53 protein-coding genes and 2 pseudogenes (1 of these 55 running past the window's edge) are annotated in these 56,612 nt (G+C 62.0%); 31 read left to right on the top strand and 24 right to left on the bottom strand.

The window, feature by feature from the left end; translation table 11 throughout:
* Positions 1-107 (top strand): annotated as a pseudogene (locus tag HJB84_RS30690) (IS110 family transposase); the annotation flags it as partial.
* 233 nt (positions 108-340) lie between these two features.
* On the opposite strand, the gene HJB84_RS30695 reads toward HJB84_RS30690, so the two are convergent.
* Positions 341-1,240 (bottom strand): GntR family transcriptional regulator, encoded by a 900-nt coding sequence (locus HJB84_RS30695; protein WP_207582766.1) that lies wholly within the window; start codon positions 1,238-1,240, stop codon positions 341-343.
* A 298-nt stretch (positions 1,241-1,538) separates the two neighbouring features.
* Here HJB84_RS30695 and HJB84_RS30700 point away from each other — a divergent pair, with 298 nt between their 5' ends.
* From HJB84_RS30700 to HJB84_RS30730, 7 genes are all read left to right on the top strand, one after another.
* Positions 1,539-3,041, top strand: coding sequence for a UxaA family hydrolase (locus tag HJB84_RS30700; protein WP_221117763.1), 1,503 nt, complete (start codon positions 1,539-1,541; stop codon positions 3,039-3,041).
* 90 nt (positions 3,042-3,131) lie between these two features.
* A complete protein-coding gene (locus HJB84_RS30705) occupies positions 3,132-4,151 on the top strand; it encodes an aldo/keto reductase (RefSeq protein ID WP_221117764.1) in 1,020 nt (339 codons plus the stop codon).
* 9 nt (positions 4,152-4,160) lie between these two features.
* Positions 4,161-4,607 carry an RbsD/FucU family protein gene (locus HJB84_RS30710; protein ID WP_207582763.1) on the top strand — a complete coding sequence of 149 codons (447 nt, stop codon included), beginning with the start codon at positions 4,161-4,163 and terminating at the stop codon, positions 4,605-4,607.
* Between the two features lie 208 nt (positions 4,608-4,815).
* Positions 4,816-5,805 carry an ABC transporter substrate-binding protein gene (locus HJB84_RS30715; protein WP_207582762.1) on the top strand — a complete coding sequence of 330 codons (990 nt, stop codon included), beginning with the start codon at positions 4,816-4,818 and terminating at the stop codon, positions 5,803-5,805.
* A gap of 128 nt (positions 5,806-5,933) precedes the next feature.
* The gene (locus HJB84_RS30720; RefSeq protein WP_207582761.1) at positions 5,934-7,487 is read left to right on the top strand and encodes a sugar ABC transporter ATP-binding protein; all 1,554 of its coding nucleotides are present in this window, start codon (positions 5,934-5,936) and stop codon (positions 7,485-7,487) included.
* 121 nt (positions 7,488-7,608) lie between these two features.
* Complete coding sequence (locus tag HJB84_RS30725; protein WP_207582760.1) at positions 7,609-8,583, top strand: ABC transporter permease; 975 nt, start codon at positions 7,609-7,611, stop codon at positions 8,581-8,583.
* A 63-nt stretch (positions 8,584-8,646) separates the two neighbouring features.
* Positions 8,647-9,666 carry a zinc-binding alcohol dehydrogenase family protein gene (locus tag HJB84_RS30730; protein ID WP_221117765.1) on the top strand — a complete coding sequence of 340 codons (1,020 nt, stop codon included), beginning with the start codon at positions 8,647-8,649 and terminating at the stop codon, positions 9,664-9,666.
* 209 nt (positions 9,667-9,875) lie between these two features.
* On the opposite strand, the gene HJB84_RS30735 is transcribed toward HJB84_RS30730, so the two are convergent.
* Together HJB84_RS30735 and HJB84_RS30740 are read right to left on the bottom strand one after the other, a co-directional pair.
* On the bottom strand, positions 9,876-10,604 hold the full coding sequence (locus HJB84_RS30735) for a copper homeostasis protein CutC (RefSeq protein ID WP_221117766.1): 729 nt from the start codon (positions 10,602-10,604) through the stop codon (positions 9,876-9,878).
* Positions 10,601-11,851 (bottom strand): LysR family transcriptional regulator, encoded by a 1,251-nt coding sequence (locus tag HJB84_RS30740; protein ID WP_221117767.1) that lies wholly within the window; start codon positions 11,849-11,851, stop codon positions 10,601-10,603. The genes HJB84_RS30735 and HJB84_RS30740 overlap by 4 nt, the downstream gene beginning before the upstream one ends.
* Before the next feature lie 50 nt (positions 11,852-11,901).
* On the opposite strand from HJB84_RS30740, the gene HJB84_RS30745 reads away from it, so the two are divergent.
* The 7 genes from HJB84_RS30745 (at position 11,902) to HJB84_RS30775 (ending at position 19,227) form a co-directional block, all read left to right on the top strand.
* Positions 11,902-12,087: an acetyltransferase gene (locus tag HJB84_RS30745; protein ID WP_246762712.1), complete on the top strand. Its 186-nt coding sequence runs from the start codon at positions 11,902-11,904 to the stop codon at positions 12,085-12,087.
* A gap of 207 nt (positions 12,088-12,294) precedes the next feature.
* On the top strand, positions 12,295-13,203 hold the full coding sequence (locus HJB84_RS30750) for an ABC transporter substrate-binding protein (protein ID WP_007633609.1): 909 nt from the start codon (positions 12,295-12,297) through the stop codon (positions 13,201-13,203).
* Between the two features lie 87 nt (positions 13,204-13,290).
* Positions 13,291-14,457: an ABC transporter permease gene (locus HJB84_RS30755; RefSeq protein ID WP_207582755.1), complete on the top strand. Its 1,167-nt coding sequence runs from the start codon at positions 13,291-13,293 to the stop codon at positions 14,455-14,457.
* Entirely contained in the window at positions 14,454-15,398 is a 945-nt protein-coding gene (locus HJB84_RS30760) for an ABC transporter ATP-binding protein (RefSeq protein WP_221117768.1), read from the top strand. Before HJB84_RS30755 ends, HJB84_RS30760 begins: the two co-directional genes overlap by 4 nt.
* A complete protein-coding gene (locus HJB84_RS30765) occupies positions 15,395-16,144 on the top strand; it encodes an ABC transporter permease (protein WP_207582753.1) in 750 nt (249 codons plus the stop codon). The genes HJB84_RS30760 and HJB84_RS30765 overlap by 4 nt, the downstream gene beginning before the upstream one ends.
* Positions 16,145-16,290: 146 nt before the next feature.
* The gene (locus HJB84_RS30770; protein ID WP_207582752.1) at positions 16,291-16,686 is read left to right on the top strand and encodes a VOC family protein; all 396 of its coding nucleotides are present in this window, start codon (positions 16,291-16,293) and stop codon (positions 16,684-16,686) included.
* 87 nt (positions 16,687-16,773) lie between these two features.
* The gene (locus HJB84_RS30775) at positions 16,774-19,227 is read left to right on the top strand and encodes a glycoside hydrolase family 2 protein (RefSeq protein ID WP_221117769.1); all 2,454 of its coding nucleotides are present in this window, start codon (positions 16,774-16,776) and stop codon (positions 19,225-19,227) included.
* 195 nt (positions 19,228-19,422) lie between these two features.
* Here the strand turns inward: HJB84_RS30775 and HJB84_RS30780 are convergent, their stop codons facing one another.
* Positions 19,423-19,815 carry a PRC-barrel domain-containing protein gene (locus HJB84_RS30780; RefSeq protein ID WP_207582750.1) on the bottom strand — a complete coding sequence of 131 codons (393 nt, stop codon included), beginning with the start codon at positions 19,813-19,815 and terminating at the stop codon, positions 19,423-19,425.
* 231 nt (positions 19,816-20,046) lie between these two features.
* Here HJB84_RS30780 and HJB84_RS30785 point away from each other — a divergent pair, with 231 nt between their 5' ends.
* Positions 20,047-21,747: a long-chain fatty acid--CoA ligase gene (locus tag HJB84_RS30785; RefSeq protein WP_207582749.1), complete on the top strand. Its 1,701-nt coding sequence runs from the start codon at positions 20,047-20,049 to the stop codon at positions 21,745-21,747.
* Between the two features lie 137 nt (positions 21,748-21,884).
* Entirely contained in the window at positions 21,885-23,510 is a 1,626-nt protein-coding gene (pgi, locus tag HJB84_RS30790) for a glucose-6-phosphate isomerase (protein WP_221117770.1), read from the top strand.
* A 204-nt stretch (positions 23,511-23,714) separates the two neighbouring features.
* Here the strand turns inward: pgi and HJB84_RS30795 are convergent, their stop codons facing one another.
* The 5 genes and pseudogenes from HJB84_RS30795 to HJB84_RS30810 all read right to left on the bottom strand — a co-directional run bounded on the left by HJB84_RS30795 (position 23,715) and on the right by HJB84_RS30810 (position 27,657).
* Entirely contained in the window at positions 23,715-24,863 is a 1,149-nt protein-coding gene (locus tag HJB84_RS30795; protein ID WP_207582747.1) for an alpha-hydroxy acid oxidase, read from the bottom strand.
* A gap of 106 nt (positions 24,864-24,969) precedes the next feature.
* Positions 24,970-25,143 (bottom strand): annotated as a pseudogene (locus tag HJB84_RS34040) (acyl-CoA desaturase); the annotation flags it as partial.
* A gap of 107 nt (positions 25,144-25,250) precedes the next feature.
* Entirely contained in the window at positions 25,251-26,177 is a 927-nt protein-coding gene (locus HJB84_RS30800; RefSeq protein ID WP_207582746.1) for a carbohydrate kinase, read from the bottom strand.
* 61 nt (positions 26,178-26,238) lie between these two features.
* Positions 26,239-26,928 carry an orotate phosphoribosyltransferase gene (locus tag HJB84_RS30805; protein WP_221117771.1) on the bottom strand — a complete coding sequence of 230 codons (690 nt, stop codon included), beginning with the start codon at positions 26,926-26,928 and terminating at the stop codon, positions 26,239-26,241.
* A 75-nt stretch (positions 26,929-27,003) separates the two neighbouring features.
* Positions 27,004-27,657: a TetR/AcrR family transcriptional regulator gene (locus tag HJB84_RS30810; RefSeq protein WP_207582744.1), complete on the bottom strand. Its 654-nt coding sequence runs from the start codon at positions 27,655-27,657 to the stop codon at positions 27,004-27,006.
* A 99-nt stretch (positions 27,658-27,756) separates the two neighbouring features.
* Between HJB84_RS30810 and HJB84_RS30815 the strand changes: the two genes are divergently transcribed.
* From HJB84_RS30815 to HJB84_RS30825, 3 genes are all read left to right on the top strand, one after another.
* Complete coding sequence (locus HJB84_RS30815; RefSeq protein WP_221117772.1) at positions 27,757-28,581, top strand: NmrA family NAD(P)-binding protein; 825 nt, start codon at positions 27,757-27,759, stop codon at positions 28,579-28,581.
* Between the two features lie 2 nt (positions 28,582-28,583).
* Complete coding sequence (locus HJB84_RS30820) at positions 28,584-29,066, top strand: DUF1772 domain-containing protein (RefSeq protein WP_207582743.1); 483 nt, start codon at positions 28,584-28,586, stop codon at positions 29,064-29,066.
* Between the two features lie 99 nt (positions 29,067-29,165).
* Positions 29,166-29,795, top strand: a complete 630-nt coding sequence (locus tag HJB84_RS30825; RefSeq protein WP_207582742.1) for a glutathione S-transferase family protein — start codon at positions 29,166-29,168, stop codon at positions 29,793-29,795.
* A gap of 45 nt (positions 29,796-29,840) precedes the next feature.
* Here HJB84_RS30825 and HJB84_RS30830 read toward each other — a convergent pair whose 3' ends face one another.
* From HJB84_RS30830 to HJB84_RS30855, 6 genes are all read right to left on the bottom strand, one after another.
* Positions 29,841-31,019: a diguanylate cyclase gene (locus HJB84_RS30830; RefSeq protein ID WP_221117773.1), complete on the bottom strand. Its 1,179-nt coding sequence runs from the start codon at positions 31,017-31,019 to the stop codon at positions 29,841-29,843.
* 311 nt (positions 31,020-31,330) lie between these two features.
* Complete coding sequence (gene pyrC, locus HJB84_RS30835; protein WP_207582740.1) at positions 31,331-32,371, bottom strand: dihydroorotase; 1,041 nt, start codon at positions 32,369-32,371, stop codon at positions 31,331-31,333.
* Between the two features lie 116 nt (positions 32,372-32,487).
* Entirely contained in the window at positions 32,488-33,120 is a 633-nt protein-coding gene (locus HJB84_RS30840; protein WP_207582739.1) for a nucleoside triphosphate hydrolase, read from the bottom strand.
* Positions 33,117-33,899, bottom strand: coding sequence for an ATP-binding cassette domain-containing protein (locus HJB84_RS30845; protein ID WP_207582738.1), 783 nt, complete (start codon positions 33,897-33,899; stop codon positions 33,117-33,119). The genes HJB84_RS30840 and HJB84_RS30845 overlap by 4 nt, the downstream gene beginning before the upstream one ends.
* 2 nt (positions 33,900-33,901) lie before the next feature.
* Positions 33,902-34,966: an ABC transporter permease gene (locus HJB84_RS30850; protein WP_221117774.1), complete on the bottom strand. Its 1,065-nt coding sequence runs from the start codon at positions 34,964-34,966 to the stop codon at positions 33,902-33,904.
* Positions 34,967-35,121: 155 nt separating this feature from the next.
* Positions 35,122-36,141: a sugar ABC transporter substrate-binding protein gene (locus HJB84_RS30855; RefSeq protein ID WP_207582736.1), complete on the bottom strand. Its 1,020-nt coding sequence runs from the start codon at positions 36,139-36,141 to the stop codon at positions 35,122-35,124.
* Between the two features lie 328 nt (positions 36,142-36,469).
* On the opposite strand from HJB84_RS30855, the gene HJB84_RS30860 reads away from it, so the two are divergent.
* On the top strand, positions 36,470-37,717 hold the full coding sequence (locus HJB84_RS30860; protein ID WP_207582735.1) for an ROK family transcriptional regulator: 1,248 nt from the start codon (positions 36,470-36,472) through the stop codon (positions 37,715-37,717).
* Complete coding sequence (locus HJB84_RS30865) at positions 37,701-38,171, top strand: RbsD/FucU family protein (protein ID WP_207582734.1); 471 nt, start codon at positions 37,701-37,703, stop codon at positions 38,169-38,171. Before HJB84_RS30860 ends, HJB84_RS30865 begins: the two co-directional genes overlap by 17 nt.
* A 14-nt stretch (positions 38,172-38,185) precedes the next feature.
* Here the strand turns inward: HJB84_RS30865 and HJB84_RS30870 are convergent, their stop codons facing one another.
* The 6 genes from HJB84_RS30870 to HJB84_RS30895 form a co-directional block, all read right to left on the bottom strand.
* A complete protein-coding gene (locus HJB84_RS30870; protein WP_221117775.1) occupies positions 38,186-39,409 on the bottom strand; it encodes an FAD-dependent oxidoreductase in 1,224 nt (407 codons plus the stop codon).
* A 1-nt stretch (position 39,410) separates the two neighbouring features.
* Positions 39,411-40,637: an Atu1372/SO_1960 family protein gene (locus HJB84_RS30875; RefSeq protein ID WP_207582732.1), complete on the bottom strand. Its 1,227-nt coding sequence runs from the start codon at positions 40,635-40,637 to the stop codon at positions 39,411-39,413.
* 20 nt (positions 40,638-40,657) lie between these two features.
* Entirely contained in the window at positions 40,658-41,317 is a 660-nt protein-coding gene (locus HJB84_RS30880; RefSeq protein WP_221117776.1) for an amino acid ABC transporter permease, read from the bottom strand.
* Positions 41,314-41,973 (bottom strand): amino acid ABC transporter permease, encoded by a 660-nt coding sequence (locus HJB84_RS30885; protein WP_221117777.1) that lies wholly within the window; start codon positions 41,971-41,973, stop codon positions 41,314-41,316. Before HJB84_RS30885 ends, HJB84_RS30880 begins: the two co-directional genes overlap by 4 nt.
* Positions 41,974-41,978: 5 nt before the next feature.
* Positions 41,979-42,731, bottom strand: a complete 753-nt coding sequence (locus tag HJB84_RS30890) for an amino acid ABC transporter ATP-binding protein (protein WP_221117778.1) — start codon at positions 42,729-42,731, stop codon at positions 41,979-41,981.
* Between the two features lie 80 nt (positions 42,732-42,811).
* Positions 42,812-43,690 carry an ABC transporter substrate-binding protein gene (locus HJB84_RS30895; RefSeq protein WP_221117779.1) on the bottom strand — a complete coding sequence of 293 codons (879 nt, stop codon included), beginning with the start codon at positions 43,688-43,690 and terminating at the stop codon, positions 42,812-42,814.
* A 162-nt stretch (positions 43,691-43,852) separates the two neighbouring features.
* Here HJB84_RS30895 and HJB84_RS30900 point away from each other — a divergent pair, with 162 nt between their 5' ends.
* Both HJB84_RS30900 and HJB84_RS30905 read left to right on the top strand, forming a co-directional pair.
* On the top strand, positions 43,853-44,938 hold the full coding sequence (locus HJB84_RS30900; RefSeq protein ID WP_207582727.1) for a GlxA family transcriptional regulator: 1,086 nt from the start codon (positions 43,853-43,855) through the stop codon (positions 44,936-44,938).
* Positions 44,939-45,116: 178 nt separating this feature from the next.
* A complete protein-coding gene (locus HJB84_RS30905; RefSeq protein ID WP_207582726.1) occupies positions 45,117-45,698 on the top strand; it encodes a TetR/AcrR family transcriptional regulator in 582 nt (193 codons plus the stop codon).
* Between the two features lie 108 nt (positions 45,699-45,806).
* Here the strand turns inward: HJB84_RS30905 and HJB84_RS30910 are convergent, their stop codons facing one another.
* Together HJB84_RS30910 and HJB84_RS30915 are read right to left on the bottom strand one after the other, a co-directional pair.
* Positions 45,807-46,901 carry an alkene reductase gene (locus tag HJB84_RS30910; protein WP_221117780.1) on the bottom strand — a complete coding sequence of 365 codons (1,095 nt, stop codon included), beginning with the start codon at positions 46,899-46,901 and terminating at the stop codon, positions 45,807-45,809.
* 71 nt (positions 46,902-46,972) lie between these two features.
* Positions 46,973-47,977 carry an NADP-dependent oxidoreductase gene (locus HJB84_RS30915; protein ID WP_207582724.1) on the bottom strand — a complete coding sequence of 335 codons (1,005 nt, stop codon included), beginning with the start codon at positions 47,975-47,977 and terminating at the stop codon, positions 46,973-46,975.
* 371 nt (positions 47,978-48,348) lie between these two features.
* Between HJB84_RS30915 and HJB84_RS30920 the strand changes: the two genes are divergently transcribed.
* The 6 genes from HJB84_RS30920 (at position 48,349) to HJB84_RS30945 (ending at position 53,649) form a co-directional block, all read left to right on the top strand.
* Positions 48,349-48,930, top strand: a complete 582-nt coding sequence (locus HJB84_RS30920; protein ID WP_207582723.1) for a TetR/AcrR family transcriptional regulator — start codon at positions 48,349-48,351, stop codon at positions 48,928-48,930.
* Positions 48,927-49,289 carry a nuclear transport factor 2 family protein gene (locus HJB84_RS30925; RefSeq protein ID WP_221117781.1) on the top strand — a complete coding sequence of 121 codons (363 nt, stop codon included), beginning with the start codon at positions 48,927-48,929 and terminating at the stop codon, positions 49,287-49,289. Before HJB84_RS30920 ends, HJB84_RS30925 begins: the two co-directional genes overlap by 4 nt.
* Positions 49,282-49,662, top strand: coding sequence for a TfoX/Sxy family protein (locus tag HJB84_RS30930; RefSeq protein ID WP_207582721.1), 381 nt, complete (start codon positions 49,282-49,284; stop codon positions 49,660-49,662). Before HJB84_RS30925 ends, HJB84_RS30930 begins: the two co-directional genes overlap by 8 nt.
* 327 nt (positions 49,663-49,989) lie before the next feature.
* Positions 49,990-51,711: an aconitase X gene (locus HJB84_RS30935; RefSeq protein WP_221117782.1), complete on the top strand. Its 1,722-nt coding sequence runs from the start codon at positions 49,990-49,992 to the stop codon at positions 51,709-51,711.
* A gap of 147 nt (positions 51,712-51,858) precedes the next feature.
* Entirely contained in the window at positions 51,859-52,560 is a 702-nt protein-coding gene (locus tag HJB84_RS30940; RefSeq protein ID WP_207582720.1) for a GntR family transcriptional regulator, read from the top strand.
* Positions 52,561-52,686: 126 nt separating this feature from the next.
* Positions 52,687-53,649: a dihydrodipicolinate synthase family protein gene (locus HJB84_RS30945; protein WP_207582719.1), complete on the top strand. Its 963-nt coding sequence runs from the start codon at positions 52,687-52,689 to the stop codon at positions 53,647-53,649.
* A gap of 71 nt (positions 53,650-53,720) precedes the next feature.
* Here the strand turns inward: HJB84_RS30945 and HJB84_RS30950 are convergent, their stop codons facing one another.
* Positions 53,721-54,758: an Ldh family oxidoreductase gene (locus HJB84_RS30950; protein ID WP_221117783.1), complete on the bottom strand. Its 1,038-nt coding sequence runs from the start codon at positions 54,756-54,758 to the stop codon at positions 53,721-53,723.
* A 509-nt stretch (positions 54,759-55,267) separates the two neighbouring features.
* Between HJB84_RS30950 and HJB84_RS30955 the strand changes: the two genes are divergently transcribed.
* Positions 55,268-56,612, top strand: the 5' portion of a protein-coding gene (locus tag HJB84_RS30955; RefSeq protein ID WP_221117784.1) for a bifunctional diguanylate cyclase/phosphodiesterase. The gene runs 203 nt beyond the window's last position; only the first 1,345 of its 1,548 coding nucleotides appear in the window; its start codon is at positions 55,268-55,270; its stop codon lies off the right edge, out of view.

Genomic DNA, 56,612 nt, shown 5'->3' on the forward strand with positions numbered 1-56,612 from the left:
AGGGCAAACCGAAAATGGTCATCCGCATCGCGCTCGCCCGAAAACTCCTGGTCATTCTCAATGCAAAAGCACGAGATGCGCGAAGAGAATTCGAACATGCAACTTGACAGCCCAGATAGTCGCTCATCCGACCCTGCGGGCCACCTTCTCCCCGCCGGGGAGAAGAGGGGAGCGAGGCGCGCCGACACTGCCCAAATGAAGCCGCCCGTTCAAAGGCACTCCATCCATTGGGATCGATGGCGAAGCGTCATTCTCCCTCTTCTCCCCTCGGGGAGAAGGTGGCCCGAAGGGTCGGATGAGGGGGCTGCACGGCACGACCTTTGTCGATTTTCGCTTACGCTCAGCTGCTCTCCGTCGCCATCTGCGGCAGGGATTGCAGCAGGGTCTGGCGGGCGGAGCGCAGGTGGATGCGGCAGGCGGTTTCGATCGCCGCCTGGTCGCCGGATTCAAGCGCTGCGATATAATCCAGATGTTCGTGGATGGCGCGCTCGTTGCGCTCGCGGGCAGCGGTCTTGTTCCATTGGTAGTGATAATGGAAGACGATGGCGATGGCGTCGTAGAAATCGGCGATGAAGCGGTTCTTCGAGGCGCGGTGGATCAACAGGTGGAAGCGCTCGTCGAGAACGGAGAAATCCCTGTAGCGCTGGTTGATGTCGGCAAGCATGGCGTGATGGTCGTCGCGGATGGCGGCGAGATCGGCCCAGGCCTGGCTATCCCTGGCAAGCCGGCCGAATTCGGCGGCGGAATGCAGCTCGAACATCTCGCGCACATCGGCAAGTTCGAGGGCGAATTCGCGGGTAAAACCCTTGAGCGTCCAGTGGCTGTTCGGCCGTTTCTCGATCAGGCCGAAGCGGGAGAAGCGGATCAGGAATTCGCGCACGCTTGTTGTGCCGGTGCCGATCTCGCGGGCAAGCTCTAGCTCGTTGATCTGCATGCCGGGGGCTGCATCATCGGCGAGGATGCGCTGCATGAAGCTGCGCTCGATGATATCATGCAGGGAGTCGGTTTCCTCCGAGGGAAAAAGGTCGCGGTCGGTGGGTTGGCGCAGCACGGTCTTCTGGCGCTTGTTCCAGCGGATGATGCCTTCCTCGCTGAGACGGGTGAGGATGGCGCGCGCCGTCGAGCGGCTGACGCCGAGCTGGGCGGCGATCTCGGGTTCCGAGGGCAGCGCGGTATCCGTGCGCAGGGCCACGGCATACCTGTTGTAGGCTTCCTTGAAGACCGTATTCTGCCTTGCCACCAGACCCCGCTTTCCGCCCTCGTGTCAGCTTTGCCGCCCTCGCTTGAAAGCAGGACGGCGCCCGACCGGGGCTTGTTCAAACGACCTTTTAGCTTATTTCCGGTCGCCTGCGGCTCATTGCCTCCCTCGTCCACAGGATCAATATTCCCGTTGACTTGAAAATGTTTATTGTAGATAAAAAACAAAATCAATGCGCATTCGCCGATGCAGCGAGCGTTTCCTAAATTCGATAGTTGGAGCATGATGTCGTCCGAAAACCACTCACGCTTTTCGGCATCACGCTCTGGGGAGAAGAGACTTGGACAAACTGCCTTGGATCATCCTGTCGGCCGGTGACAATGTCGCGGTCGCAACGGCGGCCATCGCGCCGGGTTCGACGGTTGCCGGCATTGAAACCCGTGAAAAAATCGATCCCGGCCACAAGGTGGCGATCGCCGATATTCCGCTCGGCGCCGCCGTGGTGAAATATGGACAGGCGATCGGCCGCACGACGGCCGACGTCAAGGCCGGCGACCATGTGCACAGCCACAACCTGCATTTTGAAAACGACCGGCTGGCGGCGACTGCCAATTCGGCACCGGAAATGGCGACGAGCGAGGACAGGGCGCGCACCTTCATGGGCTATCGCCGTGCCGATGGGCGGGCTGCCACCCGCAACTATATCGGCATCATCGCCAGCGTGAACTGTTCCACCACGGTCTGCCGGGCGATCGCCGACGAGGCCAATCGGACGATTCTGCCGCATTACGAAGGCATCGACGGTTTCGTGCCGATCGTGCACGACCAGGGCTGCGGCATGAGCTCGACCGGCGACGGCATGAACGTGCTGCACCGCACGCTTGCCGGCTATACCAGGCATGTCAATTTCGGCGGCGTGCTGATGATCGGCCTCGGCTGCGAAGTCAACCAGCTGACGCTCTACGGCCAGAGCGGCGCCGGCGCCTCGAAGCGGCATTTCAACATTCAGGATGCCGGCGGCTCACGCCGCGCGGTCGAGCGCGCCATGGGCATGCTGCGCGAAATCGCCGCCGATGTCGGCAAGGAAACGCGTGTGCCGATGTCGATCGGCGAGATCATCATCGGCCTGCAGTGCGGCGGCTCGGACGGCTTTTCCGGGATCACCGCCAATCCGGCGCTTGGTGTCGCGGCCGATCTCCTGGCGGCGGCCGGCGGCACGGCGATCCTGTCCGAGACCTCGGAAATCTATGGCGCCGAACACCTGCTGCGCAGCCGCGCCGTCAGCGACGATGTGGCCAACAAGCTCGACGAGAAAATCGCCTGGTGGGAGGATTACGTCGCTCTGCACGGCGCCTCGCTCGACAACAACCCCTCGCCCGGCAACAAGCGCGGCGGCCTCACCACCATCCTGGAAAAATCGCTCGGCGCGGTTGCCAAGGGTGGGCGCTCGCCGCTGACGGCAGTCTACGGTTATGCCGAGCGAGTCACCGCCCCCGGCCTCGTCTTCATGGACACACCCGGCTACGACCCGGTTTCGGCGACCGGCCAGGTGGCGGGCGGGGCGAATATGATCGCCTTTACCACGGGCCGCGGCAGCTGCTTCGGCTGCCGGCCGGCGCCATCGCTGAAGCTTTCCAGCAATTCGGCGCTCTACGCCTCGATGGAAGAGGACATGGACATCGATTGCGGCACGATCGCCACCGGCGACGCGACGATCAGCGGCAAGGGCCGCGAGATCTTCGAGCTCATCGTCGACACGGCCTCCGGCAAGAAGACCAAGAGCGAACTCTTCGGCTACGGCGACAATGAATTCGTGCCGTGGCATCTGGGCGCGACGCTCTAATCCTTTGTTTTATGCAAATTCCGGACGGAAAACCGCTTCGCACTTTTCCTGGAATTGCTCTGGAATCCCAAGACTTGGCGAGGAGGCATGATGAAGACGAGACGGATCGGCAAGACCAAGCTCGAGGTGACCGAAATCAGTTTCGGCGCGGCAGCGCTCGGCGGTCTTTACCGCGTCTGCCCGCGCGAGGTAGCCATGGAAACGCTGCAGGCGGCCTGGGACAGCGGCATCCGCTATTTCGACGTGGCGCCCTGGTATGGGCTCGGCCTTGCCGAACGCCGGGTCGGCGATTTCCTGCGCGACCAGCCGGACGGCAGTTACGTGCTGTCCACCAAGGTCGGCCGGCTGCTTCGGCCGGTGCCGACCGGAACCGTGCCCGATTACAGCTATGTCGATCCGCTCTCTTTCGATGCCGATTACGACTATTCCTATGACGGCATCATGCGCTCGGTCGAGTTCAGCTATGCCCGCCTCGGCCTCAACCGCATCGATATTCTCTATGTGCACGATATCGGCGTCTATACACATGGCGCGGCGAAGAACGCCGTCTACCAGAAGCAGCTTCTCGATTCCGGCATCAAGGCGCTGGAAGAACTGCGCTCCTCAGGCGCGATCTCGGCCTTCGGCCTCGGTGTCAACGAAGTGCCCGTCTGCCTCGACGTCATGCGCAACGCCGATCTCGACTGCATCCTGATGGCCGGCCGCTACACGCTGCTCGACCGTTCGGCGGTCGCCGAACTCTTGCCGCTCTGCCGGCAGAAGGGCACGTCGCTGGTCGTCGGCGGCGTCTTCAATTCCGGCATTCTCGCCACCGGTCCGGTGCCGGGCGCGCATTTCGACTATATGCCGGCAGATGACGACGTGCTTGCCAAGGTCGGCGCCATGGAAGCGATCGCCAAGCGCCACGGCGTGCCGCTGGCAGCGCCCGCCCTGCAGTTTCCGCTGCTCGAACCGATCGTCGCATCGGTGCTGATGGGTACCGCCAAGCCGTCGAGCCTGATCCGCAACATGGAAATCGTCGAACCGCGGCTTGCCGATGAGATCTATGCCGAATTCGAACCCTATACGCTGGTCGCGCCGCCGCTCGGCGCCGAAGCTGTCCGCGTCTGAGGAGACACTATGCTCAAGGGTATTCATCCGCTGCTCGGCCCCGACCTGCTTCACGCGCTGAAGACCATGGGACATGGCGACGACATCGTCATATCGGACGCCAATTTCCCCTCGGGCTCGATGGGCCCGCCTGTCATTCGCGCCGACGGCGTCAGCGCCACTGATATGGCCGAAGCGATCCTCGCCCACATGCCGCTCGACACCTTCGTGCCGGAAGCGGCGTGGCGGATGGAGGTGGTCGGCGACCCGCACGCCGTGCCGGAGGTCTGCGCCGAGTTCCAGCAGATCGTTGCCAGGCGCGCCGGCGATTTTCCGATCGTACCGGTGGAGCGTTTCGCCTTCTACGCGATGGCCCGCAAGGCCACCTATATCGTCGCGACGACGGAATTCCGGCTGTACGGAAACCTGATTTTGAAAAAGGGCGTCGTGCATCCGCATGAGGTCGATCTGGACTGATACCTATTTTAGGTTATCGTGGTATTGGAATAAAATCAGTTGCTTGGGGGGAATTTACCAAAGCAAAAAAGCCAGTTTGACGCTCTTGCAATTTGATTGCGCCTCGGCTAGCTTCTCCCTGCAAATGTTTTTTATCGATAAAAATCGTCCGCCTGCGTTCAGCGGCCGATTTATTCGGAGGAGAACGCATCTTGAGAGGAGAACCCTTATGACTATCGTGAAATCCCTTCTGTCCCGTCGCGCCTTTACGGCGCTTGCCGGCGCTGCCGTTATCGCCACGGCGATGCCGGTTACGTCCTTTGCCGCCGACGTGACGATCCCGATCATCGTCAAGGACACGACGTCCTTCTACTGGCAGATCGTTCTGGCCGGCGCCCGCAAGGCAGGCCAGGATCTCGGCGTCAAGGTGCCGGAACTCGGTGCCCAGGCTGAGTCCGACGTCAACGGCCAGATCAGCATTCTTGAGAACGCCGTTGCCGGCAAGCCGGCCGCCGTCGTCATTTCGCCGACCGAATTCAAGGCGCTTGGCAAGCCGATCGATGAAGCCGCCAAGTCGGTTCCGATCATCGGCATCGACTCGGGTGCCGACTCCAAGGCGTTCAAGTCGTTCCTGACGACCGACAACGTTCAGGGCGGCCGTATCGCCGCCGATGGCCTGGCAGCCGCCATCAAGGGCATGACCGGCAAGGAAGAGGGTGAAATCGTCATTCTTACCAACCTTCCCGGCGTCGGCTCGCTCGAGCAGCGCCGCGAAGGCTTCCTGGATCAGGTGAAGACCAAGCATCCGGGCCTGAAGGTCATTGCCGACAAGTACGGCGACGGCCAGGCAACGACCGGCCTCAACATGATGACCGACCTGATCACGGCTAACCCGAAGCTCGTCGGCGTCTTCGCCTCGAACCTGATCCTGGCGCAGGGCGTCGGTCAGGCGATCGCCGAAAACAAGCTCGGCGACAAGATCAAGGTCATCGGCTTCGACAGCGACGACAAGACCGTCGGCTTCCTCAAGGACGGCGCCATTGCCGGCCTCGTCGTTCAGGACCCCTACCGCATGGGTTATGACGGCGTGAAGACCGCGCTTGCCGTCTCCAAGGGCGAGAAGGTCGAAGCCAATGTCGACACCGGCGCCAACCTCGTCACCAAGGCGAATATGGCCGATCCGAAGATCGACGCGCTGCTGAACCCGAAGATCAAGTAAGCAAGACAGACAGGCCGCGCCGGCTTCAAAAACCGGCGCGGCTTTTTCCATCCATGTTATGGTTACCAGGGGCCATGCTATGGTTACCAGGGGATGGAGAGCAGACGTGACACAAGGAGGAGAGGTCCATGATCGGACTGGAAGAGGTCAGTCATCGCCACGATGACAGCGCCACGCTGAAAGAAGCCAATCGAATTCCCGCCGGATCGCCTATCCTCGAACTCAAGGGCCTGCAGAAGAATTACGGTCATGTGCAGGCGCTGAAGCCGGCGACGCTGACCTTTCTTGCCGGTGAAATCCACGCCATCGTCGGCGAAAACGGCGCCGGCAAATCCACCCTGATCAAATTGCTGACCGGCGTCATTACCCGTACGGCCGGCGAAGTGCTGTGGTGCGGCCAGCCTGTGGGCCTGTCGACGCCAAACGAGGCAATCGCCCGCGGCATCAACGCCGTGCACCAGGAAGTCGTGCTCTGCCGGCACCTGACGGTCGCCGCCAACCTTTTCCTCGGTGACGAAGTCAACCGCTACGGCCTGATGCGCAAGAAGCAGATGCAGAAGTTGGCGCAGGCCGTGCTCGACGATCTCGGCTTCGGCCTGCCGGCCGGCGCGCTGCTCAGCTCGCTGACGATCGGCCAGCAGCAGCTGGTCGCGACGGCGCGCGCCGCCATGCGCGGCACGCAGTTTCTGATCTTCGACGAACCCACAGCCTATCTGACGCGCCAGGAATCGGCGCAGCTGTTCAAGCTGATCCGCCGCCTGCAGGGCGAAGGCGTCACCATCGTCTATATCAGCCATCGCATGGAGGAAGTCTTCGAGCTTGCCGACCGTGTCTCGGTGCTGCGCGACGGCACGCATGTCGGCACGCGGCTGATCGGAGAGACCAACGATGCCGAACTGATCGCGCTGATGATCAACCGCTCGATCGAGCAGATCTACCACAAGGAAGAGATCGCCATCGGCGAGACGATCCTTGCCGTCAACGGCCTTTCCGGCCCGGGCTTCGAAGACGTGTCGCTCAGCGTCAAGGCCGGGCAGATCGTCGGGCTCTACGGCCTGATCGGCGCCGGGCGCAGCGAATTCGCGCTCGGCCTTTATGGCCGCCAGCCGACAACGGCAGGCGATATCCAGTGGATGGGCAAACGGGTCGACATCCGCAACGAACGCACGGCGATGGAACTCGGCATTGCGCTGGCGCCGGAAAGCCGGCGCGACCAGGGGCTTTGCCTCAACCTGCCGATCGGCCTCAATATCAACCTGCCGGTGTTCGGGCGCCTCAGCCACGGGCCTGTCATCAACCACACGCGCGAATCGGCCAATGCCGACAAGCAGATCCGCGATCTCAGCATCAAGACGCCAAGCCGGCGTGTTCCGGCCTCCAGCATGTCGGGTGGCAACCAGCAGAAGATCGTCATCGGCAAGTGGCTGAGCCACGGCGCCCGGCTGTTCATCTTCGACGAGCCGACCGTCGGCGTCGACGTCGGCACCAAGGCGGAAATCTACCGGCTCTTCGCCAAGCTTCTGAAGGAGGGCGCGGGCATCATCCTGATCTCCTCCTACCTGCCCGAGGTCTACGAACTGGCCGACCGGCTGCATGTCTTCCGCGGCGGCAAAATCGTCGCGAGCCATGATTACCACGCGGCGACGCATGAAGAAGTGCTCAGCGAAGCGATCGGCGTCTGAGCACAAGCAGTTCCAGCAAAACTGCGTTGCGGTTTTGCGTCCGGAAATTGCGTCAGAACAAAGAGATAGGGCATTTCCGTGGTTTGAAGAAAACGGAAATGCTCTAAGAGGGAGAAAATTCATGACTGCCACCCCCACCGAAATCGTCGCGCCGCCGCCGCGCCGGAAAATGAACATCCTGTTCGGCCTGACGCTGATCGGGCTCTTGATCTTCCTCTGGATCGTGCTCGGCGTTGTTACCCCGAGCTTCTGGACGCCGCTCAACATTTCGAACCTGCTGCGTCAGGGGGCGATGACGGCGATCCTGGCACTCGGCCAGACCTTCGTCATCATCACCGCCGGCATCGATCTTTCGGTCGGCGCCATCGTCGGTTTCTGTACCGTCATCATTGCCTGGCTGCTGCAGGCGGGCGTGCCGGTCTGGGGTGCGATCGTGCTGACGCTGCTCATCGGCATGGCGATCGGGGCCTTCCATGGCTTCGGCATCGTCCATATGGGCCTGCCGCCGTTCATCATCACGCTGGCAACGCTGACGTCGCTGCGCGGCATCGGCCTGTTGATCACCAACGGCTCGACGATCAACATCACCAATGAGAATTTCAGCAATTTCGCCCGCGCCGACCTGTTCAGCATACCGAGCCTGTTCTGGATGGTCATCCTGGTGGCGGTGCCCTCCTTCATCTTCCTGCATCTGAGCCGCTGGGGCCGCTATCTCTTCGCGGTCGGCTCGAATGCGGAAGCTGCCCGCCTCTCCGGCGTCAACGTCAAGGGCATGATCTACCTCGCCTATATCCTCTCGGCTTCGTTTGCCGCCTTCGTCGGCGTGCTGCTTGCCTCGCGCATCGCGATCGGCAATGCGACGCAGGCCGATGGCTGGGAATTGCAGGCGATCGCCTCCTCCGTCATCGGCGGCACCAGCCTGTTCGGCGCGGTCGGCTCGGTACACGGCCCGCTGATCGGCGCCTTCATCCTCGCCACCATCAACAACGGCGCCAACCTTCTGAACGTCAACTCCTTCTGGCAGCGCATCATCACCGGTCTCCTGATCATCGTGATCGTCTTCTTCGACCAACTGCGCCGCCGCCGGAGCAATTGAGCGGCCAAGAGAAACCGGTCGAACAGGCCGGCTTCGTCAACTCCCAAGAATGCGAGACCCGTCATGAAAGCAGTTGTTTGCCGGGAGCCCGGCGTGCTCGAGATCGTCGAGCGTCCTTTGCCTGCGGCACCGGCGCCTGGCTGGGTGCGCCTGGCGGTCAGCCATGTCGGCATCTGCGGCACCGACTATCATATCTTCGAGGGCAAACATCCTTTCCTCGAATATCCCCGCGTGATGGGGCATGAGGTCTCGGCGACGGTGCTGGAAGCAGGCGAAGGCGTTGACATGGCTGTGGGAACACCCGTCATCGTCAATCCCTATCTGTCCTGCGGCCAATGTGTCGCCTGCCGCCAGGGCAAGCCGAATTGCTGCACCAATATCAAGGTGCTCGGCGTCCATACGGACGGAGCTTTCTGCGAGGAGATCTCGGTTCCGGCGGGCAACCTCTATGCCGCCAAGGGACTGAGCCTCGAGGCGGCCGCAACCGTCGAGTTTCTGGCGATCGGCGCCCATGCGGTGCGCCGCTCGATGACCGGCGCCGGCGCGCGAGCGCTCGTCATCGGCGCCGGGCCGATCGGGCTCGGGGCAGCGATCTTCTCACGCATTGCCGGCCATGAAGTGACGTTGCTCGACACCAGCGCTGAGCGGCTGCAGATGGCCTCGGAGCGCTTCGGCTTCACCTCCGGCATCGTCGCCAACGAGGCGACAATGGATGCCGTGCGCGAAACAACCAATGGCGACGGTTTCGACGTGGTCTTCGACGCCACCGGTTACGGCCCTTCGATGGAAAAAGCCTTCTCCTTCGTCGCCCATGGCGGCGCATTGGTGCTGGTCAGCGTCGTCAAAGACGATATCCGCTTTTCCGACCCGGAATTCCACAAACGCGAAATGATGGTGATCGGCAGCCGCAACGCCACGCGCGCCGATTTCGAACATGTGGCCGCTTCGATCGCCAAAGGCCTCGTGCCCGTCGACAAACTCATCACCCACCGCACAACGCTCGTCGACACGCCCCGCGATCTCGGTCGCTGGGCGCATGAGAAGAACGGGCTGATCAAGGCGGTGATCAGGGTTGGTGGTTAGGGTACGGCGCGTTACATGCGCGCGGAGTGCTTGCGGCGTGGATAGTCGGGTCAAGCCCTGGGTCAAGCCCGAGTATGACGGAGAGTGGGAAAACCTGTGCGGCAAGAGGCGGGACGTCCGGAGGAATTCCAGCAAAATGCGCGAGCGGTTTCGGGTGGGAATCGCGTAAAATAATAGGCACTTTGCTTTCCGTCCGGGATGCGGAACCGCTAACGCTCCATTGCCGCAATCGCCCTGCACATCTCCCTGACCACCGCAGTATCCGTCCGGTTCGCGCTTTTCGCCTCGAAACCAAAGGCGACCGCACGGGGGTCGGCGCTTTCCATAGGTGAGTTGCAGGAACCGTGGACCTCGCGGGCGCCGGTTGCCTGCAATATCTGGCCGACATTGGCGGGGCGGATGCCACTGCCGGGCATGATGGATATGCGGCCGGATGCCGTGGTCGAAAGGCGTTTCAGGGTTTCGATTCCGTCGGCCGCCTTCAGCGCGCAGCCGGAGGTCAGGATGCGTTCGCAGCCGAGCTCGACGGCCTGTTCCAGCGCATAGTCGGCATCCGGCACCAGATCGAAAGCCCGATGCAGCGTCGAACCGAGGCCTGAGGCATGCGCCTTTAGGCGGTGGATCAGCGGCATGTCGAGCGTGCCGTCCGGCCGATTGGCGCCGATGACGACGCCGGCAAGACCTGCGGCGCGCACGGCATCGATATCGAGCATCATCGCTTCCTCATCTCTCCTGTCGAAGATGAACGGACCGGCATGCGGGCGGATCATCGCATAGACAGGAATGGGCGCCCTGGCGGCGATCTGCATCAGGCTCGGCAGCGGCGTCAGGCCGCCGAGCTCCAGCGCCGAACAAAGCTCGATGCGGCCGGCGCCACCCTCGACGGCGGCGGCGAGGCCGTCAGCGCTATCCACACACACTTCCAGCAGGACGGTCACGCTACGCTCTCCCTGGCTTTGTCGCGCACCATGGCCTGCGCGACAGTTTCAGACGTAATTCGCGCCGCCGCCTCGATGATGACGGCGCAGGCATCGGCGGCGGCTTTGCGATGGTTGAAGGCGACGTGATAGGACATCGCCAGATGCTCGTCGAGATCGACGATGCGCACCTTGTCGGCGATCGGCATGGCGCTGATCCGGCCGAGGAAGGAGACGTAGCCGTGATTGGCGACGAGGTCGACGATCACAGGCAGCGAATCCGCGGCGGTGATATCCCGGCTGCGCAAGCGCCGGTTCGGCGCGCGCTCGTCGCTGAAGGCCATGGCCGCGTGGCCGAGACCGGTGCGCGGGCTCGGCATGCAGATCGCGTGGGCGGCGACGAGATCGGCGACGGTGGTTTCGGTGCTTTGCGGCGGCGCGATCACCACCATGTCGGTCTGCAGCAATTCCCGATGGCGGAAGCTTTCAAGGCCGAAGACCGAATCCAGGATCGCCACATCGATGCGGCCGCTCTTCAGCGCCTCGCGCAGATCGTCGGCGGTCATCGAGACCAGCGAGATCGCATTGTTGTTGCGGCGCGCATTCCATTCGGAGACCAGCGAGCCCAGGCAGCGCGCCACCCAGCTTTCCGATCCGGTGGGAATGATCGAGCCGATGCGCAGCGACCGGGCGGCGCGCCGATACCGCTCGTCGGCCGATGATTTCAGATCGTTCCAGGCCTGGCTGATCGTCGTGAAGATCTGATAGGCGCGCCTGCCCTCCTCCGTCAGCACCGAACCCTGCGCCTGCCGCTCGAACAGGCGGTGACCTAAAAATTTCTCAAGATTGGCAAGCTGAAGCGAAAGCTGCGGCTGCCCCAGGCGAAGGCGGCGGGCGGCGCGATTGATGCTGCCCTGGTCGGCCACTTCCAGAAAACGCTCGATGGTGACGACCTTGATGGGAACACGTGATGCCCAGGCATCGGTGACCTCAATGGCGTCGGTGGTCGTAGCGTCATGGCCGGTGAATTGGCCAAGCTCGCCGATCGCAGCGGTGAGCGGCGCCAGGCCTTCCAGCACCCTGCCGCTGGCGATGAGCATTACCAGCTCGCCGGAGGCGCGTTCCGTCAGCTTCATCGCCAGCTCGGTTTCGAGATGATGGATGGCCGCAGACACGGTCGAGGGCGACAGCTGGAAGCGCCGCCCCGTCTCGCGCACCGAACCGGAGGTCAAGACATGGTGAGCGGTGAACAGGGCACCAAGATGCAAACGAGCCACCTCCGGAAAGCGCTGGAAAAACCGGACGATATGATGTGTTCATGAAAAAAGATATCCCTGCTTTCGCAGAGGCGGGCTATCGTTTCCGCATAGAAAAATCCGGGCGGCGGAAATCCGCAACAGAGCACCGGAACATCGCGGAAACACGCAAGGGGACAAAAACAAATCGCGCCGACCCTGGAAAAGGGAATGCGTTTCCGCGCGCGGCGGGACATTCGCCGCCATAATCGTGGCGCGGCCGCAAATACTAAAGGGGGCTTGCATCGATTTTTCAGGCGTGCACGCTATTTCCATCACGCACGCAATTCCGGCATGATGCGATCTCGTCGCGTTGGCCGGCGGACTTCCTGTGCGCAGACCCCCCGCCCGGGGCTTGCGCATCTGCATAATGCAGCAATTCAAAGTGCTAATGGTGTCAACCAAGGGGATATTCCATGCTGAAGAAACTCGCACTCGCCGTCACGCTCTCCGCCTTCGCGGCGGGTGCGGCTCATGCTGCAGATGTCGTCGTCTCGTCGAAGATCGACACCGAAGGCACGCTGCTCGGCAACGTCATTGCGCTCGCGCTCGAAGCCAACGGCATCAAGACACAGGACCGCATCGCGCTTGGCGCCACACCCGTCGTGCGCAAGGCGATCACCGCAGGCGAAATCGACATCTATCCTGAATATACCGGCAATGCCGGCTTCTTCTTCAACAAGGCCGATGACGCCGCCTGGAAAAATATCGACCAGGGTTATGAGCTGGCAAAGAAGCTCGATTACGACGCCAACAAGATCGTCTGGTTGACGCCGTCGCCGGCCAACAACACCTGGGCGCTCGCCGTGCGCAGCGATGTTGCCCAACCGAACAAGCTGAAGAGCCTTACGGACTTCGGCAAATGGGTGGCCGGCGGCGGTGCCGCCAAGCTTGCCGCCTCAGCCGAATTCGTCAATTCGGCCGGCGCGCTTCCCGCCTTCCAGACGACCTACGGCTTCCAGCTGAAGCCTGACCAAATGGTTGTTCTGTCCGGCGGCGACACGGCGGCGACGATCAAGGCGGCCGCCGACCAGACGAACGGCGTCAACACCGCCATGGTCTACGGCACGGATGGCGCGATCGAAGCGGCCGAACTCACCGTTCTCGAAGACGACAAGAACGTGCAGCAGGTCTATGCGCCCACCCCGATCATCCGCGAGGAGGTTCTGAAAGCCAACCCGAAGATCGAGGAAGTGCTCTCGCCGATCTTCAAGAGCCTGACCGCCGACGAGTTGCGCAAGCTCAATGCCAAGATCCAGGTCGACGGCGAGCCGGCAAAGTCCGTCGCTGAAGCCTATCTCAAGGAAAAAGGCTTCCTGAAGTAATCATCACTCGCTCCGCCCGATTGCGGGCGGAGCCTCTCTCTGCTGCTAGGTTTGGCCGGACGGGATTGCTCAGACAGGGTTGATTTGATGGAAGAAACCTCAGCGGTCCGCAGGCTGGACCGGCTCGGCGTGGTTCTGGTGGCCGGTGGCATCGCGGCGACGGCACTGATGCCCTTCATCTACGTCAAGGCGAACCGCATCGCCGCCGGCAAGCCGATGCTGCTGACGCAGCTTCTTCCCCAGCCCTCCGTCGTCATCCTCACCATCCTGCTCGTTCTCACCGCTGTCGCCACGCTGTTGCTGCGCAACGCCCTTGCCCGGCTTGCCATCGCCACACTCTGCCTTGCGGCGCTGATCGTTGCGATCGGCCTCGTCTCGACGGCGGCGACGCCGCCCGGCAGCACGGTGGCGCGGATGACGCCCGGTGGCGGTTTCTGGGCGCTGTTTGCGGTGATCGGGCTCGTCATCTCCGATGCGCTGGCGAAGATCCGGCTGGCGCCGTGGATGCGGGTCGCAGCCCTTGCGGCCTATGCGGCGCTGCTTTTCATCTCGCTTTCCTCCGGCCTGCTCGACAGCCTGTCGATCATGAAGGAATTCTCGACGCGGGCGCCGCAATTCGAGACGGAAGCGATCTCGCATCTGCTACTGGCCTTCGGCTCATTGGCCATCGCCATCATTCTCGGCCTGCCGCTCGGCATCCTGTGCTTCTGGGTGCCGAAGCTGCGGGCCATCGTGCTCCAAGGCCTCAGCTTGATCCAGACGATCCCGAGCCTCGCACTGTTCGGCCTGCTGATGCTGCCGCTCGGCTATCTCGCCACCCATGTACCGCTGGCGGCTGCGATCGGCATTCGCGGCATCGGCACGGCGCCGGCCTTGATCGCGCTGGTGCTCTATTCGCTGCTGCCGATCGTCGCCAACACCGTCGTCGGCCTCGAGGGCGTCGATCCCTCGGTGCGGGATGCTGCCGCCGGCATGGGGCTGACGCAACGGCAGATCCTCACCGGCATCGACATGCCGCTTGCCTTTCCCGTCATCCTCACCGGCATCCGCATCGTGCTGGTGCAGGCAATCGGCATGGTGACGATCGCGGCGCTGATCGGCGGCGGCGGCTTCGGCATCTTCATCTTCCAGGGGCTCGGCCAGACGGCCATGGACCTCGTCCTGCTCGGCGCCGTGCCGACCGTGTTCTTCGCCTTCTCATCGGCCGTCATCCTCGATGCGGTCATCGACAGCATCCGGGGATCCGCCGCATGAGCATGATCGAGATCAGGACCGTCACCAAACGCTATGGCGCGGCCACCGTCGTCGACAATGTCTCGATGCGCGTCGAGAAGGGTGAGATCACCGTCATCGTCGGCACCTCGGGCTCCGGCAAATCGACACTGATGCGGATGATCAACCGGCTGGTGCCGATCACCGCAGGCGAGATTTTCGTCGGCGGGCAGAATGTCATTGACGTCGAGGTGACCGAGCTTCGCCGCAGGATCGGCTATGCCATCCAGGGACACGGCCTGTTTCCACACCGCACCGTGGCGCAGAATATCGCCACGGTGCCGCAGCTTCTCGATTGGGATTCGACCCGGATCGCGGCCCGCGTCGAGGAACTGCTCGGGCTTTTCAACCTCGATCCGGCGAGTTTCGCCGACAAATATCCGCACCAGCTCTCCGGCGGGCAGCAGCAGCGCGTCGGCGTCGCCCGGGCGCTGGCGGCTGAGCCGGAACTGCTGCTGATGGACGAACCGTTCGGGGCGCTCGATCCGGTCATCCGCGGCAAGGCGCAGGACGATCTCCTGGCGATCCAGAAGCAGTTCGGCACCACGGTTATTCTCGTCACCCACGACATGGACGAGGCCTTCCATCTCGGCAATCAGATCGCGGTGATGAGCGAGGGCAGATTGCTGCAATGCTCGACGCCGGAAAAGATCCTCACCGAACCCGCCGATCCCTTCGTTCAGCAATTGACCGGCACCTCCGACCGGGCGCTGAAGCTGATGTCGCTGCTGCCGCTGAAGGAGAGCATGGAACCGGCCAAGAGCGGCCTCGCCTATGCCTTGCCGCAGTCGCTCAGCCTGCGCGACGCGCTGGCCGAAATGATCTGGCAGGGCGTCGACGAGGCGACGGTGCAGGACGGCGAGAAAGCGCCGGTGGGATCGATCTCGATGACGCGGCTTCTCGAACTGGGCCGCAAGGCATGAAACTCATCGTCGCCAATCTCTTCCGCCTGGCGGCGCTGGTATTGCTGCTCATCCTGCTGTTCAGGACGGAATGGCTTTCCTTCCTACTCGTGCCGCTGACCAACAACAATGCGCCCGCCGTCTATACGCAGAACAGCCTCGCCTCGCTGGCCGCCGGCCATCTGCAACTGGTCATCGGATCGATCGCCTGCAGCGCGGTGCTCGCCGTTGTCGGCGGCATCTTCGTCACCCGCGAAAGCGGCGCCGACTTTCTGCCGTTGTCGCGCGCCATCGCCAATGCCGGGCAGACCTTTCCGCCGGTTGCGGTGCTGGCACTCGCGGTTCCCGCCACCGGCTTCGGCGCCATGCCGACGCTGATCGCACTGTTTCTCTACGGCCTGCTGCCGATTTTCGAAAATACCGTCGCCGGCCTGAAGCAGGTGTCGCCGCAGGTTCTCGATGCCGCCGACGGCATGGGCATGAACGGCACCCAGCGGCTGCTCCGCGTCGAGCTGCCCCTCGCCCTGCCGCTGATCCTCGAAGGGCTGAAGGTCGCGACCGTGATCAATATCGGCACGGCGACGATCGGCTCGACGGTTGCGGCAAAGGGCCTCGGCGAGGTGATCATCGCCGGGCTGATTTCCGACAATACCGCCTTCATCCTGCAGGGCGGGCTGATCGTCGGCCTGATGGCGGTGCTGATCTATGACGCCATGGGCATGGTCGAAGGGGCGATCACGCGAAGAATCGGCTTGCGCACGGCGTAAGAGGACGAGTACCAAGACTGCCGTGACTACTGCATAATTCCTTAAATCGATTCCGATTTAAGGAATTATGCAGTAATTCAAAGTGCTACAGCGTCCTTTGCTCGTCTAAAGAGACGCGCGGCGCTGTAGTGCAGTGGGAGGCAGACTTGGCGAAGATGATCCACTCGATGATCCGTATTCTCGACGAGGCGCGCTCGGTCGAGTTCTACGGCAAGGCATTCGGCCTTTCGGTCGCCGACCGCGTCGATTTCGACACCTTCACGTTGATCTATCTGAGCAATGCCGAGACCGGCTTCGAGCTGGAATTGACGGTCAACAAGGGCCGGACCGCGCCCTACGATCTGGGCAATGGCTATGGCCATCTCGCCATCTCCGTCGAAGAGGTGGCGGTCGAGCGCGAACGGCTGTCGAAACTGAGGCTGAAGCCGGGCGAACTGGTAGAGCTCAACCGTGACGGCAAGCTCTTCGGCCTGTTCTTCTTCATCAGCGATCCGGACGGCTATAAGATCGAGGTGCTGCAGCGCCACGGCCGGTTTCTCTGACAGATCTGACGCCGGCCCCGATCGCGGCGGCACCCTTCCCAAAACACCTCATCCGACAGTTTCGAGCGGCATAATCAGGAGCCATCCATGATCGAGAAGACCACGCTGAATTCCGGCTGGACGCTCTCCTGCAACGATACAGCAAGACCCGGCCTGCCTGATGCCATCGCCGCAACGGTGCCGGGCTGTGTGCATCTCGACCTTCTCGCCAGCCGGCTGATCGCCGATCCCTATATCGACGTCAACGAGATCACCAATGACTGGGTCGGCAAAGCCGACTGGAGCTATCGCTGCCGCTTCGAGGCAACGCCCGACGATGGCAGGGTGCAGGAGCTGGTCTTCGACGGGCTCGATACGATCGCGACGATCGCGCTCAACGGCGAAGAGATCGGCCGCACATTCAATATGAACCGCACCTTTCGTTTCGATGTTTCGAGATTGCTGAAGGTTGGCCAGAACGACCTCAGCGTTACCTTTCGTTCCGCCTATGCCTATGGCGCGGAGATGGAGAAACATTACGGCTACCGTCCCAACAATTATCCGGGACCGGGCAATCTGATGCGCAAGATGGCCTGCAATTTCGGCTGGGACTGGGGGCCGACGCTGGTGACGGCGGGCCTCTGGAAACCCGTGCGGCTGGAAAGCTGGGATCGGGCGCGGCTTGCCGAGGCACGGGTGTCGGCCACGCTTGCCGGCGGCGACGGACTGGTCAAGATCCATGCCAGGATCGCGCGGCATGGCGATAAGGCGGGCTGCAAGCTTGTCGCCGCAATCGGCGGCATGACTAAGACGGTTACGATCGACCCTGGGGAAGACGAGGTCGTCTTCGAGCTTGTCCTTCCCTCGCCAAAACTCTGGTGGCCGCATCATCTCGGCGCGCAGCCGCTCTATCCCCTGACGCTCGAGCTCGTCGACGATGCCAGCAGCGACCTGCTCGACAGCCATCAACGTGAACTTGGTTTCCGCTCTTTGCGGCTCGACACCTCGGCCGACGCGCACGGCTCGGCCTTCACCTTCGTCATCAACGACGTGCCGCTGTTCATCGCGGGCGCGAACTGGATTCCCGACGATTGTTTTCCCTCCCGGGTGACGGCCGAGCGGTATGCTGCTGGAATCGACGAGGCGAAGGCCGCCAATATCCATATGCTGCGCGTCTGGGGCGGGGGCATTTTCGAGCGCGATGAATTCTACGAAGCCTGTGATCGCATGGGCATGCTGGTCTGGCAGGATTTCCTCTTTGCCTGCGCCGCCTATCCGGAGGAGGAGCCGCTGAGAAGCGAGGTCGAGGCTGAAGTGCGCGACAATGTCGTGCGGTTGATGCCGCATGCCTCACTGATTCTCTGGAACGGCAATAACGAGAACATCTGGGGCTTCGACGAATGGGGCTGGCGGCCGATCATCAAGGCGGGCGAAAGCTGGGGGCTCGGCTACTATCTCGACCTGCTGCCTAGGCTTTGCGCTGAACTCGATCCCGACCGACCCTATTATCCCGGCAGCCCCTATTCCGGCTCGATGGAGATCGAACCCAATGCCGACGGCCATGGCTGCAAACATATCTGGGACGTCTGGAACGATGTCGGCTACGAAGTCTACCGCAATTACATCCCGCGCTTCTGCTCCGAATTCGGCTGGCAGGCGCCGGCTGCCTGGGCGACGATCGAAGAGAGCGTGCATGACGCACCGCTGACGCCGCAATCGAACGGCGTTTTTCACCATCAGAAGGCCACCCAAGGCAATGACAAGCTGATCCGCGGCCTCGCCGGCCATCTGCCGGAGCCGAAGACCATGGACGACTGGCACTTCGCCACCCAGCTCAACCAGGCCCGTGCCATCCGCTTCGGCGTCGAGCACATGCGTTCTCACCGGGATATCTGCAAGGGCGCGGTGGTCTGGCAGTTCAACGACTGCTGGCCGGTGACCTCATGGGCCGCACTGGATTCGGCCGGCCGCCGCAAGCCGCTCTGGTATGCGCTGAAGGCCGCCTATGATCCACGCCTGCTGACCATCCAGCCGCGCGGCGACGGACTGGCGGCGGTGGCGGTCAATGAGCGCACATTGTTCTGGCGGGCGAAGATCAGTGGCAAACGCCTGAGGCTCGACGGCACGGTGCTTGCCGAATTCGAATTCTGGCGGCTGCTCTGCGACCGCTTCGAGGCTAAGGAATTTACGCTGCCCGAAGATATCGTCAGGCCCAACGTACCGAAGGACGAGGTCATCGTCGTCGAGATGCTCGACAGGCGGGCTTTTCACTATTTCGTCGAGGATATCGCGCTTGCCCTGCCGGCGCCGCGGCTGAGCGTCGGTGTCAGCGCGATCGATGGCGGCTTTGCGGTTGCGGTAACGGCTGAGAGTTTCCTGAAGGATCTCTGCCTGATGGCGGATCGGCTGGACCCGGATGCCGTCGTCGATTCGATGCTGGTGACGCTGCTGCCGGGCGAGAGCCATGTGTTTGCGGTGAAGACGGCGAAGGTGATCGTCGCTGAAGACATTACGATCGGGATAGTGTTGCGGTCGGCCAATGATCTTGTTGCGGGGGAGTAAAACGCAGCCCCTCATCCGCCTGCCGGCACCGACCGGGGTCGAGCCACGGGTCTCGACCCGTCCTTCGGACCCACGCTTGCGGGGCGAAGGGGATATGCCGCAGCCTCTCCGTCCCTCGTCAACGTCCACCGACAACAGCACGCCAAAAAGGCCCCGCATCCGCGGAGCCCTTCCAATTCGGCCTATCGAACGAGATTACATCCAGTAGGGCGGCACGCCGTAGTAGTCATAGACCCGGCGGCCATTGTCGTTGTACCAGCTGTCGTCATCGTCCGAATAGCTCGGTGCGCCTTCGATCTGTTCCTTGGTCAGGTCGATGCGATAGCCATCCAGCTTGGTGTCGTAGTTGAGCTTTTCCCAGGGTAGCGGATAGTGATCGTGACCGATGCCGAGGAAGCCGCCGAAGCTCAGCACGGCATAGGCGACGCGGCCGTCGAGCTTGCCGATGATCAGACGTTCGATCGAGCCGATATGCCTGCCATCGGCGCCGTAGACACGGGTGCCCTCGACGCGGTCGCTGGCGATTAGCGAATGCGTGCTCTTCGCGTTCGGATCACCGCGGTTGGCGTCAGTTTCCTGATTGAGCATTGTGCATCTCCTTTGGTTCCTCACGGGGGTACCTAGACAACGTGGCGCTAGACTCAAAGTTCCGCTGCTCGAACGGGCCATTATTGACGTTTACGTCAAGGTTAGTATAGCTTCAATTCGGCTTGAACCATTCGAGCAATGGCATAAGCTGCCGGACTGGAAGATGGAGGATCTTTCCGGTCGATCTGCCGACCGATCGTCGGCGCGGCGGCAGCAGGGGAGAGAGACACGATGAACAGCATTTCCGTCCATCCGAACGGCGCCAGGCCTGAGAAACCCTGGCTTGCCGCCTATCCCGATATGGTTCCGGCCGAACTCCCGCCGCTGGAATATGCCTCGCTGGCGGAACTGCTGGAAAAATCCTGTGCCCGCTACGCCGACCGGACCGCTTTTGCCAGCATGGGCAAGGCAATGAGTTATCGCGCGTTGGAGAGCCAGACGCGCAAGGTCGCCGCCTGGCTGCAGAGCACCGGCCTTGAGAAGGGCGACCGCGTCGCCGTGATGATGCCGAACGTCTTACAGAACCCGGTCGCGACCTATGCCATCCTGCGGGCCGGCCTCGTCGTCGTCAACGTCAACCCGCTCTATACGCCGCGCGAGCTCGAACACCAGTTGCGCGATTCCGGCGCCAAGGCGATCTTCGTGCTGGAGAATTTTGCCCGCACGGTCGAGCAGGTCTTGAACAAGACCGACCTCCGCCATGTCGTTGTCACCTCGCTCGGTGACATGCTGGGGATCAAGGGGCTGATCGTCAATTTCACCGTGCGCAAGGTGAAGAAGCTCGTGCCCTCCTGGTCGATCCCTGAGCACAAGAGCTTCGGCCAGGTGCTGCGGGAAGGCGCGAGGAAAAGCCTTGAGCCGGTCACGCTTGCGGGCAGCGATATCGCCTTTTTGCAATATACCGGCGGCACGACCGGCGTTGCCAAGGGCGCGGTGCTGACGCATGCAAACCTGCTTGCCAACAAGCTGCAGCTGTCGCTTTGGCTCCGCTCGGCCTTCGAGCGCAAGAAGCAGCCCGAGGTGCTGAATTTCCTCTGCGCTTTGCCGCTCTACCACATCTTCGCGCTGACGGTGAATTCGCTGATGGGCATGTCGCTCGGCGCCCGCAACATCCTGATCGCCAATCCGCGCGACATTCCCGGCCTCGTCAAGGAATTCGGCAAGTCCGACGTGCATATCTTCCCCGGCCTCAACACGCTGTTCAACGCGCTGATGAACAATGCCGATTTCGCCAAGCTCGACTTCTCGCCGCTGATCATGTCGCTTGGCGGCGGCATGGCCGTGCAGCGCCCGGTCGCCGAACGCTGGCTTAAGATAACCGGCACGGCGGTAACGGAGGGCTACGGCCTTTCCGAGACCTCGCCGGTTGCCACCGCCAACCGTTTCGATTCGGCCGAGTTCACCGGCACGATCGGCCTGCCGATGCCCTCCACCGACCTCGATATCCGCGATGAGGACGGCCATTCGCTGCCGCTCGGTGACGTCGGCGAGATCTGCATCCGCGGGCCGCAGGTGATGGCCGGCTACTGGCAGAAGCCCGAGGAAACGGCGCGGGTGATGACGGAGGACGGCTATTTCCGCTCGGGCGACATGGGTTTCATGAACGACCGCGGTTTTACCAAGATCGTCGACCGCAAGAAGGATATGATCCTGGTCTCCGGCTTCAACGTCTATCCGAACGAGATCGAGGAAGTCGCCGCCATGCACGCCGGCATCCTCGAGGCGGCGGCGATCGGCGTGCCGGACGGGCATTCGGGCGAGGCGGTCAAACTCTTCGTCGTTCGCAAGGACCCGAAGCTGACGGAAGCCGAGGTGAAAGCCCATTGCATCGCCAATCTCACCAACTACAAACGCCCGCGCTTCATCGAATTCCGCACCGAGCTGCCGAAGTCGCCTGTTGGTAAGATCCTGCGCAAGGACCTGCGCGGCTAATTTAACAACCTCATGAAATTGACGGCCATCCGTTCGCCGCGGATGGCTTTTTTGTATCTGGAGCGGTGGCTGAACTTGATTTGCGCCCGATAAAGCGAATAGTTTCCGCAACCTTTCCGCCTCCAGAGGAGCCTCCCATGAACGCCATCGTCGAACAGCTGAAAAGCACCGCTGATGCCACCAAGGCAACCGATATCCGTGCCGCCTTCGCCTCCGATTCCGAGCGCTTTTCGCGCTTTTCGGTTTCGCTTGACGACCTGTTGATGGATTTTTCCAAGACGGCGGTGAACGACGACATCCTCAAGCTGCTGGTCAAGCTTGCCGAAGAGGGTGGCGTCGAAAAGAAGTGCGAGGAGATGTTCTCCGGCAAGGCGATCAATTTCACCGAGGATCGCGCCGTTCTGCACACCGCGCTGCGCAACCGTTCCAACACGCCGGTTCTGGTCGACGGCAAGGATGTCATGCCCGACGTCAATGCGGTGCTGGCCGCCATGGGCAAGTTTGCCGACGACATCCGCTCCGGCACGCTGAAGGGTGCGACCGGCAAGGCGATCACCGATGTCATCAATATCGGCATCGGCGGCTCTGATCTCGGCCCGGTGATGGCGACACTGGCGCTTGCCCCGTTCCATGACGGCCCGCGGGCGCATTTCGTCTCCAACATCGACGGCGCCCATATCGCCGATATCCTCAAGCTGGTGCAGCCTGAGACAACGCTGTTCATCGTCGCCTCGAAGACCTTCACCACCGTGGAAACGATGACCAATGCGCAGACGGCGCGCAATTTCATCGCCAAGGCGCTCGGCGAAGTGGCTGTGCAGCACCACTTCGCCGCCGTCTCGACGGCGCTCGACAAGGTTTCCGCCTTCGGCATCGACAGCGCCCGCGTCTTCGGCTTCTGGGACTGGGTCGGCGGCCGCTACTCGATCTGGTCGGCGATCGGCCTGCCGCTGATGATCGCCGTCGGCCCGGTTAATTTCGGCAAGTTCCTCGATGGCGCCCATGCCATCGACAATCACTTCCGTAAGGCACCAATTACCGAGAACCTGCCGATGCTGCTCGGCCTGATCGGCTTCTACCATCGCAACGTGCTCGGCTATTCCACCCGCGCCATCCTGCCCTACGATCAGCGGCTGTCGCGTTTTCCCGCCTATCTGCAGCAGCTCGACATGGAATCGAACGGCAAGGGCGTCACCATCGACGGCACGCCGGTCGAGGGCAATTCCGGCCCGGTCGTCTGGGGCGAACCCGGCACCAACGGCCAGCACGCCTTCTACCAGCTGATCCACCAGGGCACGAGCATCATCCCAGCCGAGTTCATGATCGCCGCCAATGCTTTCGAGCCGGAACTGCGCCATCAGCACCAGTTGCTGATCTCGAACGTTCTCGCCCAATCGGAAGCGCTGATGAAGGGCCGCACCTTCGACGAAGCAAAGAAGCAGCTGACCGACAAGGGCATGGACGGCAAAAAGGCCGATTTCATCGCCCCGCACCGCGTCTTCACCGGCAACCGTCCGTCGATCACCTTCGTCTACGACAAGCTCACCCCTTACGCGCTCGGCCGCCTGATCGCGCTTTACGAACACCGCGTCTTCGTCGAAGGCGTGCTCTTCCGCATCAACTCCTTCGACCAGTGGGGCGTCGAACTCGGCAAGGAACTGGCAACGGGCCTGCTGCCGGTTGTCGAGGGCAAGGAGAGTGCCGCATCGCACGACTCATCGACGCAGGGCCTGGTTGCGGCGCTGGCAAAGCTTGCGAAGTAAGTGTTCTGGACTGCCCCTCACCCTAACCCTCTCCCCGCTTGCGGGGCGAGGGGACGTGCCATACGTGATGTAGGCGGGGGACGAGAGGGCGCGGCTTGTTCCCCTTCGCCCCGTTTACGGGGGTCCGAAGGACGGGTCGAGACCAGCGGCTCGACCCCGGTTGGTGGCGGCAGCCGGATGAGGGGCGGACGCCGCCGCCCCCGCTCAGGAGCGGAAGCGCAGGTTCCGCCGGCTCAGTTGGCTGACCGTGGTGCAGCCCATCAGCTTCATGTCGCGCTCGATCTCGGTGCGCATCGTCTGCAGCGCCCGTTCGACGCCGGGCTGTCCGGCGGCGGCAAGCGGGAAGAGATAGTAGCGGCCGAGGCCGACGGCCTTTGCCCCGAGCGACAAAGCCTTGAGAACATGCGTTCCCCGCTGCACGCCCCCGTCCATCATGACGTCGATGCGATCCCCGACGGCGTCGACGATCTCGGCCAATTGGTCGAAAGCGCTGCGCGAGCCGTCGAGCTGGCGCCCGCCATGGTTTGACAGCACGATGCCGGTGCAGCCGATCTCGACAGCGCGCTTGGCGTCTTCGACCGACATGATGCCCTTCAGGCAGAACTGTCCGTCCCAGGCGCGCACCATCTCCGCCACGTCATCCCAGGACATCGACGGGTCGAGCATTTCGGTGAAGTATCGGCTGATCGACAGCGAGCCGCCATCCATCTTGACGTGGTTTTCGAGCTGCGGCAGCCGGAAGCGCTCATGCGTCAGCCAGTCGATCGCCCAGGAAGGCTTAATGGCGAACTGGGTCATGCCGGCGAGATTGAGCTTGAAGGGAATGGCAAAACCGGTGCGCTTGTCGCGCTCGCGGTTGCCGCCGGTGATGCTGTCGACCGTCAGCATCATTGCCTGCACGCCGGCATTTTTCGCCCGCGCCATCATCTCGTGGTTGAGGCCGCGGTCCTTGTGGAAATAGAACTGATAGATCTGCGGCCCGTCGCTGATCTGCCGGGCTTCCTCCAGGCTGATCGTGCCGAGCGAAGAGACGCCGAACATCGTACCATGTTTTGCCGCCGCTGCCGCCACCGCCCGCTCCCCCTGGTGGTGGAAAAGCCGCTGCAGCGCCGTCGGCGAGCAATAGACCGGCATGGCCAGCTTCTGCCCCATGACCGTCACCGACATGTCGACCTCGGCCACTCCCCTGAGAACGTCGGGCACCAGGTCGCAATTCTCGAAGGCCGCCGTATTGCGCCGATAGGTCACCTCATCATCGGCGGCGCCATCGATATAGTCGAAGATCGGTCCGGGAAGACGCCGTTTGGCCATGCGCCGGAAATCGTGAAAATTATAGCAGTCTGTAAGGCGCATCTTTTGTTCGACCCGTTTGCTTTTCGGGCCGCAACCTAAAGCACGATTCGAAAGCTTGCCAAGGCTTCATCGTGCGATTTACGGCTTGTTGGAGAGGATAACGCACTCATGGGCGAGATTCCGCCTGACCCGCCGCGTGATATGGCGAATGATTGCCACCGGCAGTCTCGGATACGTCGACGCGCCTCAAGCCTCGCCGTGGCACGATTGTGTGCGGGAGCTTGATCGCCGAAGCCAGACCGAGCCTTGCCAGCAGCCGGATGAAATACCATCCGAGGTCCGCCGCTAAGGAGACGAAGGGAATCGAGAGGTCGCGGCCATATCCCTTCGCCCCGCTTGCGAGGGTCCGAAGGGCGTTGGCGGCAGCAGATGGGGGCGGAAGCTCCCTTAAAGCCCAATCTCATGCGCCCAGGGCGGGTTGGCGCCGGCGCGGGAGACGGTGACGGCGGCGGCTTTGGCGCCGAGGGTGAGGGCGTTGCGGAGCGCCTGCTCGTCGAGCGAGGCGACCTGGGCCTTGGTCAGCAGATTGTCCATCTTCAACGAGGCCAGCACGCCGGCATCGAAGGTATCGCCGGCGCCGACCGTATCAACGACCGTGACGCGCTGGCTCGGCACCGTCACCTTGCGCTCTTTGGTATAACCGGAGGCGCCTTCGGCGCCCTTGGTGATGACGACCAGTTTGGCGCCGTGGTTCAGCCAGTGGGCGGCGAGCGTATCGTGGTCGCCGGTCAGACCGAACCAGTCGAGATCCTCGTCGGAGAATTTGACGATGTCGGATTTGGCGGCCATGCGCTTGATGCGGGCCATATGCGCCGGCTTGTCCTTGATGAAACCGGGACGGATGTTCGGGTCGAGCGAGATGACGCGGCTTGCGGCTTCGCGGTCGAGCAGCGCTTCATAGGTTTCGCCGCAGGGGCTGGGGATCAGGCTGATTGCGCCGAAATGCAGCGCTTCGCAATCATCGCCAAGGATCGGCAGGTCGGCCTCGGTGATCATCCGGCCGGCCGTGCCCTCGTCGTAGAAGGCGTAGGTCGCCTGGCCGTTCACCAGCTTGACGAAGGCGATGGTCGAGGGGCGCGGAGTGATGGCGCAGGGGCTGTAATCGACATTGGCTGCCTTCAGCGTCGCAAGCAGGATCTCGCCCATCATGTCGTCGGCAATGCCGGTGAAAAAGGCGGTGGGGATGCCGAGGCGGCCGAGCGCGATGGCGGTATTGAAGATGGCGCCGCCGGCATAGGGGGCAAAGCCCTTTTCACCAAGGGTCGTGTCCCTCGGCAGCATGTCGATCAAGGCTTCGCCGCAGCACAAAATCATCGAATTCCTCCCAACAGACTTATACGTTCATCAACCGATTAAGTGAGCTTTTGTCAACTGGCTAGAGCGAAAGCTCACTTACGCCACCATTCCGTCCCGACCAGGCCAGCGGCGCATCGAGGAAGGCTTCGACCTCTTCAAGCGTCTTGTCGTCGAACAGCTTCTGCGCCTTGGCGACGGCCAGGACATTATGCCAGGTGGCGATGTGATGCAGCCGGACCTTGCCATCGGCAAAGCGCTGGTCGCCGAAAATGCCGTAAAAGAACAGCGCAATGCCGTGATCGACGACGCCGCCGGCGGCACGGACGGCCTCGATGAACTTGAACATGCTGCCGCCGGCCGTCGTCAGGTCCTCGATGACCAGCACGCGCGAGCCTTCCGGCATATTGCCCTCGATCTGGGCATTGCGGCCATGGCCCTTCGGCTGCTTGCGGACATAGATCATCGGCAGGCCGAGGCGATCGGCCAGCAGAGCGGCGAAGGGGATGCCGGCGGTCTCGCCGCCGGCGATGCAATCGAACTGCTCGAAGCCGGCATCGCGCAACAGGGTGCTGGCGGCGAAATCCATCACCGTCGAGCGGATGCGCGGGAAGGAAAGCAGCTTGCGGCAATCGATATAGACCGGGCTCGCCATGCCGGAGGCGAGCTTGTAGGGCGCTCCCGCATTGAAATGCACCGCCTTGATCTCCCACAGCATCTTGGCCACCAGTTCGGCCATCACGGCGCGGTCGGGAAACGTGGTCTGGATCATGCGGCTCTCCTTCGGCTCGGTTCCCTGCGGGAATAGCAGCAAGAGGCCTGAGTTTCCAGACGCTGGACGATCGTATTAGCGCAACAGACGGCCGATATCGGGTCCCTGCATCTTCTTGAACAGGACAATTGCCTCGTCACCCTCTTCCGCATCCAGCGAAACGGCATAACGCACGGCGGCGGCAAGGAGCTGCATCGTCAGCCGGGCGATCGCCAGAAGCTCCTTTCGGTCGCGATCCGGCCACAGGCGGAGGAGCACGGCGAGAAAGGCCTGGGCGTGAAATTCCATGTCCTCGGCATCGATCTGCTGCAGCAGCTTATCGGTATGGGTTGCGTGCCAGATGTCGCGCATCACCGGCTCGCGGCGGAAGAAGGCATAATATTCGTCGACGATCGTGGCGAGCGCGGCTGTCAGCGCCACGGCGTCGGTCACTTTCGCCAGCTCCGCCTCGACGCAGCGCCTGCCCTCTTCGTTGAAGCGTTCGGCCAATGTCCGGATGATCGAACTCTTGTCGGGGAAATATTGATAGAGGGCGCCGAAGGAGAGGCCGGCCTTTTCGACGATCTCGCTCATCTTCAAGCCGTCGCTGCCATGGCTTTCGATCAGCTCGGCGGCAACGGCAAGGATCTTTTCGAAGCGTTCGCGGCCGCGCTGCTGGCTGGGGATCCGGCGCGGCTGGCCCGAATGCTGCTGCTGGCGCCTGCGCGTTGCGACCGGCTGTTGCGACATCGTCTGCTCCTCATGGTTGACAAACAAAATAAGAGAGTTTATCTCATTTTGCAAATGAGAGAGTTTCTCTTGTTTCTTAACTTTGGAAGGAGCTTCGACATGCAGAATTCCGAAATCGTCGTCGTCGGTGGGCCGGGAAAGACCGGTGGCCGCATCATCAAGCGCCTGGAAGCGCGCGGCCTCACCGTTCGCGCGGCATCGCGCTCCAGCGCACGTCCCTTCGACTGGGAGGACAGGTCAAGCTGGCGCGGCGCGCTTCAGAGCGCATCGAGCGCCTATGTTGCCTTCCAGCCGGATCTTGCCGTCGCCTGGGCGGCAGAAGCGATCGCAACCCTCGCCGAGGTGGCCAGGGAATGCGGTCTTGAGCATATCGTGCTGCTCTCCGGCCGCGGCGAAGAGGGCGCGCAACGGAGCGAAACCGCGCTCACCGCTTCCGGCATCGGCACCACCATCCTGCGCGCCTCCTGGTTCTGCCAGAATTTCAGCGAGGGTGCCTTTGTCGAGCAGATCCTCGGCGGCCGGCTGCAATTGCCGGCGGGCGAGATCCGCGAACCCTTCATCGATGCGGACGACATCGCCGATGCCGCCGTAGCCGCCTTGACCGATCCGCGCCATCGAAACAAGATTTACGAACTGACCGGTCCCCGGGCGCTGACATTCGGTCAGGCGGTCGCCGAAATCGCCGCGGCAGCCGGACGGTCGATCGAATACCAGCAGGTGTCGATGGCAGACTTCACCGGCGGGCTTGCGGCAGCCGGCCTGCCACAGGGCCTGATCGACCTTCTGGAGGAGCTCTTCGGCCAGGTGCTCGATGGGCGCAATTCCAGCACCATGGGCGGCGTCCCTGATATTCTCGGGCGCCCCGCCACCGATTTCAGCCACTATGCCCGCCGGGCCGCGGCATCCGGAATATGGAGTGCCTGACTATGCAGATCGTCCTCATCCTTTCCCTCGTGGCGGCGGCAATCGGCAGCGGCCTCGTCGCCGGCATCTTCTTCGCCTTTTCGACCTTCATCATGACCGCCTTCTCCAGGATTCCTGCGGAACAGGGCATTGCGGCGATGAACTCGATCAATGTCACGATCGTCCGCTCGCCGTTCATGGGTCTCTTCGTGCCGACGGCGATCCTCTGCATCGTCATAACAGTGCTCGCCCTGATCGACTGGCGCGGCGGCGCATCGACGCTGATGCTGGCAGGCGCCGCCCTCTATCTCCTCGCCTCCTTCCTCTCGACCATCATCTTCAATGTGCCGATGAACGATGCGCTGGAGAAGGTGAGCGGCAGTGGGCCGCAGGCAGTCGAGCTCTGGGCCGCCTATCTCAGGGACTGGACGTGGTGGAACCATGTGCGGACCGTGGCCTCGCTGCTTGCTTCGGTCGCCTTCATCAGGGCGCTGATGATCGTCTGAATGATTGCTTCCTGGCTAACCGACATGCCCCTTCAGGAATCGGGTGGTTGGTTTCGAGGCGGCGTGCGAACGTGAGCCAATCGTCGCGAAAGGACCGCCATGTTTACGCTTCACGATTATCTGCCGTCGCAAAATGGCTGGAAGGTCCGGGTTTTGCTCGGCCTGCTCGACATGCCTTATATCAGTCGCGAAGTATCGATCTTCGAGGGCGAGTGCCGCACCGAGGCTTTCCTGAAACTCAACCCGGTGGGCGCCGTCCCTGTTCTCGAACTCGACAATGGGCGTGCGATCGCCGAATCGAACGCAATCCTCACTTTTCTCGCCGAGGGGACGCGCTTCCTGCCGTCAGACAGGTACCGGCGCGCCAAGGTCATGCAGTGGCTGTTCTTCGAGCAATATCATGTCGAGCCGGTCATCGGTTCGCTGCGCTTCTGGACGTTGACGGGGCGGCTGGAGCGTAACCAGAGCATGATTGCGGGCAAGCGCGACGCGGCAAACCGGGCGCTCGCTGCACTCGAACGGGACCTCACCGACAGCCCGTTTGTTGTCGGCGAGGAGTTGTCGATCGCCGACATTGCGGTTTATGCCTATAGCCACCGGGCCGAGGATTGCGGCTTTTCGCTCGCAGTTTATCCCGCCTTCGCCGCCTGGTGTGGCCGCGTCCGCGATGCCATCGGTCCCGATTATCCAGTCCATCTCTATAGTATGGATCCGCATTCCGCTGGCTAACGACCGTATGCCACCGGAAGACGTCATCAGAGGATCCGCCCGGAATCAAGACGCGGTGCGCGATACCTCGACGGGAACCGCCTGCAGGTGGCCGGCTAGTTCCACCCGGTTGCGGCCGCCCCGTTTGGCGGCGTAGAGCGCCTTGTCGGCGGCGTTCAGCATGGCGTCGAAATCCAGCGGCTTCGAGCGGCCGGGCGCAACGCCGACGCTGACCGTGCATTTCAGCACCTCGTCGTCGATGTAAATCTCGCGCACCTCGAAGGCCCTGCGGATGCGCTCGGCCGCCAGTTCCGCCCGGCCGGGCATGATCTCCTTCAACACCAGCGCGAACTCCTCACCACCCAACCGTGCGGCGATGTCGCCGGGGCGGCAATGGGCGGCGAGTTCGCCGGCGAAGACCTTGAGCACGCGATCGCCGCTCGCATGGCCGAAGCGGTCGTTGACGGATTTGAAGTGGTCGATATCGAAGACGATGACGGCCGTGGTCGAGCCCATCGGACGCGTACCGTATTGATCGAACAGGGCGCGGCGGTTGAGCAGCCCGGTCAGCGGATCGGTGATCGCCTCGAGACGGTGGCGCGCGGCAAGCCGCCACTGATGCAGCGCCAGCGACAGCGCACCGATCCCGGTCATGCCGGCGATGCAGACGGCAAGGCTCAGATCCTCGGCCCAGTTGCTGGGCGCGCTTCCGAGCACCAGCTTGCCATCGGCGATCAGCACGGCGGCGCAGAGCACGAAGGAGATCCCCGTCAGCGTATAGAGCGCGGTGATGCCGAGGATCGGCGCGGGCGCTTCGGCGCGGGCGAGCCAATATTGCCGGGCGGTGGCAAAGAGCAGCAAAGCAATGGCAAGATTGTCTGATATGAAGGCCAGGCCGTCATAACCTGCCAGCATCGGCACGACGGAGAAAGCCATCGCCGTCAGCGCACGGGCAGAGATGCCGAGCAAAGCGAGCCGGCCGGTGAGAAACTGTCTGCCGGCACCCCATATGGTGGCGAAACCGGCATGAAACAGCACGAAATTGGCCACACCCAGCCATGTCTCCGGCCTGTTCACATAGGCGCCGTAGATGAAAATGCCGGCAATGACGAGGACCAGGCCGATGCTGGCGGTGAGCAGCACGGTTTCGGCCCGACGCACCAGCCAGCTGCCCATCAAGGTCACGGCAAGGCATGCGGTGGAGACGCCGAGCGCCAGCAAAAGGGAGTTATAGTCAAGCATCATGCTTTTTCAGTCTCCGCGACTGCAGCCACGCCGATAATCTTGGCAAGCTATGCGATCGGCGGTGAGGAATGTCTTATGCATTCCGTTAAAAAATGATGCACCGCACATAGAAATGTTAGAGCGGTAACTTCGAGGCGAAGCTCGCGCTTGAGGCGCCCCTCATCCGGCTGCCGCCACCTTCTCCCCGTAAACGGGGCGAAGGGGAAATGCCGCGACCTCTCCGTCCCTCGCCGACGTCTCGCAGGGCACGTCCCCTCGCCCCGTTTTTACTGGGAGAGGGTGAGGGTGAGGGTGAGGGACAAACGTGGCGCTTATGCCACCACCTGCCAATGCAGCGGGAACATCGGATCAAACACCGTCACCGGGCCGGCGCCGGTTTCGATCCTGGCGGGGAAGACGACCGGCTCGGCCTGCTTTGCCAGGGTGATGCGATCCTCGTTCGGCTGAAGCCCGTACCAGGCCGGGCCGTTCAGCGAGACGAAGGCTTCGAGATTTTCCAGCGCGGCCTCCTGTTCGAAAACATGGGCAAGGCAGCTCATCGTATTGACCGAGGTGTAGATGCCGGCGCAGCCGCAGGCGCATTCCTTCAGCGGGTCGACATGCGGGGCGGAATCGGTGCCGAGGAAGAAGCGCGGATCGCCGCCGGTGGCGGCGGCGCGCAAGGCCAGCCGGTGGTTCTCGCGCTTGGCGACCGGCAGGCAATAATAATGCGGGCGGATGCCGCCGACCAGGATGGCGTTGCGGTTGATGATCAAATGGTGAGTGGTGATCGAGCCGGCGAGATTGGCCTTGGCCGCCTTGATGTAATCGATACCATCAGATGTCGTCACATGCTCCATCGTCACCTTCAGCTCAGGCAGGCGTCGGCGCAGCGGATCGAGCACGGTGTCGATGAAGACAGCCTCGCGGTCGAAGATATCGACCTCAGGTGTCGTCACCTCGCCATGGACGCAGAGCGGCAGGCCGATCTTTGCCATGCGCTCCAGCACCGGCATCGCCTTTTCCATGTCGCGCACGCCGCCATGCGAATTGGTGGTGGCGCCGGCCGGATAGAGCTTGACGGCGGTGATCAGGCCGCTTTTTGCGCCCGCCTCGACATCGTCGGGGCTGGTATGCTCGGTGAGATAAAGCGTCATCAGCGGCTGGAAACGATGGCCGGCCGGCAGCGCTTTAAGGATACGTTGGCGGTAGGCGATGGCGTCTGATGTGGTGACCACCGGCGGCACCAGGTTGGGCATGATGATGGCGCGGGCGAAGGTGCGGCTCGTATCGGCAATCACGCCTTCCAGCATGGCGCCGTCGCGCAGATGCAGGTGCCAGTCGTCAGGGCGGCGGATGGTGATCGATTGCATGGCAGGCCTCCGAAGCGATGCGTCTGCGGCTTCGAATAACACTAAAGCGCGGCGCATTGAAATCGATTCATGCGCCGCGCTTCAGCTCGTTGTTCATGCATGTCGTCGTCGCGGCATCACGCCAGCGCGATCTCCAGCGTCACATCGGCCGGACGGCGGTTTTCGAGGATCAGCCGGCCGTTCGGCAGGTCGTTGCCATAGACCTTGGCGCTGGCGGCGTCCTCGGTGAGATTATAACCGCGCCAGCGCGCCCAGAGCCGCTCCTCGAGCACCTCGATCGGCGGGGCCAGCATAATCGTGTAATCGAAGATGCCGTCGAGTTCTGCCCATTTACCTTGCGTGAAGAGCAGATAGTTGCCCTCGACGATGATGAAACGGTCCTTGGGATCGATCGGCCGGGCGGAAGCAATCGCGAGTTCGCGCGAGCGGTCGAAGACCGGCACCAGAACCTCCTGGTCGGCTGGCCTGACGGCACGGACGATGTCGAGGAAACCGCGGACATCGAAGGTCTCGGGGATGCCCTTGCGGGCCAAAAGGCCGCGTTCGATCAGGATGGCATTGTCCATGTGGAAGCCGTCCATCGGCAGGACTGCGGCGCTTTCGCCTTTGGCGTTCAGCGCCGCCGCCAGATTGTCGGCCATAGTCGACTTGCCCGACCCTGGCGGGCCGGCAATGCCGATGAGGAAGCGCGTGCTATCGCCGGCGCGGCTGAGGACCTCGCCGGCGATTTCCTCGGTGCTGACCGTCATGCCGCGACCGGCTCCGTCGGCACCGCCTTGGCGCCGGTCATGAAGGCGACGGCGTCGGACATGGTGTATTCCTTGGGATCGATCACCGTCAGGCGCCGGCCGAGGCGGTGGATATGGATCCGGTCGGCGACCTCGAAGACATGCGGCATGTTGTGGGAGATCAGCACGATCGGAATGCCGCGGGCGCGAACGTCGAGGATCAATTCCAGCACGCGGCGGCTTTCCTTGACCCCGAGGGCGGCCGTCGGTTCGTCCATGATGATGACCTTGGAGCCGAAGGCGGCGGCGCGGGCGACGGCGACACCCTGGCGCTGGCCGCCGGAGAGCGTTTCCACCGCCTGGTTGATGTTCTGGATGGTCATCAGGCCGAGTTCGGAGAGCTTGTTGCGCGCCAGCTTTTCCATCGCCGGCCGGTCGAGCATGCGAAGCATCGAGCCGAGCACGCCGGGCTTGCGGATCTCGCGGCCGAGGAACATGTTGTCGGCGATCGACAGCGCCGGCGACAAAGCCAGGTTCTGATAGACGGTCTCGATGCCAGCATCGCGCGCTTCCATCGGCGAGCGGAACTGCACCTGCCGGCCTTCGAGGGTGATCACCCCCTCGTCCGGGGTGGCGGCGCCCGATATCGCCTTGATCAGCGAGGATTTGCCGGCGCCGTTATCGCCGATGACGGCGAGGATTTCGCCGGGGTAAAGGTCGAAATCGGCATTGTCGAGCGCGGTCACGCGGCCGTAGCGCTTGACGAGACCGCGCGCGGTGAGAAGGGGTTCGCGAGCCATGATTACACCGAAACCTTTCTGATCCACTGGTCGATGGCGACGGCGGCAATGATCAGCACGCCGGTCAAAAGGACTTTCCATTGCGGGTCGGCGCCGAGCATGTTGAGGCCCATCGAGACGACGCCGACGATCATCGCACCGAACAGCGTGCCGAGAATGGAGCCGCGGCCGCCGAACAGCGAGATGCCGCCGATCACCGTCGCGGTGATCGCCTGCAGGTTAAAATCGGTCACCGCCGAGGATGGCGAGATCGAGCCGTTGCGGCCGATCGAGACCCAGGCGGCGAAGGCGGCGATGACGCCCGATATGGTATAGACGGTGAGCAGCACCTTCTTGGTCTGGATGCCGGAGAGCTTGGCCGCCTCCGGATCGTCGCCGACTGCATAGACATGCCGGCCCCAAGCGGTGTGATTGAGCACATACCAGAGCAAGAGGACGAGCAGCACCATGGCGATGACGCCGAGTGTGAGCACGGCGGTGCCGGCTTTGAAGCTCATGGCGAAAAGATGCAGCAGCGGCGCCTGTTCATCGACGTCGGTGTCGCGGATCGTCTCGTTGGCGGAATAGATGAAATTCGTCGCCATGACGATATTCCAGGTGCCGAGCGTTACGATGAACGGCGGCAGTTTCATGTAGGCGACGAGAAAGCCGTTCAGCAATCCGCAAAGGCCGCCGACGAGGAGGCCGGCTGCGACCGCGATCGGCGTCGGTATGCCGTAGGCGATGGCGACATTGCCCATGACAACCGCCGAGATCACCATGATGACGCCGATCGAAAGATCGATGCCGGCAGTCAGGATGACCAGCGTCTGGGCGGCGCCGAGAATACCGACGATGGCGATCTGCTGCAGGATCAGCGTCAGCGTGTAGGACGAGAAGAACCGTCCGCCGATGGCGATCCCGAAGATGATGATCGCCAGCACCAGCACGATCAGCGGCACGGCGGCCGGCGTCGAGTGCAGAAAATGCTGGGCACGCTTGATCAGCGAGACATCCTGATGCTCGAAGGAGGCGACGCTCTTGTCGCTGCCGTCGAGGACACGTTCGAATTCCTGTGTTCCGGTCATGGTTCCTCCTCCGCATCCGCGCGCCGAATTCGCACGGGGGCCGTCACCGATATCCTTCCGGTCTTTGCTTAGCCGGTTCGTGAGGCGACGGTACATCGTCCGTCGAAAACGGCCGGGGATCAAGCCCCGGCCGTTCTGCTTTCAAGAGATTTGGCTCAGCCCCAGCACTTGTCCGTGCCTACTTTGGTGTCGATCGACTTGACGCCGGAGACCGGCTTGTCGGTGACGAGCGAAACGCCGGTGTCGAAGAAGGATTTGCCTTCGGTCGGCTTCGGCTTTTCACCGCTGTCGGCGAACTTCTTGATCGCCTCGACGCCAAGGGCTGCCATCATCAGCGGATATTGCTGCGAGGTGGCGCCGATGACGCCTTCCTTGACCGACTTGACGCCTGGGCAACCGCCGTCAACTGAGACGATCAGCACGTTCTTTTCCATGCCGACGGCCTTCAGCGCCTGGTAGGCGCCGACAGCAGCCGGCTCGTTGATCGTGTGGATGACGTTGATGCTCGGATCCTTCTGCAGAAGGTTTTCCATGGCCTTGCGGCCGCCTTCTTCATTGCCGTTGGTCACGTCATGACCGACGATGCGCTTGTCGTCTTCGTCGCCGATCTTGTTCGGGTCCTTCGGATCGATGCCGAAGCCCATCATGAAGCCCTGGTCGCGCAGAACGTCGACCGTCGGCTGCGACGGGGTCAGGTCGAGGAAGCCGACCTTGGCGTCCTTGGCCTTGTCGCCCATGGTTTCCTTGGCCCACTGGCCGATCAGCTTGCCGGCGAGCAGGTTGTCGGTGGCGAAGGTGGCGTCGGCGGCATCGGCCGGCTCGAGCGGCGTGTCGAGAGCGATGACCAGCAGGCCGGCTTCACGCGCCTTCTTGACCGAAGAGACGATGCCCTTGGTGTCGGAAGCGGCAATCAGGATGCCCTTGGCGCCGTCGGCGATGCAGCTTTCGATCGCTGCCACCTGGCTTTCGCTGTCACCATCGATCTTGCCGGCATAGGACTTCAGCGAAACGCCGAGTTCCTTGGCCTTGGCCGTAGCACCTTCCTTCATCTTGACGAAGAAGGGGTTGGTGTCGGTCTTGGTGATCAGGCAGGCGGCAACGTCCGCCGCCATGACAGGAGCGGAAAAGGTGACACCAAGCGCGAGCGCGCCGAAAGCGAGAACAGATTTCTTCATGGAACTCCTCCCAGAGTTTGCCGGCGCCGCCCCTGCGGGCCGGAATTTTACGATATGACACTTTGCCGTGGATTGTTAAGCTTCCAAAGCCGTCCCGTGCCCTTGACGACGGCAATTAAAAGCGAAAAGAAATTGGCTTGTCAATAAATAAATCCAATTGAATTATTAATTCGATATGGCATGCTCCGTGGAAATCAGGCATACAGCGCCGCGCGTCTTCGACGCGCAAAGGACGCTGTAGCACTTTGAAGTGCTGCATAATTTTGTCCTTAAATCGATCCCGACTTAAGGAATTATGCAGTAGGGCCAACGATCGGGAGGAGCGGTCATGTCGTCCTTGGATGGACCGGAACACACACCGGTCCCGCCACCTATTCTGAATCCGGCCGGCGGTGCGAACCAGGTCAGGGTACGGGCCTATAATGAACGGCTCGTGCTGTCGCTGGTGCGTCTTTACGGCGCGCTGTCGAAGGCCGATATCGCGCGCCGCAGCGGGCTGTCGGCGCAGACCGTCTCCGTCATCATGCGGGTCCTGGAAAAGGAAGGGCTGCTGTCGCGCGGGGCGCCGGTGCGCGGCCGGGTCGGCCAGCCGTCGATCCCGATGCATCTCAATGCGGACGCCGTCTATTCCTTCGGCCTGAAGATGGGCCGGCGCAGCGCCGATCTGGTGCTGATGGATTTCGTCGGCCGCATCCGCATGCAGCTGCACCGGACCTATGCCTACCCGCTGCCGGATGAAATCCTCGCCTTCGTCACCTCGGGCATCCAGGAGCTCGAAGACCGGCTCGACGAAAAACAGCGCGGCCGCATTGCCGGCCTCGGCATCGCCGCACCCTTCGAGCTCTGGAATTGGGCCGAAGAGGTCGGCGCGCCGGCCGGCGCCATGGAGGTCTGGCGCGAGGTCGACCTGCAGGCCGACATCGCCGCGCGCGTCTCTCATCCGGTCTTCATGCAGAACGATGCGACCAGCGCCTGCGGCGCCGAACTGGTCTTCGGCGTCGGGCCGTCCTATCCGGATTTCGTCTATTTCTTCATCGGCTCCTTCATCGGCGGCGGCATCGTCTTGAATTCGGCGATCTTTTCCGGCCGCACCGGGACGGCAGGCGCAATCGGGCCACTGCCGGTGCGCGGCAAGAACGGCGAGACGATGCAGCTGCTCGAAATCGCCTCGATCTTCGTGCTCGAAAACATGCTGCGCGAGCGCGGCATCGATCCCGAGCCGCTGTGGTATTCGGCCGACGACTGGGTGGATTTCGGCGAGCCGATGGAAGCCTGGATCCAGGATAGCGCCAAGGCGCTGGCGCAGGCGATCGTCGCGGCCGCCTCGATCGTCGATTTCAGCGCGGCTGTGATCGACGGCGGTTTTCCCCATTGGGTGCGCAGCCGCGTGGTGCAGGCGACGATCGACGAAGCCGCCAAGCTCGACCTGCAGGGCGTCGTCATGCCCGAAATCCTCGAGGGCGCGGTCGGCGCCCAGGCGCGCGCCATCGGCGGCGCCAGCCTGCCGATCTTTGCGCGTTACCTCACCGACCAGAACGTACTTTTCAAGGAGGTAGACCATGCTGAAAGGACTTGATCCGCTGTTGAGCCCGGAGCTGCTTTTTACGCTTCGGGCCATGGGTCACGGCGACGAGATCGCCATCGTCGACGGTAATTACCCAGGCGTCGAACATGCGCGCCGGCTGATCCGGCTCGACGGCCACCATCTCGTGCCCGTTCTCAACGCCGTGCTCAGCGTGCTGCCGATCGATGATTTTGTGCCCGAGGCAATCTTCCGCTCGACCGTCAAGACCGAGCGCGACAAGCTCGATCCGGTGCATGAGGAGATGATCGACTGCTGCGCCCACCACGAGCCGCACCGCCAGGTGATGCCGCTGATCGGCCCGGATTTCTACGTCCGGGTGAAGGCCGCCCATGCGGTGATCCAGACAAGCGAGCCCAGGCTCTATGCCAACATCATCCTGCGCAAGGGGGTGATCTATCCGAAGGAGCCGGGCGCGCAGGCGGCGGTAGATCCGTTCGTTTATTAGCTATGGTCTAGCCGTCATCTCGTCTGCATACCGATCAGGTCCACCATTTTTCGGGCCGAGCCCAATGCTAAGGTCCAGCCGAGCATCCCGTGGCCGGTGTTGATGTAAACACCTTTCAGACGCTCGGAGGGCCCGATGATCGGGCGGGATGACGGGGTCATCGGCCGCTCGCCTGACCAGCGCATCAGAACGACGCCGCTATTGAAGAGATCCGGCAGGACACCGGCCGCTGCGCTACGCAGCGCTTCGAAACGCGCTGGGTCGAAGCCCGCGGCTGGGCGGTCGATATCGGCAAGACCGGCGACGCGGAAACGATCCCCGATCGATGCGAAAGCCAGCTTGCGTTTGACGTCGGTGAGGCTGATGGCGGGTGCGGCGCCGGTCCGCGGCACGGTCAGCGAATAGCCTCTCACCGGACGCACCGGGCGGACCTCCGGCAGCTCTGTGGCAAGCAAACGGACCTGAGCCCCCGCAGCGACGACGGCGGCATCGACCGTGAGTTCCTCCCGGTCGTCGAACCTCACGGCTGCAAGTCTGTCCGCCTCGCGCGAGAAACCCGCCACTTTCCGGCCGAAGAGGAGCGAAACCCGGTAATGCTGTGCAATATGGTGTGTCAGCTGACGGCAAAAGCCGGCTGCATCGCCGAGCGCATCACCCGGCGTGTAGACCGCACCGGCGATTTCGCCTTGGTAGCCGGCAAGGGCAGGCTCGATTTCCCGGGCTTCTGCGCGCGACAGCATGTGCTGCTCGAATCCGAGTGCATTCTTGCGCGAGACGGCCGATCGGGCCGCGGCAAAGCTGCGCTGATCCGGATAGAGATGCAGCTTTCCCGCAAGCCGGTAGTCGAAGGAAAGACCGGTTTCCGCCAGCAGGAATGCGAGCTCGCGGCGGGACTCTCCGGCGAGTTCCAGAATGGCCTGCGTATTGCTCCACCATCGCGGAAATGGTGCGTTGGCGAGGAAGCGCAGCCCCCAGAGAAGAAAATCCGGGTCCAGCTGCCAGCGAATCCGGAACGCGGGATCGCGGCCGAGGGCGATGGCCGGCAGATGCCTGAGCAGTCCGGGAGATGCCATCGCATCGCCATAGGCCCAGGAGAGCTGCGCGGCGTTGCCGGCGCTGGCGCCGCTGCCGGGTTCGGCTGCTGCATCGATAAGCGTCACATCGTGCCCTGCCTTGGCCAAAAGGTAGGCGGAGGAAACGCCGATGACGCCTGCGCCGATGACCGCGATGCGCGCCATGTCACACCTCGTTTCCCACAAGCGCGGTCAGCTCGATTTCGACCGGAACGCCCCGCGGAAGAGATGACACGCCGATCGCAATGCGGGCATGCTCCCACCGATCCGGAAAGAGATCGCGCAGCAGCTCGGACGCGCCGTCGACGACCGCGCCGTGGCGGGTAAAATCGTCAGTCGCGGCAACATAGCCCGCAAGCCGCACGAAGCCGCGCACCTTGTCGAACCCACCGCTGGCGCGCTCAAGCTGAGCAAGCACGTTGAGAAGGCAGATCCGTGCGCATTCGCGGCCCTCCTCGATCGAGACATCCGTCCCGAGCCGACCGGTCCGCCGAACGGCTCCATCGGTCACCGGCACCTGACCGGACACGGTGACGATATTGCCGGTTCGAACAGCGCCGGCGAAAGCCCCGGGCGGCATTGCGGCTTCCGGCAAGGCCAGGCCGAAGGCGGCAAGGCGCCTGCGCACAGCATCGCTTCCGCTCATGCCGGGCTCCGCCCTTCTCCTTTCCCCGGCTTCGGCACTGCGCGCGACGAAAGCCTTGAGGATTTCCAGATCGAGGACCGTCAGGCGGTATTCCGGATGCCACTGGACACCCAGGCAAAATGCCTCCGTCTCGCCCTCGAATGCCTCGATGATCCCATCGGGTGCCCGCGCGATGACGCGAAAGCGCCCGTGACCGGACAGCGCATGGCGATGCAGGCTGTTGACCCGGGTCGGTCCTGTCCCGACCCAGCCGGCAAGCAGGCTGTCCGGCTCGACGATGATCTCGTGCGCCAGTTCATCGGGCAGGTCCTGCGGGATGTGCGAAATGCCGGCGGCCGGAAGCTCGCTCAGGAACTCTCCGCCAAGGCACTCGCCGATCAACTGCATGCCATGGCAGATACCGAGGAGCGGTTTGCCTGTCGTCAGGGCCTTGGCCACCAGCTGACGCTCGAAGTCGCGGCGCCGATCAGCCACTTCAGCACCCGGCCGGGAGCCGGTCAGAACGACACCATCGGCGAGCGCCAGCGCCGCATCGATGTTTTCGGCGTCATAGGGCAGGATCATCGGGACCCCGCCGGCGCTGGTGATTGCCTCGGCATAGTTCGACCGCACCACATATTCGCACTCGGTCGGCTTTTGCGGCGTCTCGCCGAGATCGGGCGTTATAAGAATGAGGGGGCGGGCCTTGCGTGCCGGCGCGGCGGAACGAAACGCGGTGACCGCGGCAACGGTCATATCGGTGGTCATGATCTGAGCCTTGTGATGAATTAGCGGGTGGGCACGGCAAGCCGGCGGGAGAAGACCGAAAACGGCCAGGCGATCGCGAAGTAGCAGAGGCCAACCGCCACATAGATCTGCAGCGGCAGAAAATACTCGGTCGCCATCGCCCGGCCGGTCAGAACCAGCTCGTTGACGGTGATCAGCGATGCGAGCGAGGAATCCTTGAGAAGCGCGACGAAGGTGACGATCATCGGGGCCAGGATGACGCGGACGACCTGGGGGAGGATGATCAGCCGGAAGCTCTGAACCGGCGTGAGACCGACGGCCAGGGCCGCCTCGCTCTGCCCCGCCGGGATCGCCTTCAGTCCGGCCCGGAAGAGTTCGGCGATCTGAGCCGCAAAACACAACGCCAAACCTGCGATCGCCGCGCCGAAGGCATCGAAGACGATCCCAATGCCCGGCAGGCCGAAGTAAAGCAGAAACAGCACCGCGAGCAGCGGCACGCCGCGCGCGACCGTCACATAAAGTGCCGCGAAATGCCGTAGCGCCGCGAAACTTGATCTCTGGCACAGCGAAAGCAGCAAACCGAGCACGAGCGCCAGAGCAAAGGCGCACACGGAAAGCACTGCCGTATTCATCATTGCCCGCAACAACAAGGGCAGCCATTCGCCACCATAGTCGCGGTAGGGTGCGAAGAACCCGCTCATCCTTTCAGTCTCCCGTAACGTCTTTCAAGGAATCGCGTCGCCTGCATCAATGGCAGGCTCAGCAACAGATAGAGTGCCGCCGCCGTCGCGTAGATCATCGTTGTCTGGAAGGACGACGTGACCATGGAGCGGGCGAAGAACATGATTTCAGGCGCCGCGATGGCCGAGACGACGGAGGTGTCCTTGAGGAGCTGCACCGCGTAATTCCCGAGCGCCGGCAGGGCGATCCGCATGGCCTGCGGCGTCAGAATTTCGAAAATCGTCTGGAGCGGTGTCAACCCTGCAGCAAGCGACGCCTCCGCCTGCCCTTTTGGCAAAGCGGCGAAACCGGCGCGGAAGATCGCTGAGGTAGTGGCTGCGCCGATAAGCCCGAGGCCCAGAATGGCGGCGGCAATCGACGTCAGCCTCACGCCAATGCTGGCAAGCCCGAAGTAGAGGATGAACAGATGCGTCAGGGCCGGTACGTTGCAGAGGATTTCGCAATAGGCGTCGATCGCCATATTGACGAACCTGATCGCTGTGAATTGCCTGACGAGGGCGAGAAGGAAGCCGATGCCGGTTGCAAAAGCCAGCGAGGCCACCGTAACCAAGACCGTTACCTCAAGCCCGGCGGCGAGCCCCCGGACGACGGAGAAGAATAGCGAGAATCCGCTCATGGCGCCTAGTGCCGGATCTTGTTGAGAAACGCTTGCGTGCGTGCCTCGCGCGGAGCGGTAACGACCTGGCGCGCCGGTCCGGCTTCGACGATCTTTCCGCCGTCGAGGAACAGCACCCGGTCGGCGATGTCGCGGGCAAAGGCAATCTCGTGCGTGACGATCAGCATCGTGCGTCCTTCGGCCGCGAGCTCTTCCATCACTTTCAGAACTTCATGGACCAGTTCGGGATCAAGGGCTGAGGTCGGTTCGTCGAAAAGCATGAGCTTCGGCTTCTGGGCGAGCGCCCGCGCGATGGCCACACGCTGCTGCTGCCCGCCGGACAGCTCCAGCGGTGAAGCATCGGCGCGGTGCGTCATGTGCACTTTCGCCAACATCTCCAAGGCCAATTCGCGCGCCTCGACGGCAGTCAGACCGCGGACCTTGCGCGCCGCGATCGCAACGTTTTCCGTCACCGAGAGATGCGGCCAGAGATTGAAGAGCTGGAAGACCATGCCCATCTCGGCGCGCTGTGGCGCAAGCTGCCGGTCTCTCATCACCTGGCCGTTGCGAACGCCGATCCGCTCGCCATCGAGGCTGATCTCACCAGCACTCGGTTTCTCCAGAAAATTCACGCAGCGCAGACAGGTAGATTTCCCGGAGCCCGAGGGGCCGATCAGGGCAATCTTCTCACCGGCTGCGACGGTAAAATCGATTCCCCTCAGGACTTCGACAGGGCCATAACTCTTGCGCAGGCCCGCAACGCTCAAAAGCGCATTCATCGCCGTTTCCTTATGCTGTTGTGTCTTGGCGAAGAGGACGGATGAAAGCCGCTTGCCGCAGCCTTCATCCGTCAGCCCGGTCAGCCGCCGGCTGCGCAGGACGGAAGCTTGTAATCGCCGGGGCGGTCGACGCCGGCACGGAAGTTTGCACCCACCGGCTTAAACCAGACATCGGCGGACAATCCGTAGCGTGCGCCGATGTCCTTCATCTCACAGCTCTTCCACATATCGGCGATGATCGCGTCCATCTTCTGGCGCAGATCGTCGTTCTTCTGGTTGAGACCGTAGACGACCTGACCGAGCCCGGTAAGCAGCGGGAAATCCGCGCTGTTGTCTGTGAAGGCGAGGAAGTGCATGTTCCAATCCGGGTTCTGCTTGATGGCGTAGGAAACCACCGGCGGGTCGCCGATGACGGCATCGATACGCCCGGCAATAAGATCGCGCACGACGGCGTCGGAGGTGTCGTAGAGTGAGAGCTCAAGGCCCTTGATCGTCTTCAGTTCCGGGACAAAGGAGAAGCCGGTGATCGTGCCGACCTTCTTGCCTTCCAGGTCGGAAAGCTTGTCCCAGTTCGTCTTGTTCGATTGCATGATGCCGTTCTTGAAATAATGGATCGGCTCAGACAACGTCATGATCTTCGTACGCTTCTCGGTCCAGCCCATCGTGCCGAGCATCACGTCGACGCGACCGGACTGAACGGAGGCGATCGTACCCGACCATTCCATGAGGGCCGGTTGTATCTTGAGGCCGAGCTTGTCGGCGATGCGCTGCATAATCTCGCCGTCATAACCGATCAGCTTGCCGTCCTGCCAGCCGGAGCCCGGCATGTCGCCGGTAAATGCGACCGTCAGCTTGCCCTGCTCGGCAAGTTCGAATGCGTTTGCGAGCGGTGCCGATGCCATGAAGCTGCCTGCCAGCAGCGCGCACATCACCACCCTTCTCGAAAGAGAAAGTGCCATTGTTCTGATCCTTGATTTGTTTTTAGTTCCCCGGTCCGTGGGTCTTGTCCCCGGATGTCGAGTTCGACGAGAGAGAGCTTGCCACCGAAAGGCGGCGTTGAATTTTAGAAATCGGACATTTTCTTTGAAATAGCGACACGGCTGATCTAAGGTCGGCCGGGCATGGACGCAGACGCCACCCTTTCAGATGCACGTGCCAGCGAGCCGGACTATGTCCGCTGGCTCGATGGTTTGTGGGCCGAACGGCTTTTGGCCGCCCGAGACCGCAAGGCCGATCTCTCCATCGGCATTCTGCTCTGGCCGAGCTTCCCGATGATGTCGCTGACCGGGATCGTCGAGCCCTTGCGGCATGCCGCCGATTTCGCCGACAACTCCCGGCCCCTGCATTGCCGCTGGTCGATCATGGGAGCGCCGGGCCACGCCGCGGTGGCGAGTTGCGGCATCCGCGTGCAGCCCGATGCGCCCTATATCAACCCGACGGACTTCGACTATATCGCCGTCATCGGCGGACTCCTGCCGCATCTACGCGCAGCACCCAGCAAGCACCGCGACTACCTGCGGGTCGCCGCATCCGCCGGCGTCCCGGTGATCGGCGTCTGCACCGGCGTCTTCGTACTCGCCCAAGAAGGTCTGCTGACCGGGCGTAAAGCCTCCGTTCATCCCTTCCATGCCGAGGATTTCAAGATCGCATTTCCGCGCCAGGCATTCTCGACGCGCGACGACTTCCTGATCGAGAACGGCCGCATCACCGTTCCCGGCGGCGTCTCGATCCTGTCACTGATGACAGAACTCATTGGCACCCATTGCGGGCCTGACCGGGCGGCCAAGGCAGTTCACCAGCTGTCGCTGACCGAGCACAAGGGCTTGAGCGCTTTCGACCACGGTCGGGTTTCCAGCTTTCGTCATGTCGAGGATTCCCGAATTCAGCGCGCGGTCGTTTTGATCGAGAGTCGCAAGGGCCGTGACGTATCACCCGAGCAGGCAGCCAGCATGATCGGCCTGTCGCCGCGTCAGTTCGGGCGCCTGTTCCAGCAAGGCATCGGCATGACGCCGAAGCGGTTCATCATCGAGACCCGCCTGCGTTACGCCCGCTTTCTGGTGGAAAACAGCACGCTCTCGATGACGCAGATCGCCTTCGAGACCGGCTTTTCCGATGCGGCACATTTCGCAACCGCTTTCCGCCAGAAATTCAACCAGTCGCCGCGGCAATTGAGGACGACGCGCGTCTCGGTCGGGGTCAGATCGTAGAGCGTGATCGGCACGTCTTCTGGCGGCGGCGAAACGGGCCGGTGCGATGAGATGCGTGTCTGCCATGAGGTACGAGCCTGTGCCGGCCGCAATTATCAATGATATACATCATCAATAAGTCAAGTTATAATGATATATGACATCATAATTCGGGCATGGCGGTCGAAAGGACTGTAAAGTGCGGATCACCAAGGAAAAGAAGCAGCAAAATTACGAACGGATTATCGCCACCGCGTCGGAGCTGTTTCGCGAGCGCGGGTTCGATGGCGTGGGGGTGGCGGAGTTGATGGAGCGTGCGGGGCTCACCCATGGCGGCTTCTACAATCACTTCCGCTCCAAGGAGGACTTGATCGCGGAGTCGACCGAGAATGGTTTGAGCGAGACCTTGAAGCGCTATGCCGGTCATGACGTGCTCGCCGTCATGGAACTTTATCTCGCGCGTGAACACCGGGATGGGCGCGGCCAGGGGTGCACGGCCGCGGCGCTGAGCTGCGATGCGGCTCGGCAACCTGAAGAAACGAAGGCCGTCTTTGCTGCAGGAATAGATAACCTCGTGCGCGCGATCGAGGACGGCATTGCACGACATCACGCTTCCGGCGCCGGGGACCGGGCGCAAGCCATCACCATCCTCGCTCAGGCCGTCGGAGCAATCGTGCTGTCGAGGGCCTGCCCGGACGATTCCCCGCTGGCGGACGAACTACTCGACGCCTGCCGAGCGGATTGCCGCGACGCCATCGAAAATCGGATGCGGGAACGTTAGAACAGGATGATTTTAGGCCGGATCGGCCTAAAATCTGAATCCTGTTCTAAAACCGCTCACACTTTTCGGCATCATGCTGTAGGGCCGCATACAAGCGGCCCCATGCCGTCAGGCGCCGACCGGTGCGGCCATTTCAGGATAGTCGGTATAGCCCGCCGCGCCTCCGCCGTAGAGCGTCGCCATATCGAGATTGGCCAGCGATGCACCAACCTTCAGGCGTTCGACAAAATCCGGATTGGCGATGAACGGCCTGCCGAAGGCAAACAGGTCCGCCAGCCCTTGCTCCAGCCTGGCCGTCGCGAGGTTCAGATCGTAGCCGTTATTGGCGATGTAGGTATTCCTGAACTTGCGGCGAAGCGCCTCGTAATCGAAGGGTGCAACATCGCGCGGCCCGCCCGTCGCGCCTTCGACGACATGGAGGTAGGCGATGCCCATCTCGTCGAGCTTCTCGACGATGTAACCGAACTGCGCCTGCGGATCGGTTGCGGATAATCCATTGGCCGGCGACACCGGTGAAATCCGAACTCCGGTTCGCGCCGCTCCAACTTCCTCGATGACCGCGGCCGTCACCTCGAGCGTCAGCCGGGCCCGGTTTTCGATCGACCCGCCATAGGCGTCGGTGCGGGTGTTGGCGCCGTCCCTGGCGAACTGGTCGAGCAGGTAGCCGTTGGCGCTGTGAACTTCGACGCCATCGAAGCCGGCGGCAATGGCATTGGCGGCGGCGCGACGGAAATCCTCGATAATGCCGGAGATCTCATGCAATTCGAGCGCCCGAGGTGCCGACACGTCGACGAAGGTGTTGTTCACAAACGTCTTGGTTTCGGCCCTGATGGCGGAAGGCGCCACTGGGGGCTGCCCATCCGGCTGCAGGTCGACATGCGATACCCGACCGACATGCCAGAGCTGCAGAACGATGTGGCCGCCCCTGGCATGCACCGCGTCGGTCACCTTGCGCCAGCCGTCGACCTGCGCCTGCGTGTAGATGCCGGGCGTGTCCTGATAGCCCTGCCCTTGTTGCGAAATCTGGGTCGCCTCCGAGATGATCAGGCCTGCCGAGGCCCGTTGCGCATAATACTCAGCAATAAGATCGCCCGGCACAAACCCGGCGCCCGCTCTGTTGCGCGTCAATGGCGCCATGACGATGCGGTTGGATAGTGTGAGAGAGCCGAGTACGGCGGGCTCAAAGAGTGCGCTGCTGGTCATTTGTCACTTTCAGAGTTGGAAACTATTTCTGGCGTTCGTCTCGCAACGCACGCCACGCCGTCAGGTCGACCTCAGTCTGCGACCGTGATGACCACCTTGCCCTTTGCGCGCCCGGTCTCGACATAGGCCAGTGCATCGCCGGTCTTTTCAAACGGGAACACCTTGTCAACGACCGGTCGGATCACGCCTTGTTCGATCAGGCGCGCAATCTCACCCAACTGCTGCCCCTCAGCGCGCATGAACAGGAATGAATACCCTATGCCGAGGCGCTTGGCCTTTTTCCGAACGCCTCGGCTCAGCAGGCGCAGCACCAGTTTCAGGAACAGGTTCAGGCCGAGTTCCCTGGCGAATGCGGGATCGGGCGGGCCGGAAATGGAGATGAGCCGGCCACCCGGCTTCAGTACAGCCAGAGATTTTTCGAGCGTCTTCGGATCCTGACTGTTCAGCACGAGATCGTAGCCCGACAAGACCTTCTCGAAATCCTGCGTCTTGTAGTCGATGACCACATCCGCCCCGAGACTTTTGGCGAGCTCGGCATTCCCAGCGCTGGTCGTCGTCGCCACCGTCGCGCCAAGATGCTTGGCGAGTTGGATGGCGAAAGTCCCGACACCGCCGGAACCGGCCTGAATGAAGACTTTCTGGCCGGGCTTCACCTTGCCAACCTCGACCAGCGCCTGCCACGCGGTCAGCCCCACCAGGGGAATGGACGCTGCTTCGGTCATGCTGAGATTGTTTGGTTTCAGCGCCACATCGGCTTCATCGATGGCAATGAATTCGGCGAATGTACCGACCCGATGATCGCGCGGCCGTGCATAGACCTCGTCACCGACCTTGAACCGCCTGACCCTCGGTCCCGTCCTGACAACCGTGCCGGCAACGTCGTGCCCCAGGACGAATGGCGGACGATAGGGAAGAATAGGCTTGAACTCTCCGTCCCGCAGCTTGGAGTCCAGCAGGTTCACGGCCGTGGCCTGAATCCGGACAAGGACATCATTGTCCTGCAATTCAGGTTCCGGCAGGTTGGCCAGGCGCAAAGCGCCCTTCTTTTTGTACTTATCAACGACGAATGCCTTCATGAGGCTTTCTCCAATTCGAAGTCTGTTGAGGCGTCAGGCGCCAAGGAAGGACAAAGCCTTCGGCACGAAATCGGCGTGGTTGGATGCGGCAGCGGGTCAGCCCAGGTGCGGGGGCCTTGCGCCGCATCGCTCGCTTTCGCCGCCATCATCGCCATTGTCCTTGCCCTTCCGTATCGACCACCAACTTTCGCGCAGAAGGCAGCCAGCTGCAGTCACTCAAATTTTTAATGACAATCGTCATCATAGATCATCAATGATATTCATCATCAAAGTTGTCAAGCGGAATTTTCTCGCGGATTGTCACGGGAGGCTCTTGCGCCTTCATTCTTGATCAGTCATTCTAGAACGGTTGATAAAGAATCGAGGTGATTGTGGGCAGAGCACGGGAATTCGACGAGGAGGCAGTGCTGAAGGGGGCGATGCAAATCTTTCGCAAGCACGGCTATCAAGGTGCGTCGATCCGCGACCTCGAGGAGGCGACGGGCCTCAAAGGCGGAAGCATCTATCACGCCTTCGGCGACAAGGCCGGCCTCTTCGACGCGGCCTTCGGCCATTACAACCGCACGGTCCTGGAGGGACGGATCGCGCGGTTTGCGCCGCCGGGGAGCGGGGTTAAAGGCTTGCGTGAACTGTTCCTCTCGCTCCTGCATGAGCCCGACGGCGGCTCCCTTGGCTGCCTGATCACGAACATGGCGGTGGAATTCGGAGGCGGCGTCAAATCGCATCCGCGTGTCGAGACAGCGCTCGGTCTCCTTCGAACCACATTCCGCTCGAGGCTGACCGAGCAGTCGACCTTGGCTCGAGACGCGGACGGAGCCAGGGCAGCCACGACGGCCATCCGTCTTCTTGCCTTCTATCAAGGTCTGCTCGTGCTCATTCGCGGCGGCGAAGACAAGGCCGGCCTGCGGCAGGCGATAGAAGACGAATTCAATCAACTGGAGACACTGTTATGACACCTGAGGCACTATGGAACCGATATGCGGCCATCTGGTCGCTGGATGCTGACGCTCGCGAGCCGGAAATGCTGGCTTGCCTCGCTGACGATGTGACCTATTGCGACCCCAATGGAGAGATCGCCGGGCGAGCCGGTCTCACGGCTTACATGGCCGGCTTTCAGGAGAGCGTACCGGGTGGCCGGTTCAAAATATTGAGCGTCCTCCATCACAATGAACGTTCGCTGGCACGCTGGGCACTGAGCCACGAAGACGAGCGTGTTCTGCAGACGGGCACGAGCTTCGGGGTGATTTCTGATGGCCGGCTCGGCGCGATCACCGGCTTCTTCGATCCTCTCGCAGGACAGCACCATGGGTAGCGAGGCGACACGCAGGCTGGCGCTGGATTTTGCGAGCCAGATCGGTCCAGCCGGCTCCATCGATGTCCGGCGGTTCTTCGGCGGATCCGCCCTCGTCCGAAACGGCGCGCAGTTCGGATTCGTCATGAAGGGCACGTTGTATCTCCGCGTCGACGCCGCGATGCGCGCGGAGTTCGAGGCAGATGGCTCAGAACCGTTCCGCTACAGCGCTGCTGGCAGGGAGGTGACGGTTCGCCGCTACTACGCAGTCCCGGCACATGTGATCGACGATCCGGCGCTGCTGCGCACGTGTTCGGAGCGAGCATTGCACGCGACCCCGACGCCCGGCCGCAGACGTTCCGACACGATCCTGGCCGTTAGCCCGTTTGGCTGATGTCGATGCCCGCGGCATCGTGCTTCGGAGGTTCAAACCTCCCCGGCAGATGTGCCACGCCGAAGCCAAGCGGCTTGCGCCGCGCGACTGGTCACGCGTACCTCTTCACGATCCGTGCTCTTGAGCGCTTGACCTGACTGCCTGATCCTAACTCAGCGAAATTGGATTGCGATAAATCGGCAAATTTGCGCCTGGAGGTCCTTGGGAGGTCTGCATTTTTTGCATATTTTATACAATTCTCCAGCTGAAGCCTTGGCGTCGGCGGAGCGATCCACCGGCAACGGCAACACGACGGCAGTCGACCAAAAGAGCAGACGAGACAGTCAAATGACCATCGCATCAGCACCGCGGACCGTTTTGAAGGGCTCCGCAACAGGCCGCGTTGTCGCAACGGAGGAGGCATTGAGCTTCTGGGGCGGCGTAGACCCGGCAACCGGAAATGTCATCGACGTGCACCACCCGCTGCACGGCGTTTCCCTGACCGGCGCCATTTTGATGATGCCGACGAGCCGTGGCTCCTGCACGGGATCCGGCGTATTGCTCGACCTCATTCTGACCGGCCGCGGTCCCGCCGCTCTGGTCTTCAGCGAAGCAGAGGACGTCTTGACGCTCGGTGCACTGATAGCAGCCGAGATGTTCGATAGGCCGATGCCGGTCATCAGGCTCAGCCCGGAGAATTTCCGACTTCTTTCCCAGGCTCAGTCGGCGTCGATAGAGCGTGGTGTCATCACCTCTCAGAGCCTCAACACGGAACTGCCTGCTCCTGCCCTCGCCGACCTCGAACTGACCGAGGAAGACTGCAAGATGCTCAATGGCGGCGATGGTCCGGGCGCGATGCAGGCCATGCGGATCATTTGTGCGATGGCCGCCCAGCAGGGCGCCACGCGGCTCATCGATGTGAGCCAGGGCCATATCGACGGATGCATCTACGCAAGTCCGGCAAACCTTACTTTTGCCGAGACGATCGCCGATCTCGGTGCGAGGGTGCGTATTCCGACCACGATGAACGCGATCTCGGTCGATCGGGCGAACTGGGAAATGCAAGGGATACCGCCGTCCTTCGGCGCACCGGCCGCACGCCTTGCGGACGCTTACGTGCGAATGGGCTGTCGGCCAACCTTCACCTGTTCTCCCTATCTTCTGGACAGCGCTCCGCAAACCGGTGAAACGATTGCCTGGTCGGAGTCCAATGCCGTCATCTTCGCAAACACCGTGCTCGGTGCGCGCACGGCCAAACACCCTGACTTCCTGGATCTCTGTATTGCATTGACCGGGCGAGCCCCGGAATCCGGGGTTTATCTCGACATCAATCGGCACGCTCGGCTGGTTATCGACGTTGAAACCCCGGCATCCGTGAACGACGCGTTTTGGCCACTCATCGGATATCTGATCGGGAAGAAGGCGCCCGATTGCATTCCGCTTGTCAAAGGGCTTGGCCAGGCCCGTCCGTCTCGAGACGATTTGAAAGCTCTCTGCGCTGCATTCGGAACAACATCCGCATCGCCAATGCTGCACATCGCAGGGATAACGCCCGAGGCAGCCGGGCCAGTCCATCCGGACGCCGGTCAAGTCAGCATCACGGTCGAGGACATGCACGATGCGTGGCGCTTGCTGAATGACGGCCCGGCAGATGTCGAACTCGTCGCGATCGGGAGCCCGCATGCATCCATCGAAGAATGCCGCGCGTTGGCCGCCGCACTGACGACTGCGTTGATGGGAAGGCGCCGCCATCCGGGCGTCGCCGTGATTGTGACAGCCGGCCAGCAGGTGATCGACCAGGCTCAAGGCGACGGCACCCTTGCCGAGTTGCGTCAGGCGGGGGTTCAGGTTTTCCCGGACCTTTGCTGGTGCTCGATCTCCGAACCAGTGTTTCCCACCAAGACCAAAGCCGTGATCACGAACTCCGGAAAATATGCGCATTACGGCCCCGGCCTCTCGGGTCGCTTCGTACGGCTCGCCAGTCTGAGCGACTGCGTGGAAGCCGCGATTTCAGGACGCGTGACACCCCGAGCAGCCGGATGGACAGCCGAAGCCTCGCTGCCGGCATGATCGACCAATCTAAAAAGGGGATCGAGTGCGGGCCGGCGTCCGCAGCGAGAGTTGTTTTGCGGTTGTTGCAAAGGTCGGGAGCAGAACACGAACAGTTGCCCGCGTGAATGTTTCAAAGTACCCGTTGTCGACAACAAGGATTTTGAAATGGCCATGCAGACGCAAGCTCCCTCCGAACGCAAGCGTGGTTCCGGTGCGAAAACCGTATACGAACTTCTGCGCAATGACATTCTGGACCTGGTCTTGCCACCCGGCAGCCCGATCGACGAGGTGCAGCTCGCCGAACATTTCAAAATGTCGCGCACGCCAATCCGCGAGGCGCTGGTCCGCCTTGCGGGTGAAGGTCTGATCGATACGCTGCCCAATCGGTCGACGATGGTATCCAACATCGACTTTCTCAACCTGCATACTTTCTTCGACGCTTTGGTGCTGATGTACCGCGTCACCACGAAGCTCGCGGCGCAATATCATCGTCCTGCAGATTTGCTGGAGATCAAGGCTCGTCAATTAGAATTCGCAACCGCCGTCGCGAACCAAGACGCCCTGGCGATGATTGCGAGCAACGCCGCCCTTCATTCTTCGATTGCAGAAGCCGGGCGCAATCCATACTTCGTCGCCGTATTCAATCGTATCCTCGATGATGGACGACGCATTCTCCGGCTGTACTACCAGTCCTATGGCGATCGGCTGCCGCAGCAATTCGTCGACGAACACGAAGAGATCATTGCTGCAATCGCAGCGCGGGACGCGGACCTCGCCGACCGGCTGGCGCGCATGCACGCGGAACAAATTGTTGAACAGATTCAGAAGCTGTTTGCCAGGAAAGACCGGTTCGACATCAGTCTTTAAAAAACATCGACGCTCGCAATTTCTTGTCGACAAAAAAAATACAAAGATGTATATTCATCTGCATCGAGGCGCGACGCTCTGCATCCGCCACCAGTCTCCGTTTCGTCTCACCGAGGAGTTTTCACGATGAAAGCTAAGATTTTTTCGGGCGTCGTTCCCGCTCTCATGACACCCTGCAAGGATGACCGCAGCCCTGACTATGATGGGCTGGTCCGCAAGGGCAAAGAACTCATCGCAGAAGGAATGTCGGCGGTCGTCTATTGCGGCTCGATGGGCGATTGGCCCCTCCTGACCGATCAGCAGCGCATGGAAGGCGTCGAGCGCCTGGTCAATGCCGGTATTCCGGTTATCGTCGGCACAGGAGCGGTCAATACCGCTTCAGCCGTTGCCCATGCGGCGCACGCTCAGAAGGTAGGCGCACAGGGACTGATGGTTATCCCCCGCGTGCTCTCCCGCGGCACCGTCGTCACGGCCCAGAAAAACCATTTCAAGGCCATCCTTGCGGCTGCGCCGGATCTTCCTGCCGTCATCTACAACAGCCCTTACTATGGCTTCGCGACCCGCGCCGACCTGTTTTTTGCCCTGCGTGCAGACCATGCGAACCTCGTCGGCTTCAAGGAATTCGGCGGTGCAGCCGACATGCGCTATGCTGCGGAAAACATCACCAGCCGCGACGATGACGTGTCGCTGATGATCGGCGTCGATACCTGTGTCTTCCACGGGTTTGTGAACTGCGGTGCTGTCGGCGCGATCACCGGCATTGGTTGCGTCCTGCCCAAGGAAGTCATCCATATGTGCAATCTTTCGCAGGCTGCCGCCAAGGGCGACCCGGATGCCCGTCAGCGTGCGCTCGAGCTGGAATCGGCGCTCGGCGTGCTTTCGTCCTTCGATGAAGGTCCGGACCTTGTGCTTTATTTCAAGCATATGATGGTGCTGAAGGGTGACGCGGAATATGCCTTGCATTTCAACGAAACCGACGAACTTTCCGAAAGCCAGCGCGGCTATGTCGAGCAGCAGCTGAAGCTGTTCGATACCTGGTATGCCGGATGGAGCAAACTGCCGGGCGCGGTCGAAAAATACAAGCCCTGATCCCTTAGCCCTTCAACGAACAGGTCCTCCTTCCGGGAGACCTGCTCGTCCCATGCCACGTTGAAACCTCGTCAGGAAACGGCATCCAGGCCCTTGTCATGAAGGCGGCTGAGTTGTTCCAATTCAGCCGAGGTCAGGGTGATCCCTTCCCTTTCAGACTTTGCGCGCGCAACGAAACGGCGTTCGGAGGGAAGCCGTGCACCACCCCCGATTATTGCCTCGAACAGCGCTTCTGCTCGCGCAAACGGGTCACCCGGACGACCCGCCGAAAACGCTTTCGGCGACATGGCGATGATCAGCTCGCCATGCATTGGTGACAGTGTCGTCGTCCCGAGATAATCGAGCACTTCCGGACTTGTCAGATCACCGATCATGACCCCGGCAAGCAGTTCGATCATCGTTCCTATAGCCGAGCCCTTATGGCCGCCAAAAGGCAACATCGCGCCGGCGAGAGCTTCATCGGGATCGGTGGTCGGGGCGCCGTGCGCATCGATTGCCCAGCCTTCGGGAAGCTGCTTGCCGGCGCGGCGATGAAGTTCAATTTCACCTCGAGCCACCAAGGATGTCGCGAAGTCGAAAACGTAGGGCGGCTTGTCCACTCGCGGCCAGCCGAAGGCGAATGGGTTGGTCCCCAGCAGTGGCTTGCTGCCGCCCGCCGGAGCAACCGCGGCATAGCTGGGGCACATGACGATCGCCGCGAGGCCTTGTCCGGTCAGGGCTTCCACTTCCGACCAGAGCGCAGAAAAGTGGACGACATCGTTGACAACCAACGCCGCAATTCCCGACGCGTGCGCCGCCTGAGCAACCAGCGGCAAGCCAAGCTCGAACGCGGGATTAGCAAACCCGCCATTCCCCTGAACCGTCACGATACCGGAACTTGCCTGCGGGGCGATCGTGGGGATGGCATCGGGCTTGGCTTTTCCCGCCTTCACCGTGCGCAAGGCGCCCTCGATGCGGTAGATGCCGTGAGATTTGCAGCCGTCGCGCTCGCCAGCCACAATGACATTCGTCAATGCAACTGCCTGCACCGCATTCAACCCGGCCCGCCGAAAAATTGCTTCAACCAACTCGTGCAGTTGGCTGATCGACATGGTGGCTGTCTCAGTCATTTTTCCTCCATCTAGCCTGGCCAAACAGGCAGGCATCGCCATGTTGCATACATATTGTATCCAATCCATCAGCAAGTTCAGTTTGTGACGGTCGAAAGCACTGAGCTTCACTCGGCAGGAAACATTTCGTCGCTGGGAGATACATACTCCGTCGACGCGGAGGATCCGTGGCAGAACGGCTACATGGTCTCGGACACGTGGGGTGTTACCCCCACCCTTCAGTAGCCTGCGCCACGCTATAGATCGGTGCCACCCCATCCAGTTTGCGGGAAAGCTGTCCGTTCTGCGCAGCGAAATGCCAGCGCCGCCGTCCAGGCAACCCACCATTAACGTTCGAAGTTCAGATAGTCTTTCGGGCTGGTCGGTGCTGTGCGCTTGATCAACGACGGCAAAAGCCGGCCCGCTTAATTCCGCCCGAATGAATTGTGGCGGTGTTGGAAATATCTAGGGGACGATGCGGTCCTGCGAACTGGCCATGATGGTTCTTCACCCAACAGGAGCCCGTTCCCATGCCTCGCATCCAGCCAACCAGACCCCAGATGGAGATATTGGTCTGGATCTCGATCTTCCTGCTGCTTTTCTGCCTATCCTGGCAGTTCCATTGGCATGAGGGGCTGGATGGGTTCATCGAGCAGCATCACGGCTACCCGCTCGACCACGCGCTCCTCGCCCTCAACATCTCCGGGTTTCTGGGGCTAATCTATTCCGCGCTGCGGATCCGGGATCTTTCGCGAGAGGTTAATCGCAGGCTGCAGGCCGAAAAGAACGTGGACTGGATTGCCTGTCACGACACGCTGACCGAGCTGCCCAACCGCAGATTTCTGGATTCCTTGTGCGCGCGGGCGATGATCGATCAAAGGGCACAGGAAACCTATGCCGTGTTCAGCATCGATCTCGACGGCTTCAAGAAGGTCAATGACCTGCTGGGGCACGATCACGGTGATGCGGTGCTGAAAATTGTTGCTCAGCGGCTCTCCGCCCTCTTTCCCCGTGAGCGCGTTTTCCGCATTGGTGCAGACGAGTTCGTCGTTCTGGCGCGGCGCATGGGAAATCCCGATCTTGCCGCTTTGGGCAGCCGCATCGTCCGCGTGATCGGCAAGCCTTTCACATTCAATGGTGTCGCCGTCGATCTCGGCGCCAGCGTCGGCTTCGCACTTTATCCGGAGAACGGCGATGACCTCGGTCAAGTCATTCGACATTCCGACTGTGCGATGTCTGTGGCGAAAAAGCAGGGCCGCGATCTGGTGAAGCCCTTCGTGCCTTCGATGCAGGACGAGTTGGCGAAACGGATTCGAATGGAAGGGGATCTGCGAGCGGCGATCCGGAAGGCTGAGATCGTTCCCTATTATCAACCGCTCGTGGACCTGAAGGCGAACAAGATTATCGGCTTCGAGGCGCTGGCCCGCTGGAAAACGGCTTCCGGCGAATTCATCCCCCCCAGCGTATTCATTCCAGTGGCAGAGCAAGCCGGCCTGATCGTCGAATTGACGGATCAGCTGCTTCGGCGCGCCTGCACCGATGCGCTTTCCTGGCCAAGCGAACTCGTCCTGTCGTTCAACCTTTCACCGATCCAACTGAGCGACAGGTTGCTGGGCCTGCGAATTCTCAAGATATTGGGCGATGTCGGTCTTCCCCCGCACAGGGTCGAGCTTGAGGTAACGGAGAGCGCCATCATCCAGGACGCCGTCACGGCACGGATCGTCCTCGACGATCTGGTGAATGCGGGGGTCAGGATTGCTCTCGACGACTTTGGAACAGGCTATTCCAGCCTCTCCCAACTGTCGAACTACCGGTTCGACAAGATCAAGATCGACAGGAGTTTCGTCGCCTCGTTCGAGACCAATGACAAGCAGG

Origin of the sequence: Rhizobium sp. NZLR1b (assembly GCF_019685155.1) — a bacterium.
Taxonomy (GTDB): Bacteria; Pseudomonadota; Alphaproteobacteria; order Rhizobiales; family Rhizobiaceae; genus Rhizobium.

What these genes read in the sequence shown, in the direction of transcription:
- HJB84_RS30705 (WP_221117764.1), top strand. Translation starts at nt 3,132, where the DNA reads ATGAAGACGAGACGGATCGGCAAGACCAAGCTCGAGGTGACCGAAATC.
- HJB84_RS30710 (WP_207582763.1), top strand. Translation starts at nt 4,161, where the DNA reads ATGCTCAAGGGTATTCATCCGCTGCTCGGCCCCGACCTGCTTCACGCG.
- HJB84_RS30715 (WP_207582762.1), top strand. Translation starts at nt 4,816, where the DNA reads ATGACTATCGTGAAATCCCTTCTGTCCCGTCGCGCCTTTACGGCGCTT.
- HJB84_RS30720 (WP_207582761.1), top strand. Translation starts at nt 5,934, where the DNA reads ATGATCGGACTGGAAGAGGTCAGTCATCGCCACGATGACAGCGCCACG.
- HJB84_RS30725 (WP_207582760.1), top strand. Translation starts at nt 7,609, where the DNA reads ATGACTGCCACCCCCACCGAAATCGTCGCGCCGCCGCCGCGCCGGAAA.
- HJB84_RS30730 (WP_221117765.1), top strand. Translation starts at nt 8,647, where the DNA reads ATGAAAGCAGTTGTTTGCCGGGAGCCCGGCGTGCTCGAGATCGTCGAG.
- HJB84_RS30745 (WP_246762712.1), top strand. Translation starts at nt 11,902, where the DNA reads ATGAAAAAAGATATCCCTGCTTTCGCAGAGGCGGGCTATCGTTTCCGC.
- HJB84_RS30750 (WP_007633609.1), top strand. Translation starts at nt 12,295, where the DNA reads ATGCTGAAGAAACTCGCACTCGCCGTCACGCTCTCCGCCTTCGCGGCG.
- HJB84_RS30755 (WP_207582755.1), top strand. Translation starts at nt 13,291, where the DNA reads ATGGAAGAAACCTCAGCGGTCCGCAGGCTGGACCGGCTCGGCGTGGTT.
- HJB84_RS30760 (WP_221117768.1), top strand. Translation starts at nt 14,454, where the DNA reads ATGAGCATGATCGAGATCAGGACCGTCACCAAACGCTATGGCGCGGCC.
- HJB84_RS30765 (WP_207582753.1), top strand. Translation starts at nt 15,395, where the DNA reads ATGAAACTCATCGTCGCCAATCTCTTCCGCCTGGCGGCGCTGGTATTG.
- HJB84_RS30775 (WP_221117769.1), top strand. Translation starts at nt 16,774, where the DNA reads ATGATCGAGAAGACCACGCTGAATTCCGGCTGGACGCTCTCCTGCAAC.
- HJB84_RS30780 (WP_207582750.1), bottom strand. Translation starts at nt 19,815, where the DNA reads ATGCTCAATCAGGAAACTGACGCCAACCGCGGTGATCCGAACGCGAAG.
- HJB84_RS30785 (WP_207582749.1), top strand. Translation starts at nt 20,047, where the DNA reads ATGAACAGCATTTCCGTCCATCCGAACGGCGCCAGGCCTGAGAAACCC.
- pgi (WP_221117770.1), top strand. Translation starts at nt 21,885, where the DNA reads ATGAACGCCATCGTCGAACAGCTGAAAAGCACCGCTGATGCCACCAAG.
- HJB84_RS30795 (WP_207582747.1), bottom strand. Translation starts at nt 24,863, where the DNA reads ATGCGCCTTACAGACTGCTATAATTTTCACGATTTCCGGCGCATGGCC.
- HJB84_RS30800 (WP_207582746.1), bottom strand. Translation starts at nt 26,177, where the DNA reads ATGATTTTGTGCTGCGGCGAAGCCTTGATCGACATGCTGCCGAGGGAC.
- HJB84_RS30805 (WP_221117771.1), bottom strand. Translation starts at nt 26,928, where the DNA reads ATGATCCAGACCACGTTTCCCGACCGCGCCGTGATGGCCGAACTGGTG.
- HJB84_RS30810 (WP_207582744.1), bottom strand. Translation starts at nt 27,657, where the DNA reads ATGTCGCAACAGCCGGTCGCAACGCGCAGGCGCCAGCAGCAGCATTCG.
- HJB84_RS30815 (WP_221117772.1), top strand. Translation starts at nt 27,757, where the DNA reads ATGCAGAATTCCGAAATCGTCGTCGTCGGTGGGCCGGGAAAGACCGGT.
- HJB84_RS30820 (WP_207582743.1), top strand. Translation starts at nt 28,584, where the DNA reads ATGCAGATCGTCCTCATCCTTTCCCTCGTGGCGGCGGCAATCGGCAGC.
- HJB84_RS30825 (WP_207582742.1), top strand. Translation starts at nt 29,166, where the DNA reads ATGTTTACGCTTCACGATTATCTGCCGTCGCAAAATGGCTGGAAGGTC.
- HJB84_RS30830 (WP_221117773.1), bottom strand. Translation starts at nt 31,019, where the DNA reads ATGATGCTTGACTATAACTCCCTTTTGCTGGCGCTCGGCGTCTCCACC.
- pyrC (WP_207582740.1), bottom strand. Translation starts at nt 32,371, where the DNA reads ATGCAATCGATCACCATCCGCCGCCCTGACGACTGGCACCTGCATCTG.
- HJB84_RS30840 (WP_207582739.1), bottom strand. Translation starts at nt 33,120, where the DNA reads ATGACGGTCAGCACCGAGGAAATCGCCGGCGAGGTCCTCAGCCGCGCC.
- HJB84_RS30845 (WP_207582738.1), bottom strand. Translation starts at nt 33,899, where the DNA reads ATGGCTCGCGAACCCCTTCTCACCGCGCGCGGTCTCGTCAAGCGCTAC.
- HJB84_RS30850 (WP_221117774.1), bottom strand. Translation starts at nt 34,966, where the DNA reads ATGACCGGAACACAGGAATTCGAACGTGTCCTCGACGGCAGCGACAAG.
- HJB84_RS30855 (WP_207582736.1), bottom strand. Translation starts at nt 36,141, where the DNA reads ATGAAGAAATCTGTTCTCGCTTTCGGCGCGCTCGCGCTTGGTGTCACC.
- HJB84_RS30860 (WP_207582735.1), top strand. Translation starts at nt 36,470, where the DNA reads ATGTCGTCCTTGGATGGACCGGAACACACACCGGTCCCGCCACCTATT.
- HJB84_RS30865 (WP_207582734.1), top strand. Translation starts at nt 37,701, where the DNA reads ATGCTGAAAGGACTTGATCCGCTGTTGAGCCCGGAGCTGCTTTTTACG.
- HJB84_RS30870 (WP_221117775.1), bottom strand. Translation starts at nt 39,409, where the DNA reads ATGGCGCGCATCGCGGTCATCGGCGCAGGCGTCATCGGCGTTTCCTCC.
- HJB84_RS30875 (WP_207582732.1), bottom strand. Translation starts at nt 40,637, where the DNA reads ATGACCACCGATATGACCGTTGCCGCGGTCACCGCGTTTCGTTCCGCC.
- HJB84_RS30880 (WP_221117776.1), bottom strand. Translation starts at nt 41,317, where the DNA reads ATGAGCGGGTTCTTCGCACCCTACCGCGACTATGGTGGCGAATGGCTG.
- HJB84_RS30885 (WP_221117777.1), bottom strand. Translation starts at nt 41,973, where the DNA reads ATGAGCGGATTCTCGCTATTCTTCTCCGTCGTCCGGGGGCTCGCCGCC.
- HJB84_RS30890 (WP_221117778.1), bottom strand. Translation starts at nt 42,731, where the DNA reads ATGAATGCGCTTTTGAGCGTTGCGGGCCTGCGCAAGAGTTATGGCCCT.
- HJB84_RS30895 (WP_221117779.1), bottom strand. Translation starts at nt 43,690, where the DNA reads ATGGCACTTTCTCTTTCGAGAAGGGTGGTGATGTGCGCGCTGCTGGCA.
- HJB84_RS30900 (WP_207582727.1), top strand. Translation starts at nt 43,853, where the DNA reads ATGGACGCAGACGCCACCCTTTCAGATGCACGTGCCAGCGAGCCGGAC.
- HJB84_RS30910 (WP_221117780.1), bottom strand. Translation starts at nt 46,901, where the DNA reads ATGACCAGCAGCGCACTCTTTGAGCCCGCCGTACTCGGCTCTCTCACA.
- HJB84_RS30915 (WP_207582724.1), bottom strand. Translation starts at nt 47,977, where the DNA reads ATGAAGGCATTCGTCGTTGATAAGTACAAAAAGAAGGGCGCTTTGCGC.
- HJB84_RS30925 (WP_221117781.1), top strand. Translation starts at nt 48,927, where the DNA reads ATGACACCTGAGGCACTATGGAACCGATATGCGGCCATCTGGTCGCTG.
- HJB84_RS30930 (WP_207582721.1), top strand. Translation starts at nt 49,282, where the DNA reads ATGGGTAGCGAGGCGACACGCAGGCTGGCGCTGGATTTTGCGAGCCAG.
- HJB84_RS30935 (WP_221117782.1), top strand. Translation starts at nt 49,990, where the DNA reads ATGACCATCGCATCAGCACCGCGGACCGTTTTGAAGGGCTCCGCAACA.
- HJB84_RS30940 (WP_207582720.1), top strand. Translation starts at nt 51,859, where the DNA reads ATGGCCATGCAGACGCAAGCTCCCTCCGAACGCAAGCGTGGTTCCGGT.
- HJB84_RS30945 (WP_207582719.1), top strand. Translation starts at nt 52,687, where the DNA reads ATGAAAGCTAAGATTTTTTCGGGCGTCGTTCCCGCTCTCATGACACCC.
- HJB84_RS30950 (WP_221117783.1), bottom strand. Translation starts at nt 54,758, where the DNA reads ATGACTGAGACAGCCACCATGTCGATCAGCCAACTGCACGAGTTGGTT.